This window comes from Oligella urethralis DSM 7531, from assembly GCF_000372065.1.
Taxonomy (GTDB): Bacteria; Pseudomonadota; Gammaproteobacteria; order Burkholderiales; family Burkholderiaceae_B; genus Oligella; species Oligella urethralis.
In genome coordinates this window covers 1-57,671 of sequence record NZ_AQVB01000012.1, presented here as the reverse complement: position 1 = coordinate 57,671, position 57,671 = coordinate 1, and the positions used below count along the sequence as shown (strand labels likewise).

The following is a 57,671-nucleotide window of genomic DNA, read 5'->3' as shown; positions in this document are numbered from 1 at the left end:
ATCGCTGTAAGTAGCTGAGCCGTCGCAGGTATTGCTCAATCTGCTTGCGCTAATCATGCAGCTTATGGGCATCATCATGATTTAGTCGTAGCGGTATTTAAATGAGCTTAATATAATTTTTTAGCACAAAAAATACTTTAATTATTTCTTTAATTCATAATGAAGATGTTTATAATAAGAGTATAAACTTATTTTTTAAGGCAAATTGTTTATGAGTCAAACATCCTTTACACAGCTTAACGAGGACTATGCTGTAGCTCCTCAATTGACCCCGGATGAGGTGCGTGCTGCCGCTCAGCAGGGTTTTAAATCCTTATTGATTAATCGCCCTGATGGTGAGGGTGGGCCCGAGCAGCCTACCTCGCAGGAGATGATTAGCTTGGCAGAGAGTTTGGGCATGACAGCGGTTTATTTGCCTATTATCAGCGGCGGACCGACCGAGGCTGATATCGAGGAGTTTGCAATAGTGATTGAAACATTGCCTAAGCCTGTGTTAGCCTACTGTCGTAGCGGCAACCGTAGTGCAACCACTTATGCCTTGGCAGCAGCTAGAGAATCTTAACAAGGAGATATTTTATGTATAAAAAGATTTTATTACCCATTGACGGTTCAGATATTTCTTCTCAAACAGCAAATTCCGGTATTTCATTTGCTCGTCAAATCGGTGCGGAAATCGTTGTATTAAACGTGACTCAGCCATTTTCCACTTTAGTCGGTTTTGACGGTGTGGCTGCATCTTATGCTATTTCTGACGCGGATTATGAAGAGGCTGCACGTAAGGAAGCTGAGGAGTACTTACAGCCTGTGATGGATCGTGCTGCAACTGCCGGTGTCAAAGCAACTTCTGCGATTGTTTCTAACTACAATGTCGCTGACGGTGTGGTTGAGGCGGCTAAAGAGCATGGTTGTGATTTAATTTACATCGCTACCCACGGTCGTAGCGGCTTATCTCGCTTACTTTTAGGTAGCGTGACCACTAAAGTGATTCAGTTGGCGCCGGTATCTGTACTTGTGTACCGTTTAGAGGGTTCTAACGAGTAATTGCGTTTTGAACATCTCAAAATAAAACCCATGATTTTGTATCATGGGTTTTTCTATGCGCACGATATTCGTGCATTGCATGGTTTTACAGTCTATTTAAGCACTATATAAACCTAAGCGTTTAAACAGTTCCTGATCCTTTTCTCTTTGCGGATTGGCGGTGGTAAGCAGGCAATCCCCGTAGAAAATCGAGTTGGCCCCGGCCATAAAGCAAAGTGCTTGAGTACCGTCATCCATTTGCTCACGCCCTGCGGAGAGTCGCACTTTGGATTGTGGCATTAAAATACGCGCAATGGCAATGGTGCGAATAAACTCAAAGGGATCCAGGTCCTCTTCATCGGCTAATGGCGTACCGGCTACCTTGACGAGATGGTTGATAGGCACGGATTGGGGTGGTGGATTCATATTTGCCAACTCAGCCAGTAAACCGGCGCGTTCACGACGTGATTCGCCTAAGCCTACAATACCACCACAGCAAACATTAATTCCGGCATTACGCACCCGTTCAAGCGTGTCCAGACGATCCTGATAGGTACGGGTGGTGATGATGCTGCCATAGAACTCCGGCGCAGTATCGATATTATGGTTATAGTAATCAAGGCCGGCTTCTTTAAGCTGCTCGGCTTGACCGTCTTTGAGCATGCCGAGGGTCACGCAGGTCTCCATACCGAGGGCTTTGACCTGGCGCACCATTTCGCTCACTACTTCGATTTGGTATTGCTTAGGGCCGCGCCAAGCGGCACCCATACAAAAACGTGATGCGCCTTGCTCCTTAGCGGTTTTAGCGGCTTTAACCACCTCCTCAACGGCCATCAGCTTTTCTTTTTCAACATCGGTATTGTAGCGCGATGATTGAGGGCAATAGCTGCAATCCTCCGGGCAACCGCCGGTTTTAATTGATAGCAGCGTCGATAACTGCACCTCACCGACTTTATGAAACTGACGGTGTACGCTTTGGGCTTGGAACAGTAGTTCCATAAAAGGTAATTCAAACAGCTCAATGACCTGATTCACGGTCCATTTTTGAGTTTGCAGCTCGGCAATCGTAGCAGTGCGCGATAAAGTAATAGTATCCATGTATGTCTCCAATTAAACTGCTAATGATATTATTACCTTATAGCAAACTTTACAAATGCTTTTGTTGTGATTTTGCTGTTAGTTAAGTGAAGTTAGCAGAAGATAGCGAGATCTCAAAATTTTTTTAAAAGCGCGGTTTTAGCAGTTGATTTTTACCCTTTTTTCAGTGTAATTTGATGAAAATGCATTTATATCGGAGTTTTTATGCAAAAAGAAACGGTGACCTTAATCGGCTCTACACCCGGTACTTCTTATCAGCTGACAGCCTTGCATTTCGGTCCTGATAATGGCAAAAAAGTTTATATGCAAGCCAGTATCCATGGCGATGAATTACCCGGTTCTTTGGTGGCGTATTATTTACATCAAGCCTTACTGAAATTGGAACAGGAAGATCGTTTAGACGCACGTATTGTTTTAGTACCTTTCTGTAATCCAATCGGTTTAGGGCAGATGCTGAATTATCAGCATATCGGTCGTTTTCATTTTGCCGGCGCACAAAATTTTAATCGTTTAATCAAGCCCCATTTTGATCTTTTCCCAAAACTGATAGATGTGATTGAGCGTGAGGGTATTGTTTGGTCTGAGAGCGCCGCTGATAATACCAAGCTGCTACGTCGTTATTTAAAGCAAATGATTGACGATATAGCGGTGATTACCGCCACGGACTCAATGCATAAGACTTTATTATCTTGGGCTTGTGATGCGGATATTGTATTGGATTTACATTGTGATAATCACGCCGTTTTACATATGTATGGCTGCCCCGAGTCTTGGCATCGACTGGAGCCCTTAGCGCGTTATTTGGGTAGTGAGTGTCAATTACTGTCTGAGGATTCGGGAAGTAATTCTTTTGATGAGGTGTTGTACTCAATCTGGCCGCGTTTACGTAACCACTTCCCTGAGGTGCCGTTGGAATTGGCTTGTATCGGTAGTACTGTCGAGTTTAGAGGGGAGTATGAGCTGTCTCATGACTTAGCCTCTAAAGATGCAGAAGCGATTATACAGTACTTAAATCATCAGTCTTATTTACGTTTGCCGGAGGAGCGTTGTCTCGACTTGCCGGCTATGGTGCGTGAACCGCATCCGCTCGGCGGTCTTTGCTATATCGATGCACCGACTTCAGGTATTGCCGTCTATCTGGTGCAGCCCGGTGATTGGGTAGAGGCGGGCCAAGCCATTGTGGATATTGTTGATCCTATTAGTCTGGCTAAAACCACCGTAAGAAGTCCTGCTGATGGGGTGGTTTTTGCGCATAGTGGTCAGCGACTTGCCCGACCGGAGCGTAAGCTTATGAGCATTTCCAGTCCGGTAGAGCAGGGTAATTCCGGGCTATCGCCTTAGTAGCGTCGCTTAGTGTGTTGCGCGTGCCGTTGCTTTTTTATAGGCTCTGTAGCTACTACCGGTAAAGATAATAACCGCTATCCAAACCAGTACATAGGCCACAAAGCGCATACCGTCAAAGGGCTCTTTGAAAATTAACAGACCGATAAGAAATTGCATGGTCGGATTAATGTAGAGCAAGATACCCAAGGTATTGAGACGGATCCTTTTAGCGGCGGCACCGAAAAACAGCAGAGGAAAGCCGGTGATAAAGCCGGTGCCGATAATTAATAAAATGATATTTATCGGTAAATCTGAAAAGTGGAATTCCCCGATGCTATTTAAATAGATTAAATAGCTCAGCGCAAATGGCAGCAAAAACAGCGTTTCGATCGCAAATCCCGGAATCAGAGGTAGTACTGCCTGCTTACGCAATAAGCTGTATAAGCTCCATGAACCACTGATAATTAAGGCAATCCATGGGATATGTCCGGCCAGTATCTATAACCATAGCACACCGGCTAAAGCAAGTACCACGGCAAAACTTTGGGCTCGGTTAATTCTTTCACCGATAAAGATTCTGGCCAAGGCGATACTCATAAGGGGCGACATAAAATAGCCTAGACTCGCCTCTATCACGCGATTGATGGATACTCCGTAAATATAGGATAACCAATTAAGGCCTAAAGCCATTGAGGCCAAAAAGATAAATGCCACCATTTTGGGCTGCTTAAATAGCGCTACCAAGTCCTTTTGCTGTCTGCTGATAAAAAGCAATAACACCGCAACAACCGAAGCCCACAGCACGCGATGCCCCATTAATTGAGCAGCGGATAAGCCTTGATTGGAAAGTAGCGACCAATAAATTGGAAAGAGCCCCCAAGTGCAGTAGCACATCAGGGCATAAAGAACCCCGCGCCGTGTTTCACGGCGCTGTGTGAAGGGATCGGACGGGGGCTGTGCAAATGAGGCTTTAGACATAGCGACACCGATTAGCACTCAAGAAGCCAGTGTTGTAACGCAGCAATGGTTTTAATATCCTCAATCTCTTTATTGCGTAGTGCCTGCAACGCTTCTTCTCGCGTGTACAGTACGGTATCGACCACCTCGCCCTCATCGGGCTTAAGCTCACTATTCATTTTAAGACCATAGGCGCGATATAAGTACATATATTCATCACAAAAGCCCGGTGCGGTGTAAAAATTGTGAATCAGTTCAAGTCTGCTGGCCGTATAAGGTGTTTCTTCAGCCAGTTCACGCGCAGCTGTTTGCTCCGCAGTCTCTGACGCATCGCCGTCCATCTTGCCCGCCGGTACTTCCAACAAAGGCTTATCCGTCGGATAACGGAACTGGCGCACTAAAACGACTTTATCCTCATCCGTTACCGCCAATATCGCCACACAGGGGCAATGACGGACAACTTCACGTGTCGTTTGCTGACCGTTTGCTAAGGCGATGGTGTCAACATAAACCTGAATGATTTGACCATCGTAAATTTCCTTACTGCTGACTTTAGATTCTTGAAGGTGAGCAAATTCTGACATTATTGGATCCTGGTGAAAAAATAATTAGCTTAATTGCGAACTTTGCTTTTTTTGGCAACGGTATACTGTCTATAGGAGCTGAAACAAAACACAATAACCGCCAACCATACTAAAAGGTAGCCGAAAAAGCGAGTAATATCAAAGGCTTCATGCAAAATAAATAAGCCGATTAAAAACTGGATGGTTGGTGATATATACTGCAAAATGCTGATTGTGCCTAAACTGCTTCGTTTCACCGCAGCGGCAAAAAGCAGTAGTGGCAAGCCCGTGACCACACCGGTAGTCATTATAATGCCTAATTGCAGTGGCGATAAGCTGCTGAAAACGAGCGTTTGCTGTTCATGCAGCCACCACAAATAGACTAAGGCAAAGGGCAGCATGAGCAGTGTTTCAAGGGCAAAGCCCGGCACCACGGGCAGACTGGCTTTTTTTCTTAAAAGGCTATAAATACCCCAAGTGCTACTCAATACCAAAGCAATCCACGGAATATCACCGCTTAATATCGCCAACCATAATACGCCCAGAGCGGCCAGTATCAAAGCCAGGAACTGGCTACTGTTAATACGTTCACCGATAAAGACTCGGGCTAAAAAGATACTGAATAAGGGCGACATAAAATAGCCTAAACTGGTATCTAATACACGATTAATCGAGACGCCGTAGATATAGCTGAGCCAATTAAAGGACAAAATAAAGGAGGACAGCGCAAAGAGTAGCAAGACTTTAGCATTAGTGACTGCGCTCAGTAGTGTTTTTGTTTGTCTGAATAGCAATACCAGAATAATGGCAAAGACCGATGACCATACGATCCGTTGGGCCAGAATTTGATCGGCACTTAGACCAAAGCTTCCGATGACTCCCCAATAGAGCGGGAAGCTACCCCAGAAAAGATAGCAGCTCAGTGCCAGAGTGATCCCTAGTTGCGTATCTAAAATTAGGGAATGACTCGATTTTTTATGCATTTTAGATAAATATTAAAGAATAGGGGAAAGTAGTCGTGCTGAAGCCTGTATCAACCGTTCGTATAAAGGCAGCTTGATGAGCTTAACCTCTTCGGAGTGTGCTAAGCAATGATAAAACTCCTCGCTTAGACTCTGATTAATTTGCTCACCATAGCTGACCACAGATAGCTCAAAGTTCAAATAAAAGCTTCGGTAATCAAAGTTGGTACTGCCTATAAAGCTGATATCATCATCGACAATCAATGTTTTGGTATGCAGCATACGAGGCATATAAGTATATACCTTAATACCACAGTTAATCAGATCTTTATACCAAGATTGTGCCGCTTTACCGACAATATAGGTATCGGTTTTTTTGGGTACTAAAACCCTCACGTCTACACCTCTGAGAGCAGCTGAAGTCAGTGCAAAAAGTGCTGATTGATCCGGTACCAAATAGGGGGTGGTGAGATAAATACGATTCTGAGCTTGGTGCATGGCTTCAACCATCACACGTAGAATAGGGGCTAAATCACTGTCCGGTCCTGAGGGGATAAGTTGCATGGATAGTGGTGGTACTTTAATCTCATCGCTGATGATTTGTACCTGTTCATTACTTTTTTTCAGTCGCTGGTCACTTTTTTCTTTAAGAAAGTGAATCAGATTCTCATCACCGCGATTAGCGTAGTACCAATCCTCTACAAAAACGGTCTGAAACCAATCCACGATGGGCCCCTCAAAGCGCATATGCACATCATGATAGGCCTCGGGATCAATGCGTAAATCCTGTGTATCAGAGATATTAACGCCACCGGCAAAAGCAATTCTACCGTCACAAATGACGATTTTCCGGTGATTTCTGAAATTAATCAGCGAGGAGGAGCTACCGAGACCGAGCCGATGGAAATAGTTTAAATGACCGCCGAGCTTTTCAAATTCCCTCATAAAGCGGCGACTTAAGCGCAGTGAGCCCATACCGTCAACCAGTAAAAAGACCTTTAGGCCCTCTTGAATTTTTTTAATAAGTAAATTGCGTAATGCAGTACCGGTTTGATCGGGGCTGTAAATATAGTATTCGAGTAGTACATAGTCTTTAGCCTCTTCAATGGCTTTGAAAATAGCTTTATAAGTTGCCTCACCACCGGAATAAATTTCATAATCGGTGGTATAGGTGGGTGGCATATTGGTGGTTTCTCGAATCAGATTGACGATGGGGGCGAATTTATCGTCCAGTGCAGTAAATTCAAGCTTGTCAGCCCATATTTTTTGTTGACGTCTGACAAATAGTCGTTTTTGGTGGCGATTCATTCTTTGCTTTTCGATTTTGCGCGGCCCGAAAAAATGATAGATCAATAAGCCGGCAAAGGGGATAAAGCTAAGTGATAGAATCCAAGCGATGGAAGAAATGGGATTGCGCTGTTGTAATAGAATAGTGCAGACTAAAAGCACCAGATACAAGACCCAAAATGCAAGCAGCACGCTCTGCCAATGTTCAAAAAACCATTCGATCATAACGCCAATTGTGAAGAAGGTTGAGGCTTTAGCTATGATAAGGCATTTAGTAAAACTTAGTGCTGATTCCCGTAAAAGAAATAATTAGAAACATGTTTGCCTGCGAAAACTATCGAATTAAATTGACATCAAGCTGACTCAAAATTTCACGACATAAGTAAAAACTTTGATATATCAATTGGTTATAAGAAAGTCAGATTTATTGATTAGCTCAACTTCGGATAATGGCTTAATCTATTTTTTCAAGCATTGATTATGTTTGAAAAATATATGGATGTATAAGTTAAATATGACATATCTATATATTTAATTATAAATTTAAAATAAATATTCGAGAGTTGAGGATAGACAATGAAATTCAAAAAACTATATCAAGGCGCTTTGCTTTTTGCTGTATGCTCGGCAACTGCCGTTGCCGGAGACTTCAAAGTCACTTTATTAGGCACCGGTGTGCCGAATCCCAGAATAGAGCGCTTTAGTCAAAGTACCTTAATCGAGGCCGGTTCACAAAAATTGATTTTTGATATCGGTCGAGGTACGGCAGTTAGACTTTGGCAGGCCAAAGTTCCTATGGGTAAGATTGATGCGCACTTTATTACGCACTTTCACTCGGATCATACGAGTGGGATTCCGGATTTATGGTTAACCGGTTGGTTACGTCCACAATACGGTCAAAGAACACAAGCCTTTAAAATTTATGGCCCTCAGGGCGTAAAAAAATTGATGGACGGCTTACAAATGGCCTACGAGGATGATATAAAAATCAGACTTGAAGACGAGAAAAATCCGCCTGAAGGCATTGCTGTTGAAGCTTATGAGTTTGAAACGCCGACACCCGGCAATCCTGTCGTCGTCTATGAGAAAGACGGCGTTAAAGTAACGAGCTTTGAAGTCGATCATGGTGATGTCATTAAACCGTCCTTGGGTTATCGCATTGATTACGATGGCAGAAGCGTGGTTATTTCAGGCGACACTCGATTTAATGAAGAGGTGATCACTCAATCTAAAGGGGTGGATTTGTTGATTCATGAGGTTGCGGCTATTAAACCTGAGCTGTTAAAGCAGTCTGATGCGTTTCAGAGAATTTTTGCCCATCATGTCTCTCCGGAACAGGCAGGTGAGGTGTTTGAACGTGCTAAGCCTAAGCTTGCGGTATATAGCCATATTGCTCGATACGACAGCAAAGAAATCTCAGCGCCGACCGATGAGGACATTATTAACGAAACGCGTAGTACTTACGAAGGACCGTTAGTCGTGGGTACAGATTTAATGCAGTTTGATATCGGTACCAAGGGTATCTCAATCAGTATAGCGAATAAATAATGATTAGCATTTTTAAGTGTAAAGTGGATTAAATCATCAGAGCTTCAATCCCTGTTATTGAAGCTCTGCCGTTTAAAAGTCACTAGTAAATCAGTTCCGGCCCCAGTGGTACCACACCGCTGGGATTCAGTTGTTTATGGCTGCCATAGTAGTGATGCTTGATATGGTGCATATTGACAGTATTGGCAATTTTTGGGTTAAGCATCATGTGCTCCACAAATCGATGCAGATTCGGGTAGTCTTGGATGCGCTTTTTATTACACTTAAAGTGACCGAAGTAGACCGAATCAAAGCGGATAAGTGTAGTAAAGAGTCGAATATCTGCTTCGGTTAATTGATTACCGATTAAAAATTCCTGCGCTTCCAGTTCTTCATTTAAAAAATCCAAGGTCTCAAATAAAGGCACAAAAGCCTCTTCATAGGCAGTTTGAGTCGTTGCAAAACCGCATTTATATACACCGTTATTAAGAGTGTGATAGACGCGTTCATTAATCTCATCGATTTCGCCGCGCAGTGGGGTCGGATAAAAATCACCGGGTAAAGCGCCCAACTCATCAAAGGCTTCATTAAATATGCGGATAATTTCAGAGGATTCGTTATTGACGATTTTCTTTTCTTTTTTATCAAATAGCACAGGTACGGTGACTTTACCTGTCATATCGGGTTTAGCCAAACTGTAGATCTGATGTAGATATTCGGCATTTATGACCGGATCGGGAATAACACCTTCTCCCTCTTGGAAACCCCAGCTTTGATCCCCCATATGCCAATGCACCACTGATAGGCTAATCATATCCTCTAAACCTTTAAGCGCTCGAACAATCAAGGTGCGATGAGCCCAAGGACAGGCCAAGCTGACATAGAGATGATAACGCCCTTTTTCGGCAGGATAGGCCTTTTGACCATCAGGGCCCGGGCTGCCATCAGCCGTAATCCAATCTCTAAAGAAAGAATCTGGACGTACAAACTTACCGTCTTCTTTATTTTTGATCAGATCATCGACTTGCCAAGTGCCGTTAACTAAAATACCCATGATTGTTCCTTGAAAAATATTATGCGATAGCTTAGTTATAGCAAATATTGTTGATGCTGAGGAGGGGTATTTATCGAATAGTTTGTTTCAGTAAATGAAATAATAGCTTTAAAATAAAAACGTATGAGCTTCTTGTAGAGCGGCTCATACGTTTATACGGAGATATGTCAATTATTAAGCGTTTACAGCAAACCGACTGTTAGTACCGGGAAAATGACTAATAAACACACAATAATTGAAACGGTGATTAAAAACGGCATCATGGCCCCGAAAAGCTTACCCGGTTTTATGCCGGTCAGTGAGGATGCTACAAATAGACCCGTTCCTACAGGGGGCGTTAAGAGTCCAAGCACCAAAACGATACAAACAATAACACCGAAATGATAGGTGTCGATACCGTAGTTTTGGGTAGCAATCGGCAGCAAAATAGGTACGACCAGAATTAATGCGGCGATACCGTCTAAAACCGTCCCTAAAGCCATGAGTAAAAGGGTGACTAGGAATAAAAATACAATTGGATTAGTGGTTGTGCCGGTAATCCATTGTGCAACCTTGTCAGGGATCTGTTCAAAAGTAATTGTCCACCCGAAAACTCCGGCCGCAGCCACTAAAAAAACTACCATTGCCGTGCTGATAACAGTTCGTTCCAATAGCTTGGTCAGCGAAGATAGGCGCAGTTCTTTATAAACAAAAATCCCTACCAATAGAGCAATCAGGCAGGCAATACCGGCAGATTCAGTCGGTGTCGTAAAGCCCAATAAAATGCCTAAAATAATAACCACCGGAATAGCTAAGGCCGGTAAGGCGCGAACAATCGCTTTAAGCGCTTCTTCTTTATTTAACCATTGTCCCTTAGGGTATGGATTTTTTAAGCCCAAGAAGAAAATAGCGAGTAATAACCCGGTACCCAATAAAGTACCCGGAATAATACCGGAAATAAACATATCACCGATTGAGACTTGGGCCAGTACCCCGAAGATCACAAACATCATTGAAGGTGGGATAATCGCTCCTAAAATTCCGCTCACCGCTGTCAAAGAAGTAGCAAAGGTTTTGTTATAACCGTCTTTCTCCATTTCCGGGACAATGGCTTGAGCCATGATGGCAATTTGAGCAACGGCAGAGCCTAAAATTGCAGCCATCATCATATTAGCTAAGAGATTAATATATGCCAGTCCTCCACGCACACCGCCAAAAAATACCCGGGCAAATTGGATTAAGCGCTTGGTGAGACCACCCTCATTCATTAGTTCACCGACAAAAATAAAGAGCGGTATTGCCAATAAACCGTAGTTATCTATGGAGTTAAACAGCTGCGAGCCGAAGGACTCAAACAGTACTGCGTTATCGGAGCTCCAGATATAGTAAATAGCTGTAAAAGCCAGTACTAAGCCGATTGGTACGGCTAATGCCATTAGTACAGCAAAAATTAAAAAGATCATGATCTAGGCTCCTTTTGAGCTTCACGTTTTGCGTAATTGCCGCAAGGTGTGGTTAAAATATTGGCTAAGGAATGTATAAAACAAGAAAAACCAAAGTAGGGGATAATTAACCACACTAGGTATTTAGGAATTCCTAAGGTGTTTGTAGTGTCTTGATAAATAAAATTCATTGTTTGCATACTGAATTCTTGCAAGTTAAAGCCTGTCTCAATCAGTACATCGGGTCTATACCAAATCCAACAAAAATACAGTAAAAACAATGAGAAAATTAAAATACTCCAGTCATAAGCGACCTCAAAGTATCGCTTAACCTTGTCAGAGGTGAAATCCTTGACGATGGTGACAGCTATTGCCTGGCGCTTTTGCATAAGTACGGCAGTACCTAAAAAGACTGCCCACACCATGAAAAAAATAGCGGCTTCGTCAATCCAAAAAATTGCCATGTTTGCCGCGCGAGTGAATACATTGATCACAATGAGGGCAGTGACGATGGCAACTAGAATTCCGGCTATCCTCAACTCAGCTTTAGCTAAGATTGAGGAGAGGCATTTAAGGAATTTCATAGATGCTCTCCTCAGGTGTATCTTATTGTTTGATTTGCTCAGAAACAGCTCGTAGGTCTTTTAACAATGGGCTTTGTTTTGACCATTTTTCCTCCCACTGAGCAGTCACTTTTTCAAAGAACTCAGGGCCTACCTCTTTCACCGGTTTGCCGGTGGCCTTAAGTGCATCAGTCCATTCACGTTCTTTTGCACTATAAAGAGCGCCGGTTTCTTGAAGACGTTTGCTCATTAGCTCTTGAATGTTTTTCTTGTCTTCATCACTGAGTGTGTTCCAAACGCGTGCCGAGACTACCCCTACAACCGGCCAAATCATATGGTTGGAAAGTACGGTGGTCTCAGCGATATCATAAAGTTTAAGTCCGACAATAATTTCCAAATCCATATCGGTACCGTCAGCCTGTTTATTGCTCATGGCATCATAAACAGCAGATAAAGGTAGAGAAACCGGCGCTGCACCGATTGCTCGATAAAAGTCCTGTAACGGTGCTTGAGGGGTAATGCGTAATTTTTTACCACGTAAATCATTAATGTTCTCGACCGGATTAACGCTGGAAATCTGTCTTAAACCACCTGTACCGTAGCCGATACCAACCACACCGGTTTTTTGTACTAAATTATCAAGCAGTTTTTGAGCCGGTTCGGAAGCGAGCAACTCAGGGACTTGATCGACATTTTGCACTAAGAACGGAGCAAATAAAATGCCCATTTCCTGATGTCGGTTGGATAGCTCAGCGGCAGTAATAAAGGCCATATCTAAAGCACCTGTTTGTAGTTGCTGCAGCATGGAGGCTTCATTGCCGAGCTGACCGGCCGGGAAAATACTGACACTATGCTCACCATTTGAAGCTTTGGATAAATCCTCACCAAAGCGTTCGGCCGATTGAGCCCAAATATGGCTGGCAGGGGTGATTAAACCTAAGCGGAAGTTTTTAGCTTGAGCCGCTTGCGCAAGGCTTAATGAGCCGATAGTAATGGCTAATGCAGTGATTAGTTTTTTAATTTTCATGATGTCTTCCTCCAAGGGAAATTAGTTTAAGTTGAAAAAGCTTAGTGCGTTTTTATGAAGCATTTTCTGTTTTTGTTGTTCATTAAGATAGGGACTTTGCTCAATTAAGCTGCCAATCGGTTGCTCTCCGAGAGGGAATGGATAATCCGAGCCCATCATAATGTTGTCTTCACCCATGACTTTACAAAGTAAGGCTAAGGCATCTTGGTTAAATACCGCAGCGTCGGTATAAAGACGACTGGCATACTCTGAGGGTGGGCGAGGGCAGTCTTTGCGAACGATATCACGGTGTTTCCAAGCATTGTCGACGCGACCAAGGGTGTAGGCAAAGCTACCGCCACCATGGGCAAAACAAATTTTGGCTTTTTCTGGAATTCGCTCTAAGGCACCCGAAAGGATTAAACTCAGCATGCTTAATTGAGTTTCCGCAGGCATTGCAACCAGCCAAGGCAACATCCATTGCTGCATACGGTCAGGACCGCCCATCATGTCCCATGGGTGAATAAAGACAGGTATATCTTCTTCAGCACAATGGATTAGGAAATCAACTAAATCCGGATGATCTAAATCTTTATTACCAACGTGGTTACCGATTTGTACACCGACACAACCCAGCTGTTTTGCACGGCTTGCCTCTTCACAAGCCATTTGCAGATTCTGTAAAGGCACTTGAGAAAATGCTTTGAGACGTGACGGATGCTGTTGGCAAAACTTAACCGCTTCCTCGTTCATTTTTTGGCACCAATCATGGGCACGATGCTCGTCCCAGCTGTAGCCGAAAAGCACCGGTGTGATACATACAATCTGAGTATCAATACCTTCCTGATCTAACTCTTTGATACGAGCGTCGGGATCCCAGAGTGCGTTATATACCGGTCTGAACTCCTTGCCGTTAAGCATAATCATGCCTTTGCTCGGATCGTTGTCGTCTACTCTTAACCAAGCCGTACGTTCTGCATCAATGGATTCTGCAGTTTCCTGACTGATTAGAGGAAAAAAATGAGAGTGAATATCTATTTTCATGTCGTGGTGTAAATAAGTTTTATTTCAAATGTGGGTGGTGCTGATGCAGCATTTGGTGCCAGACCACATAGTCTTTACCCGGGTGCACGGTGCCGCAATTAGGGCATGTGCGTACCTCATCGTCAGTTGCGTAAAACTGCTCATAAACCGGCGGTAAGTCTTTAACAATACTAGTTAAAGCCATCTCATAGCGTTTAATCAATGTGCCGCATTTTGCGCAACTCCACTGTAAAGCATCATGTTGCTCAGCCGGACGCTTATGCTCAATGACTAGGCAGAGACTGCCGGGATTAGGTCGTTGAGGGCTGTGAATCACATGTGGCGACATTAACCATATATCACCTTCTTTAAGAGTGACTTTTTCATATTTACCTCTATCCCAAATCAGTAGATAAGCCTCCCCTTTGAATTGATAGAAAAACTCTTCTACCGGATCATCGTGAAAGTCTGTTCTTTCATTTGGGCCGCCAACCACCGTCACCATATAGTTGGCGTCTTGCCAAATTTGTTGGTTGCCAACCGGCGGTTTTAGTAGATGTTCATTGTCATCTAACCAACGTTGAAAATTTAACGGGGCACCGAATTTATTAAAGTTCATATTCTGTCTCCTTGAAATATTGAAAGCGCTTTTTTATACAGGTTTATAAGCAATGGCTTTCATTTCGATTAAGAGGTGAGGGTGTGGCAGTTGGTGTACTGCAACGGTTGTCCGGGTTGGTCCTTCATAGTCGAAATACTCGGCCCAGACCTCATTGAAGCCCCCAAAATCATTCATATTTACTAAAAACACGCTGATTTCAGTCAGATCGCTTAAATCGGCACCGGCTTTTTTTAAAATGTTCTGAATGTTATTAATCACAGCACGGGTTTGGGCACGGATATTGAGATTAGTTACCCCCATCTCATCAACTTCCACGCCTTCGAAGCTATTGTCGGGACGACGTGAGCTGGTACCGGAAACGAAAATAAAATCACCGGCACGTTTGTAATGAGGGAAACTGCCACGAGGCTTAGCAAACTCTTTAATTAAACCGTTACTCATCATTAAGCTCCAACATGAAAACAGGCTTTGCCGAGTCCGTTAATATCGATTTCAACAAAGTCACCCTTACTTAGCGCTTCAGCCGGTGTCGCAGCGCCCGCCATTAAAAAGCTACCGGCCGGCAACACTTCTTCACGCTCCGCCAATAAGCGTGAGCATTGAACGACTGAGCGTAACGGATTGCCTAAAATACCTGCTGTGGAGCCACCTTGTCTGACACGACCGTTAATGCTTAAGCCGACATAGGCGTTATTAATTGCATTGAAGTCACGTGACCAGTTGCCGACCACAAAGCTGGACGATGAGCAGTTGTCGGCAACCACATTATTTAAATCAAATTTAAAGTTCTGAAATCTGGAGTCGATGATTTCAAGGGCCGGTGCAACAGCCTCAATATAATCAACCAGTTCCAAGGCAGTTAAATGGCGATCAATGTCTTTTTTAATTAAAAAACATACTTCGGGCTCAACCCGAGGGTGAACGAATTTATCCAGATCAATTTCACTGCCGTCTTCAATTAACATATCTGTGGTTAAAAGACCCCAAATCAAATCATGAACACCCATTTGATCCATTTTGGCGCGGCTGGTAAAGCCCATTTTGATGCCGCAGATAGGGTGTCCGTTTTTAACACGCTCAGCAATGACCAAGCGTTGAATGTCGTAGGCTTCTTTTAAATTAAACGCATTCGCCGGAAACTGTTCAACCGCTTGAGCCTGAGCGGCAGCATCAGCTAATTTTTTAGCAATAGTTTGGTGATCCATTAGGCTTCTTCCTTTTTCTTCAACATATCCAAGCAAACATCTACAATCATGTCTTCCTGACCGCCGACCATGCCGCGACGACCCAATTCAACCAAGATATCGAAAGCAGATAAACCATAACGTTCTGCCGCTGCTTCACTGTGACGTAAAAAGCTGGAATAAACACCGGCATAACCCAGTGCCAAGGTTTCACGATCCACTCTGACCGGACGTTCCTGTAGCGGACGTACTAAATCTTCAGCTGCGTCAATTAAGGCTCTAACATCACAACCGTGGTTTAATCCCATACGGTCGACGGCAGCGATAAAGACCTCTAACGGTGCATTGCCGGCACCGGCACCCATACCGGTTAAACTGGCGTCAACACGGTCACAACCATGCTCAACAGCGACAATGCTGTTGGCAACGCCTAAGCCTAAGTTATGATGTGCATGGATACCAATCTGAGTTTCCGGTTTTAAAACATCTCTAAAGGCTTTAACACGATCGGCAATATCGTACATATTCATGGCACCGCCGGAATCCACCACATAAACGGTTTCGGCACCATAGTCTTCCATTTTCTTAGCTTCCAGGGCCAGTTTTTCAGGTGTATTCATATGGCTCATCATAAGAAAGCCAACGGTATCCATACCTAAGTGACGGGCATATTCAATATGCTGTTTGGAAATATCGGCTTCGGTCGAGTGAGTTGCTACGCGCACCACGGTGGCACCGGCATCAAAGGCCGCTTTTAAGTCATGAATCGTACCGATACCGGGTAAAAGCAGGGTAGCGATTTTGGCATTTTTTACCACGCCGGCCACCGCTTCAATCCATTCAAGATCGGTGTGGGCACCAAAGCCGTAGTTAAAGCTTGAACCCTTTAAGCCGTCACCGTGAGCTACTTCAATGCTGTCAACGCCCGCGATATCTAAGGCTTGAGCAATGGCTTTGGCCTGCTCAATACTGTACTGGTGACGAATTGCATGCATGCCGTCTCTGAGGGTTACATCAGAGATATAGATTTTTTTCTGTTTATCAAAACTCATGTTTTTCTCCGATTACTTTGCTAATAGATGACTGGCGATGCGGTCACCGACACTCATCGCTGCGCTGGTCATAATGTCTAAGTTACCGGCGTATTCAGGTAAGTAAAATCCGGCGCCGATCACTTCCAGGAAGATTGATACTTTTTTAATTTCAGTGGCAGTGTTACCCGGAATAACGTCCGCACGATTCAATTTAATATTGTCGAATTGAGGTGCTTGTTTAAGTGAGTAACCCGGTACGTATTGCTGCACTGATTTTTCCATTTCCAGAATAGAGGCCGTGATCGCTTCTTCATCGGCATCTGCTGCAACACAACAGTAGACTGTGTCGCGCATTACTAAAGGCGGTTCGGCCGGATTTAAAATAATAATGGCCTTACCGTTTTCAGCACCGCCTACCTCTACAATTGCTTTGGAAGTGGTTTCGGTAAATTCATCAATATTGGCACGAGTACCCGGACCGGCGGATTTACTGGAAATAGAAGCCACAATCTCGGCATAGTTAACCGGTGTAACACGTGATACCGCATGTACCATCGGAATGGTTGCTTGACCGCCGCAAGTCACCATATTGATATTGGGAGCGCCGATATGCGCATCACTATTTACCGGAGGAATCAGATAAGGGCCGATAGCGGCGGGAGTCAGATCCACAACACGCACACCATGTGCTTGTAGGATCTCATTGTGTTTGTGATGAGCGCCGGCACTGGTCGCGTCGTAAGCGATTTTGATATTTTTAAACTGCGCAGAATTCACCAAGCCGTCGATACCGCTATCAATGGCTTCAATACCACGTGACTTGGCACGACTTAAGCCTTCAGAAGCAGGATCAATACCGACCATCGCAACGACTTCTTGATGTTTGGATTGACGAAGGATTTTGTACATCAGATCGGAACCGATGTTTCCTGAGCCGATAATGGCAACGGCAATTTTTTGATTAGACATAATATTCTCTATTCAATAATTAATGTGACTGAGCCTAAGCCTTCGATGTGGGCTGTTAAAGATTCTTGACGACCCAGATTGACCATAGGACCTAAAGCACCGCTAAGTAAAATATCACCGGCTTTGAGCGGTGTGCCCATAGCAACCATACGGTTGGCTAACCATACGGCGGCATTTAGGGGGTTGCCGAGACAATTCACACCGGCGCCTACAGAGACTTCCAAGCCTTGACGTTCCATATACATGCCGCAGCGACTTAGATCTAACTTACGTAGTGGTACAGGTCGACCACCTAAAACGAAAGCAGCGTAGGAGGCATTGTCGGCTACGGTATCCAGTAGGGAAATTTTCCAGTCGGCAATTCGACTGTCAACGATTTCAATAGCAGCTAAAGCATAGTCAATCGATGAAATAAGGTCGGCAAAGGTGTGATGCTCTTTGTCTAAGTCTTTGGAAAGTACAAAGGCGATCTCTGCTTCGGCCTTAGGTTGAATCCATTGAGAACCGTCCACGACTTCGTGTGTACCATAGGCGCTTTCAGCGAAAATAGAACCATAATCCGGTTGGTCTACACCGAGCTGCTGCTGCACGGCTAAAGAGGTTAAACCAATCTTTTTACCGACGATGCGAGCACCTGCGTCAAGGCGACGTTGTAGATTCAGCTGTTGAATCTCATAAGCAATCTTTAAGGCATCATCATTGCCGGCGATGGCTTTGATTTGCTCAGCGATTGGAGAAATGGCTTGTTTGCTTTTTTCTGCTGTTACTAACTGATCAGCAAGTTCTAATACTGTAGTCATAATTAACCTTATTTCTAAATGCGGATACTGATATTGCTTAGGTTGCTGTAGAACTCCATCGAATGGCGACCGCCTTCACGACCGACTCCGGAGAGTTTATTGCCTCCGAAAGGCGTTCTTAAGTCGCGGGCAAACCAGTGGTTGACCCAGACAATACCGGCGTTGATTTGCGGAGCGACACGATGTGCACGGGAAAGATTGGTGGTCCAAATTACACCGGCTAAGCCATAATTCGTATTATTGGCACGAGCAATGACTTCCTCTTCGGTGTCAAAAGGTGAAAGATGGGTGACCGGTCCGAAAATTTCCTCTTGCATGCAGCGTGCATCATCACTTAAGCCGGTCCAGATGGTTGGTCTAACATAAGCGCCACGGTCTCGGCCATCGCCGAACTCAGGTACAATGCCGCCGGTATGTACAGTTGCTCCCTCTTCAACAGCAAGTTTCATATAGGACAGTACTTTTTCACGGTGACCTTTAGAAACCAGCGGGCCCATATAAACTTGATCGTCTTCAGGCCAACCGACTTTGAGTTGCTCGGTTTTTTCAGTGATTGCCTGCACAAATTTATCGAAGATTGAACGCTGCACAAACACTCTTTCGGAACATAGACAAACCTGTCCGGAGTTGGTAAAACTGGAGCGGATAATACCGTCTACAGCCGCATCAAAATCGGCATCTTCAAAAACAATCGCTGCGTTTTTGCCACCTAGTTCAAAGGACACCGGTTTAACACCCGCTGCCGCCGTTCTCATAATGGTTGAACCGGTACCCGATTCGCCGGTAAAGGTGATGGCATCAATCGCGGGGTTTTCTGTGAGGAAAGCACCGGCAGAGTCTTTACCAAAACCATGTAAAACATTAAATACACCGGGTGGCACGCCGGCCTCATCAAAACACTCAGCCAATAAGGTGGCAGAGGAAGGGCTTTCCTCGGACGGTTTACAAATGACCGTGTTGCCTGCCATAAGAATCGGCGCAGCTTTCCATGTGGCGGACAGTAAGGGCAGATTCCATGGGGAGATACTGACAACAACACCTAAAGGATTACGTCTGGTGATATTAAGTAAGCGTGAACCATCCGGCAGATTGGACTCGTAGCACTCTGTCGTTGTGTATTCGTGTTTAAATATTTCCGCAAAAGTGCGTAGATTATGCATACCACGATACACATCCAAAGCTTTTGCCTGGTGAACAGGACGTCCGGTATCTAAAACCTCGGCAGCAATAAATTCGTCGTAACGTCTTTCTATGATATTTGCTACTTTGAATAAATAATCAGCGCGTTCTTCAACGGTGGTCTTGCCCCAAGGACCATTTAAAGCCTCTTTAGCTGCCTTTACAGTGGCGTCAACCAATGCTCTATCGGCTTCACAAACTTCAGATAATTTTTCACCGTCCACCGGACTGATATTATCGAAGCGTTTATCTGTCGTGATGAAGCTACCATTACTATAGTTTTTAGTAATTTTTAAAGATTCAGGTAAAGTTAAGCGATTCAAGATAATCCTCCTTTGCGAGGCTTGGAAAAATTAAGGTATTAAAATTGATTATATGAATATTGCTATCAAAGCTATAATCAAAAAAAAGCGCTTTTGTATATCAAATGGTTATATCGGTGATAACCATTATGAAATACCTGTTGATAGATTAAGTGATTGTTTTATAGGGGATAACGCTAATTTTTGCGTTTTTTTGGAGATGCCTAAAAAGCGCTTTACTTAAAAGGTTTTGCTATAGGGGCTGTTGAGTAGAGATGGGTGATGTGCCGACTTTGAAATTTGCAAATTAACTCATCAGCTCATCGTTTTTACTGTCAATGGAGGTTTGCAGCAGCTCGATTAAGCGTTGCGTGGTGGGTGTGATGGGTCTGTCTTTAGGTAGTGAATAGCCGATATTGCCTAAAGAGAAATTTTCTTGGTAGAGCTCGACCATTAAACCTAAACGAATAAAACGCTCAACGACGGAAGAGGGCGCCACTAAAATGGCGGACGACTCAAGTAAGATAGTTAGATTCGTCAGGATAGACAGGGATTCTATCTTTTGTTTGGGCAGTTCTCTGTCGATGCTGTTAAAAAACTCTCTTACTCTTTGGCCTACTGCTGTATTAAGTGGTGGAATCACCCAGATAATGGATTCATCCTGCATCCAGTTCTGTTGATTAATATCGGCGGCCAGCGGGTTTTGTCTACCGGCGACAATACTAAGCGTCTCCTGATATAGGATTGTTTTTGACAGTTGAGGGTTAGGTGTGGTCGGTAAAATGCCCAGCATCAAGTCTAAGTTTCCGGCGAGTAATTCCGGAAACAGGCTGTCATTTGTGCCAACCCTGATTTCCACATCAACCCGGGGTGCCAACTGCTTTAAACGCATGACTGCACGCGGCACAAAGCTGGCTGAGGCAGTCAGCATATTGCCTATCGTCACGCGTCCGGAAAGGCCGGATTGCCATGTGTTTAAGTCATCCGTCAGGTGCTTTAAGTTGCCTTGTAATGCTTGGGCGTGCGAAAGCAGTAACAGCGTAAAGTCTGTAGGGGTGACACCTTGCGGAGTACGGATAAATAGAGGCTGCTCAAAGTAATCCTCTAAATCACGAATAACTTTACTAATCGCCGGTTGGCTCATGTGTAAAACTCGTGATGCGCCGAGTAATGAGCCTTGTTGATAGACTTCCGTCAGAATTTGTAGATGGATAATCCTCAAACGCTTAGCAAGTGCTGTTACTGAATATCGCATAAGATTTTTTGCTACTCTCTGCCTTCCTCAACCGCATGACAGGCAATTTCTATTCCTTGAAACTGGCTTAAACGTGGAACTTCCTCTTTGCAACGCGCATTAGCTAAGGGGCAGCGCGGATGAAAGGTACAGCCTGTGGGCGGGTTTAAGGGATTAGGTACCTCACCGGCGACCTGTACCCGTCGTTTACCCGTACCTGTCATATCAGGAATAGCGCCTAAGAGCATTTTGGTGTAGGGATGGCGTGGGTTGGCAAATAAATCATCGCGCGGCGCAATTTCTACAATTCTGCCCAAGTACATCACGCCCACACGGTCAGCCATATGGTGAATTACGGCTAGATTATGTGAGATAAATAAATAACTCAGCCCCAAGTCCTGTTGTAGCTTCTTCATCAGATTCAATACCTGCGCTTGCACGGACACATCCAAGGCGGAGGTGGGCTCATCACAGACAATAAATTCCGGTCTTAAGGCTAAGGCACGAGCAATGGAAATACGCTGTCGTTGACCGCCAGAGAACTGATGTGGATAGCGATTAATATCAGAGGCACTTAGCCCAACCTGCTCCAACAGCTCTGCGGCTCGCTGTTCTTGCTCTGCCTTAGATAAATGACTATGGGTGCGTAAAGGCTCGGCAATAATGCGGCCGACACGCCAGCGCGGATTAAGACTGGCATAAGGATCTTGGAAAATCATTTGTAGCCGGCGACGCATTGTTTTGATTTGCTGCTCATTCATGGTGGACAGCTCTTGACCATCAAATTTAATGCTGCCTTTGCTTAGACCATAGAGTCCAGTCAGTAGACGGGCTACCGTGGATTTACCACAGCCTGACTCCCCCACTAAGGCGAGGGTTTCGCCTCGATTGAGGCTAAAGCTAACATCATCCACGGCCCGTAAAAAGACCTTAGGCCGACGGTAAATTAGACGCTCAAGCAAAGGGGGCGAGACATCAAAATAACGGGCAATATGTTTAACTTCAACTAATGGCGCTGTACTCATGCCTTGGCCTCCTCATGTAACCAACAGGCGACTTCACGTCCTTGCAGTGGTATTAAATCGGGACGCTCTGCTAAACACTTATCAAAGACGTCGCGACAACGTGGATTAAATGCGCAGCCACGCGGGATGGCGTTTAAGCGCGGCATGCTACCGGGTATTTGCTCCAATTCATGAATCGTCGGATCCAACGTAGGAATGGAGCGCATTAAGCCATGGGTGTATGGGTGTAAAGCATGTTGGATCACATCCTGCACCGGACCGATCTCGATAATACGGCCCGCATACATCACCGCAACACGGTCTGCAGTTTCAGCAATCACACCCATATCATGGGTGATAAGCATCACCGCTGTGCCATTTTCCTTACAGAGCTTTTTGAGTAAATCAATAATTTGCGCCTGAATGGACACATCTAAAGCCGTGGTAGGTTCATCGGCAATAATTAATTTTGGATCAGCGGCCAAGGCTAAAGCAATGACCACGCGTTGTCGCATACCGCCAGAGAATTGATGGGGGTAGTGATTAATACGTTCACGCGCCGCTGGAATGCCGGTGGACTCCAAAAGTTCAATGGCACGCTCTTGGGCTTGCTTATGAGTCAAGGCCAAATGCGTTTGAATGGTTTGCGTCAGCTGCTGACCCACAGTATACAAAGGGTTGAGTGAGGTTAGCGGATCTTGGAAAATGGCACCGATCTCGCGACCGCGGATCTTGCGCATCTCCTTCAGGGGCAGATGATCAATGCGACGGCCATCAAGATAGATTTCGCCACCACTGACACGCCCTGGCGGATCTAATAAACCGATGATGGAGGCGCCAGTGAGGGATTTACCTGCACCCGATTCACCTACCACGCCCAAGACCTCGCCGCGATTAATGGTAAATGACACATCGTCCAAAGCACGTAAGGTGCCGCGTCGCGTAGGAAATTCTACTTCTAAGTTTTTTACTTCTAATAATGCGCTCATTGTGGTTAGACCTAGTTTAGTTTTGGATTGAGCGCATCACGCAACCAATCACCTAATAAGTTAACTGATAAAACTAAAAGCACCAGCATCAGCCCTGGGAAAATCGTGATCCACCATTCGCCGGAGAAAAGAAAGTCATTACCGATACGAATTAAAGTACCCAAGGAGGGCGAAGTTGGTGGCACACCAACCCCTAAGAAAGATAGGGTTGCTTCAGTAATAATGGCTGTCGCTAAGTGCACTGTGGCTAAGACTAAGACCGGTCCGAGTACATTCGGTAGGACATGGGTCAACATAATGCGCGGTCGGGATACGCCAATGACCTTAGCTGCCTGCACATACTCTTTGTTTTTTTCCACAATGGTGGAACCACGTACGGTACGTGCATATTGCGGCCAACCAGCAAGGGCAATGGCTCCGATCAATACCGGAAAGGAAATCGTCTCTAGCATATGCTGTGGCACCACGCTGCGAGCTACACCATCAATTAAGAGGGCAATTAAAATGGCCGGAAATGATAGCTGTACATCGGCCACGCGCATAATAAAGGACTCCACGCGACCACCGGCATAACCGGCAATTAGCCCCAGCAAAATCCCGATAACCATCGCCAGGATAACCGAGGCAAAGCCAATCAAGAGGGAAATACGGGTGCCGTACAGTAGAGAAGAAAATAAATCACGTCCTTGACTGTCAGTGCCCAGTAGATACGTCAATTTGCCGTCGGCTTCCCAAGCCGGTGGTAGGAGGGCATCAAATAAATCAATGGCAGCTAAGTCAAAGGGGTTGTGTGGCGCTAACCACGGGGCACCAAAGGCACCTACAAACAACACGAAAGTGACAAGCGCACCGAAAATAGCGGTAGGGGTATGACGCCAAGACCAAGCTAAGTCGCTATCCCAAAATCGTTTTAGGGCACTCATGATTATGCTCCTGCGCGGTTGAGGTTAACGCGTAGGCGCGGATCAACCACAAAGTAAAGTAAATCAACAATGAGATTGATCACCACAAAGACCAATGCGATCAAACATAAATAAGCAGCCATCACCGGGACATCGGCAAATTGCACTGCTTGCATAAAGAGTAGCCCCATACCAGGCCATTGAAACACGGTTTCTGTGACAATGGCAAAGGCAATGATCCCACCTAGTTGTAAGCCGGTAATGGTAATCACGGGGACCATGGTATTTTTTAAGGCATGCCCGAAATGAATCGCTCGTTGTGTTAGGCCTCTGGCACGGGCAAATTTAATATAGTCGCTACGCAATACTTCGAGCATTTCAGAGCGCACCAAACGCAAAATTAAGGTGAGCTGAAATAAGCAGAGGGTAATTGAGGGTAGTATTAAATGCTTAATACCATCCCAATTAAATAAGCCGGTGCTCCACCAGCCTAGCTTTAATACCTCGCCACGACCATAGCTTGGTAGCCAACCTAGGTGCACAGAAAAAACCAAAATTAATAAAATACCGATCAAAAAAGTCGGTAAGGAAATGCCTAAGAGGGAAAAAGACAAAATGGCTTGAGACAGCCAGGAATTACGTTTTAATGCGGTATAAACGCCTAAAGGTAAACCGATAAAAAGGGCTAGGATCGCAGCAATCACAGAGAGTTCAACCGTTGCCGGTAGGCGGTCTTTAATTAATTCAGCAACGCTTTGGCCTTGACGTAGGGACAAGCCAAATTCACCTTGTGCGGCATTTGATAAAAAGTTCCAAAATTGTATGATGGAGGATTGATCTAATCCCAGACTTTGTCGTAGGGCTTGGCGGTCGAGCTCAGTGGCGTCTTGGCCTAGCATAATGGTGACCGGGTCACCTACATAACGGAAAAGCACAAAGGCCAGTAATGTGACCACTAACATTACTAGCACTGCCTGAAAGAGGCGTCGTATAAGAAAGACAAGCATAAGTTGTAGCGTGTGGGCAAGCCCTAAAGCTAGCACGCAGCTAAGGCTTTAAGGCTTGCACAATGGGTTGACAGTGAGTTGACTGGATTAGTCGTTAATAACTACCCATTCAGCGGTTAAACGGTTATCAGCGCGGTGAATAACGTCGACATTTTTAGCCATGGCCCAAGGGATAACTTGGTCATGAATTGGTAGATGACCAAATTCCTCGGCATGAATTTTTAACACTTGATGAATGGCGTCATTACGCTTGGCTTCATCGGTTTCAACCTTGATAAGGTCAATCAACTTATCCACCTCGGCATTTTCATAATTGCCGAAGTTAAAGGAACCGTCAGCACCCTCACCCTTGCTATGGAATAAGCTTTGTAGGGTATACAGCGCATCAAAGGTAGGTACACCCCAACCGAATAAATAAGCACTGGTATCGTAAGACTGTACTTTAGGGAAGTAGGTCGCACGTGGCATGGAGTTCAAATTGGCCTTCACGCCAATACGAGCCCACATCGCCACAATCGCCTGACAAATCGCCTCATCGTTAATGTAGCGATTATTAGGACAATCTAGGGTAAAGTTGATTTCATTTGCTTGATAACCAGCCTCGGCGATTAAGGCCTTGGCTTTTTCTAAATCAGGTTTAGGGCGCTTGGCTAAATCCTCGCTCCAACCATTAACCTGTGGTGCAACCATGGTGCCGGTAGGGGCAGAAGAACCACGCATCACCGACTTTTTAATCGCTTCAGCATCAATCGCTAAATAAAGCGCTTCGCGCACACGTACATCGGCAAAGGGATTTTTGCCTTTAAGCGTACTGTATTTTAACTCATCACTTTTTTGATCAAGGCCGATATAGATCGTACGATATTCATTGCCCTCGACCACTTTAGCTTGACGCTTAATACGCTCTAAATCCTGCGCTGGGGGATCGAGCACAAAATCAATTTCACCGGATAGAAGCGCCGCTGTACGGGTGGCATTTTGAGCAATTGGTGTATAAACAATATGGGTCACGTTGCCCACTTTATTGTCTTTGTTCCACCAGTTTTCATTTTCGCTAAACTCGGTGCGGATATCTACTTCACGCGAGCTAAGTTTATAAGGACCGGTACCCATGGCATTACGCGCTGAGTAGGTTTCCTCCTTTTTAGTGAAGTCTTGTGGTGAGGTGGTGTTGTTGGCCTCAGCCCACGCTTTACTCATAATAAAGACATTAGTTAATTGACGTAAAAGCACTGGGTTAGGGCCGTCCAACTCAATTTCTAAGGTATGTGAGTCAGTGGCACGGGCATCTTTGATGCCGTTAACATAGGCTTTAAAGTTGGAGGTGGGTGCCATGGCTCGCTTGATGGAGAAGGCAGCATCCTCGGCTGTAAAATCACTACCGTCGTGAAACTTGACGCCCTCACGCAGCTTAAAACGCCAAAGTGTATCTGACGGTGTCTCCCACTCAGTGGCCAAGGTTGGCGTGATCTGGAAGTCCTTGTCATAAGCTACTAGGGTCTCATAGACATAACTACTAGCGGCAATATTTAAGCCTTCATTTTGAGCATGGGGGTCGAGGGTAAGAATATCTCCCTGACTGGCCCAACGCAATGTTTTGGATTGCGCTGCTAAAGGAACAAATAGGGCAGCGGATAGCGCTGCCACTAATAATTTCTTATGCATGAATTATCCTCCAAGAAAAATTTAATATAGCAATGTAGCTTTTTTTTACTTTGCCTAGTATTGGTAGTTATACCATAAGAAATTGATAGTTTAATAGTAAAAAAAGAGATCGTTTGCTTATATGCAAATCGTGATGCAATAGTCGAAGTTGATGGTGATAAAGAAGCGCTAGCGTTTAACAAACAAAAAGCCCTTGTCAAGTGACAAGGGCTTCTGGATATCTTTGGCGGAGTGGACGGGACTCGAACCCGCGACCCCCGGCGTGACAGGCCGGTATTCTAACCAACTGAACTACCACTCCGCATAAGCGATCAAATTTTAAGTCGATTGCCAAGCTTTTAAACTCTAATCAAATAAAATCTAAAAGCTTGGCGTCCCCACGGGGATTCGAACCCCGGTTGCCGCCGTGAAAGGGCGATGTCCTAGGCCTCTAGACGATGGGGACAAGGACTTAAAAAATTAAGTATAGCGATGAATTCAAATTTAAGCAAGAAAAACTGCTCGAAATCAATCGCTGAAAACTCTGGCGGAGTGGACGGGACTCGAACCCGCGACCCCCGGCGTGACAGGCCGGTATTCTAACCAACTGAACTACCACTCCGCAGTGGCATAAATGCTTTAACAATTGCCAAGCTTTTAAACTCTAATCAGTCAAAATAAAGCTTAAAAGCTTGGCGTCCCCACGGGGATTCGAACCCCGGTTGCCGCCGTGAAAGGGCGATGTCCTAGGCCTCTAGACGATGGGGACCGGACAAAATTTATGCCTATTTGGTGGAGGTAAGCGGGATCGAACCGCTGACCTCTTGCATGCCATGCAAGCGCTCTCCCAGCTGAGCTATACCCCCTAATAGAGTGCAATCACACTGACTGCTGCATAAAGAATATAATCATAGGAGATAAGTTGCTTTGTGTCAAGTCTTTTTCAATGGCTTGTGATTAATTTTTTATGGTTGTGTGTTTTTTACGACTAGCATTGTGCTTAATTGCTCGCCTCAACCGGACCCGGCCGACGAAACCAGCTCAACCCTAGGATCAACAAAGACACAATTAAGATGGGCAAATTACCCACATAAGCGTAGTAGCTTAGCCCTTGTGTACCTTGCACATAAACATCAAGAAAGCCCGCCTGTGCTGTTGGGAGAATGGCATGTACCTTGCCATCAGCATCAATCGCTGCAGTCGAACCTGTATTGGTGGCACGAATCATCGGTCGAGCCGTTTCCAGAGCGCGCATACGCGATATCTGTAAGTGTTGACCTAGGGCGATGGTATTACCGAACCAGGCGAGATTACTGATATTAAATAAAATCGTGGCGCCCTGTGCGGAATCGGCATGGGCAAATAATTGATTTAATAGCTCTTCACCAAATAAATCCTCATAGCAAATATTCGGTGAAAAATATTGGTCCTCAATCGCCATTAATGGCTGATTTTCTAGGCCGGCATCAAAATCACCCAGTGGAATTTGCATTAAATTAACAAACCATTTAAAACCAAAAGGTACATACTCACCAAAGGGTACTAAATGGCGTTTATTGTAGATGCTCAATCCCTGACCGCTGAAAATTTCATGAAGCTCGGTGAAAGAATCCACCGCAATCACGCTATTAGTGACGCGAAACTTATCACCCCCGTCGGGCAGATAAAGTGGGGTGCCGATTAAAAAGGTGCTATTACTTTTGCTACTCATACCGATAATATCGGCCCAGATCTGACTGTCAAGCTGATGTTGAAACACAGGGATGCTGGTTTCAGGAAAAATAGTTACTGCTGGTGGTCTGGCGGGATCGGAAGCAGGTAATTGAGCTAATAAGAACTGCTCATATAAGTGCTCTAAACCGCGCTGTGGATCGAATTTTTGATCCATGGGGGTATTGCTTTGAATTAAACGTACCGAGATGGCATCGCCATGAGGCTGCCACCATTGAATCATGCTAAGCCCCCAGCTTATTAAAAAAAGGGCGATAAACTGTACTGCAGAACGCAGCTTAAGCGTGTAGGAACGGTAGTAGATAATTTGTATTAATAAGGCACTACTAAGACTCACGACAAAGACGATGCTGTACATCCCGCCTATCGGCGCCCATGCGCTATATACCGTATCGACATAGCTATAAGCGATAGCATTCCAGGGGAAACCAGTAAAAATATAGCCTCGAGCTAGCTCAGCGAGGGTAATGGCCGCCGCCCAGATTAAAGGCGTTAACCAGTAACTATATGCTTGAGAAGCGAGTCTACCGGTACTTGCGCCAGCATTACTATCCTCTGCTGTGTAATTATCTTGTCTAAATAAGACCATTAGCCAGCTGCTAGTGAGTGCCGCTAAGCCGTAGTACAGTGCTAGGTACAAGCTGAACAGCAACACGGCTAAAGCAGCAAGTAGTGACGGCATATAGCCGTACACATGCATACTGATATAGAGCCAGTAGAGGCTAGAGCAAAAACTGCTGATGCCAAATAAATAGGCAGTGATAAATGCTTTGCTGCGTGAGTTAGCGCTTAGCACCAAATAAAATAAGGCGCCAAAACTCAGCATCTGTATGGGTGCGTGTAGCCAGGCGGGGATGGCGCCTTGATAAAAACTTAGGGAATGAATCAGACCTAAGGCGACAGCAACGAAGCAGTGAATCATTTGCGTCATTGATTGGCTACTATTTATCGCCGTCGTCTTTTGCTGCTTCCACAGCGACCGGACTGCGACGCACATGAATCCATTGGGCACGCTTTTCATCGGCACGCAAGACGTAAAATCTTAAGTCCTCGAAAGTAAAGCTGTCGCCGCGTTTGGGAATATGGTCAAGCTCGGAAGCTAACCAACCACCAATGGTGTCATGTTCATCTTCGGGGATATGAGCACCAACGATTTCATTAAAATCCTCAATGGGCGTGAGCGCCATAATGCGCCAGGCGACATCTGATTCTGGGAAAATCGTCTGCTCGCTTTCTTCATCATACTCATCCTCAATATCGCCGACAATCTCCTCTAAAATATCCTCCATCGTGACTAAACCAGTGATACTGCCGTACTCATCAATGACGAGGGCCAAATGACTACGGGTCTCTTTAAACTCCTTGAGTAGCTGATTTAAACGCTTAGACTCGGGCACAAAATGCGCTGGTCGCAGCAGCTGCTTAATATCAAGCTCTGGTTGAATAATAATGCGTAGTAAATCTTTGGCTAATAAAAGCCCGATGATATTATCCCGCTCACCCTCATACACCGGGAAGCGGGAATGCGCCGTATCAATCACAAAGTCGATGATCTCTTGGATAGACCAGTCGATATTGATCAGGTCCATCTTGGAACGTGAGATCTGAATATCATCGCAGGTCTTATCGGCAAATGACATGGTACCTGCAATAATGCTGTACGACTCATCGTCCAAAATATCGCGCGCATGCGCTGTTTGAAGTACTTCACGTAAATCCTGACGATCTTCAGGTTCGGCTTTGCCTAGATAATTAGAAAAGCGTCTTAAAGGTGAGATACGCTTAAGTATCCCCTTAAGGGAGGATGACCTATTGTCATCATCGGTAGGCGAGGGTGGTAAAGATTCTGTTGACATCTCTGACGTCGTTGTTGAAAAGTTGAGAATAGTCTATATTTTACCCACTTTATATGAAATATCAGAGTAAAGACTATAAATAAGGATTTTTAATCGCAAAGCCAGCGAGAATCTCGATTTCTAAACCCTCCATCTCCTCAGCCTCAGTTTCTTCTAAATGGTCAAAGCCCAGCGCATGCAGGGTACCGTGTACCAACAAGTGCGTAAAGTGATGGCTTAGGCTTTTGCCCTGTGCCAGCGCTTCCTGTGCCACTACCGCAGCGCAAATCACAATATCAGCGCTCAAGGTATGCGCGCTATCCACGCCATATTCAAAGGTTAAGACATTGGTTGCGTAGTCTTTGTGGCGATACTGATGATTTAATTGCCGTGCTTCCTCCAGATCGACAATGCGTAAGTTAATTTCAGCTTGCTCAAACTCACTGTGGTATAGCGACTGCACGGTTTGGATCGTACTTAACACCACTTGCTCTAGGGCTTCTGCGCTTAAGTCATCCTGCAGGACAAAGCTAGCGCTAGCGTTTTGTAGGTTAAAACTCAGTTGCTTTTCTGCAAAGCTTGGTTGATGGTTTGCGGTCTGATTTGTCATCGTCATTAATCATTAATGCATTAATGCCCAGCGTTTTCAGCCTTTTCATAGGCCTCAATAATACGCGCAACCAAGGGATGTCTAACCACATCTTTGCTAGTGAAAAAGGTACGCTTAATGCTATCCACCTCGTTTAACACATTGAGTGCATGGGTTAGGCCACTAAATTGACCTTTTGCTAAATCGACCTGTGAGGGATCCCCTGTAATCACCGCTTTACTACCGAAACCGAGACGGGTTAAAAACATCTTCATTTGCTCAGTCGTGGTGTTTTGAGCTTCATCCAATATCACAAAGGCATGATTCAGGGTGCGACCGCGCATATAGGCTAAGGGCGCAATTTCGATCATTTGCTTTTCAAAGTATTTTTGGACTTTGTCATAGCCAAGCAAGTCGTAGAGCGCATCATACAGTGGACGTAAGTAGGGATCGACTTTTTGAGCTAAGTCACCGGGTAAAAAGCCCAAGCGTTCACCAGCCTCAACTGCGGGACGTGTCAGAATAATACGCTGAACATTATCTCGCTCAAGGGCGTCAATGGCACAAGCTACCGCTAACCATGTTTTACCGGTACCGGCTGGTCCTACCCCAAAGGTCACATCATGGTTGAGAATTTGTTCCAGGTATTGTTGCTGTCTAGGGGTACGGGGGCGTAGGTCGCTGCGCCGCACTCGTAAATTAAAGTGCTGCGGGCTAGTCGTTACTTCTCCGTCGTCTTCATTTGCTTGGGCCGCCATGGTGCGATACGAGGCTAATTGCTCGGCCGCTGTTGACGATGACGTTTTAGTCGGTGTCACCGGGCGGCTACTTTTTTGCAGGCGCTCCTCTTGCTGTGCTTTGAGCTCCACGATACCTAATTGAATATCATCAATGCTTAAGGCCTGATGGCGGGCTCGGCGATGAAAAAGCAGTAACGCTTGGATGGTTTCTTCGGCATGTTCACCATCTACCGTGATTCTGGCACCATTACGGCCGATTTGTACACCCCAAGCTTGGGCAATCTGCTCAAGATTTTCATCCAAAGGACCGCATAAATTAGCGAGTTGTGTATTATCACCTTCCAAATGAATGACTTGGGGTAGTTTACGCTTGTTGCTCATTAAGCTACAGTCTCCGTGGTCACCACCTCACCTCGAAGGGAATTGGTATAGACCTCAGTAATACGAATATCAACGAGTTGACCCATCAAGCGGTCGGAACCGACAAAATTCACAATGCGATTGTTTTCAGTGCGACCAGTGAGTTCTGTTTTGTCACGCCGTGAGCGACCGTCGACCAAGACCTTTTGTACCGTACCTAACATCGCCTCGCTAATCGCTTTGGCTTGCTTATTAATCTGCGCTTGCAGACGTTGCAAACGACGTAACTTCACCTCGTACGGTGTATCGTCGGGCAGATCGGCCGCTGGGGTACCGGGACGACGTGAATAAATAAAGGAGAAGGAGGTATCGAAATTTAACTCTTCGATTAATTTCATGGTGTTTTCGAAGTCCTCATCCGTCTCACCCGGGAAGCCAACAATAAAGTCAGAGGAGAGCGTTAGGCCAGGACGTGCTTTGTATAAACGACGTGCCACGGATTTAAACTCCAAGGTGGTGTAGCCACGCTTCATCGCCGCTAACACACGGTCGGAACCAGTCTGAATCGGTAGGTGTAAAAAGGGCACCAATTTAGGCAGCTTAGCATGTGCCTCAATTAAGCGCGTGGTCATTTCCTTAGGGTGAGAGGTGGTGTAGCGAATACGCTCAATACCTGGGATTTCGTGCACATACTCTAACAGCATGGCAAAATCGGCTAATTCACCGCCGTCACCTAGTGGGCCGCGATAGGCGTTCACATTTTGCCCTAAGAGATTGACCTCTTTCACACCTTGGTCGGCTAAGTCGGCGATCTCTACTAAAATATCTTCAAAGGGGCGAGAAATTTCCTCACCACGGGTATAGGGCACCACGCAATAACTACAATACTTACTACAACCCTCCATAATGGAGACAAAAGCAGAGGGACCATCTACCCTAGCCGGTGGTAGGGCATCGAACTTTTCAATTTCTGGGAAGCTGATATCTACCTGTGATTTACCGGTGCTTTTACGCATATCGATTAAATCGGGTAGGCGGTGTAAGGTCTGCGGACCGAATACTACATCCACATAAGGTGCGCGACGAATGATGGTGGCACCCTCTTGGCTGGCAACACAGCCACCGACGCCAATCAGTAAATCAGGATTTTTTTCTTTGAGTAGACGCGCCCGACCTAAATCGGAAAATACCTTTTCTTGGGCCTTTTCACGAATCGAGCAGGTGTTAAATAAAATCACATCTGCTTCTTCGGGGTTTTGCGTTAACTCCATGCCTTGCTTTGCATGCAGTACATCAACCATCTTGTCAGAGTCGTACTCATTCATCTGACAGCCAAAGGTTTTGATATAGAGCTTTTTAGGGCGCTCACCCTGACTTAATTTAGCGATTTTATCTAAGGCGGCATCGCTGGGCAAAGGTTCAGCGGCAAGTGCGGCTTTGGCGGCTTGAGCTGCTTCTTCTAGGGTTTTTGGACTGTGGTTGGGCGCATCGGTGGCGCTGCGTTTAAGCGTAATTTCTTGCATGATAATCACCGTAACGGGTTTACATCCCGGGGGTAAAGATAAAAACTGTAAATATAAAAACTCACTAGCATCGCTACTAGTGAGTTTGATTAACGATCGAGTAATTTTACTAAAAATTTAGTCTAAATACATGAATTCAAGGCATTTTTGTTGGCTTTTAATTAACCCTCAACCCATTCTGTGGTGTTTTCATCAGCTTTAGGTGCCTTGATCATATCCTCTCGTTTTACACCTAACCACATGGCGATAGAGGAGGCTACAATCATTGAGGAATAAATACCGAACCAAATACCGATGGTAAGTGCTAAGGCAAAGTAGTGGAGGCTGGGGCCACCGAAAAACAACATGGCTAACACCATCATTTGAGTTGAACCGTGCGTAATCACGGTACGCGAAATGGTCTGGGTAATTGAGCTGTTAATCACCTCGCGTACACTAGCCTTGCGCTGCTTGCGGAAGTTTTCACGGATACGGTCCATAATCACGACCGATTCGTTGACCGAATAACCCAATACGGCGAGCACCCCAGCTAAGACAGGTAGCGAGAACTCCCATTGGAAAAAGGCAAAGAAACCGAGAATGATCACCACGTCATGCAGGTTGGCAAAAATACCGGCCACGGCAAATTTCCATTCAAAGCGGAAAGCCAGATAAATCATAATACCTAGCACCACAAAGAAAAACGCCTTTAAACCATTAATATACAGCTCATCACCGATTTGTGGCCCGACAAATTCAACCCGACGCATTTCCACTGGATTATCCGATTGTTGCAGTACATTCATGATGGCTTGGCTTTGCTCGGCGCTACTAATGCCTTCAACCACGGGTAAGCGGATCATCACATCGCGTGAGGTACCGAAGTTTTGCACCTGATAATCACGATAATTTAAGCTAGCAATTTTAGAGCGAACCTCTTCTAAATTAGCTGGTTGCTCATAAGCTACCTCCATAATGGTACCGCCGGTAAACTCAATGGAGAGATTAAAGCCACGCGTTGCAATAAAAAAGATGGCTAATAAGAACATCACCAAACTGATCAAATTCAGAACCAAAGAATAGTTCATGAATGGGATGGTTCGACGGATACGAAATAATTCCATAATTAATACATCCTATATGCGCGCTTAATTAAGCTTTGTTTGGCTTGCTATCACTAGCTTGTGCGGATTTGTTGTGTGGCTTGTTGCTTAAGTAATTGTCATCACGCCAAACCGTACCGATAGCTAGTTTTTTCACACCACGACGACCGCCGTACCAGAGATTAACCAAGGCACGCACACCGACCACAGAGGAGAACATTGACGTCAAGATCCCCAAACAATGGACGATAGCAAAGCCGCGGATCGGGCCTGGACCACTAAATGCCAAGAGCGCAATACCCACAATGAGAGAGGTTAAGTTGGAGTCAAAAATCGTACCCCAAGCTCTGTCAAAACCAATATTAATGGCTTGTTGCGGTGTGGCCCCGTGACGCAGCTCCTCGCGGATACGTTCATTAATCAGCACGTTAGCGTCAATCGCCATACCGAGGGTTAGGGCAATTGCTGCAATCCCTGGGAGGGTCAGTGTGGCTTGTAGTAGTGATAATAAAGCGAGCAATAAAACCACGTTAAATACTAGCCCTAAGGTCGAGAAAAGACCAAATAGGTGATAGTAAATAATCATGAAAATAGCAATCGCCACAAAGCCCCAAAGTGTCGATTTGAAACCTTTTTCAATATTTTCGGCACCTAAACTTGGACCAATGGTACGCTCTTCAATAATCGACATGGGCGCTGCTAATGAACCAGCACGTAGTAGTAGGGCGGTGTCAGCGGCTTCGGTCAAACTCATGGAGCCAGAGATCTCGACTTGACCGTTAGGGATTTCGGAACGAATCACAGGCGCTGTGACTACCTGTCCGCGGTTATTTTCAAACAGCACAATGGCAATGCGCTTACCAATATTGTTGCGTGTCGTTTCGCGGAAAATACGGGCGCCATTATCATCCAAACTTAAATTAACTGTCGGCTGTTGAGATTGAGGATTACGACCGGCGGTAGCGTCTTTTAGGTTTTCACCGGTTAAGAGCACTTGACGACGGAGTAAGATTGTCTGACCGTCGGTGTCTTTAAAGGCCTCCATCCCAAAAGGTACCGTGCCTGCGGCAATGGCTGCTAGCGCCGTGGGTGAATCCTCTACCATACGCAGTTGTAGCGTGGCGGTACGACCGAGAATCTCTTTGGCGCGCGCTACATCCTGAATACCCGGTAGCTGCACCACAATACGGTCATTACCCTGTTGTTGAATTACCGGCTCAGCTACCCCTAACTCATTAATACGATTGTGTAGAGTGATGATATTTTGTCTAAGCGCCGTTTCTTGAATGCGGATAATTTCGCTTTCATTAATTTCGCCAATCAGTAAATACTGGCTGCCTCTATCCGATGTACTAAAGCTTAATTCAGGCATCATCGTGCGCAATTGGCCTAAGGCTTGATCGCGCGCTGCGGCAGAAGCAAAGAGGGCCTGAATCGAAGAGCCTTCGCGGCTAACTTGCTGAGTATCAATACCGCGTGTGCGTAAGTTATTACGTACATCGTTGCTGAGGGTGTCATAACGCGACTCCAAGGCCCCATCCATATCCACTTGTAAGAGGAAATGTACACCACCACGCAAATCCAAACCTAAGAACATGGGGCGTGCATTGAGCGCTGTCAGCCAGTCGGGAGAATCAGATAAAAGATTCAGCGCTACGGTGTATTCTGGCTCTTCTGGATTGCGGATCAAGGCCTTTTCAATAACGTCCTTGGCTTTTAATTGAAGATCGGGCGTGGCAAAGCGAACACGGACATTACCAATTGAATTACTCATGGAATAATAGGCCCCAGTGTAGGGTATTTGCTCCTGAGCTAGTAAGTTTTCAATTTGTCTTAAGGTGTTTTCATCGACTTTGCGTGTGACATTGGTGCTGGTAACTTGAACTGCTGGCGACTCACCAAAAAAATTAGGTAAGGTATACAGTATGCCCAGTAATAATGCCACCAGAACGATAAGGTATTTCCATAGAGGGTAACGATTCATGCCGAAGGTCTTTAGAGTGCGTGAGAGAAATGCAATTACCCGCTTTTTAAGGGCGGGTAAAGGCTAAATTAGCAAAAGAAATTATAAACTTCTAATGGTGTCTTTAGGTAAGACGGCGGTTACTGCTTGACGCTGCACCATGATCTCAACCGGCTTTGAAGCTAAGTCTGCGACTTCTAATGCGATGTAACCAGAATCTGTGATGCGGTTAATGCGACCTACCAAACCACCGGCAGTCACAACTTCGGTGCCGACTGTTAGATTGTCAACCATGTTTTTGTGCTCTTTTTGACGCTTCATTTGTGGGCGGATCATTAAGAAATACAACACCACAAACATCAAAATAATGGGTAAAAAGCCCATCAAGCCGGCACTTTCTTGTTGGGCTAGGCTGGCGCTTAGTAAATCGACTAAGTTCATAAAACTCTCCAAATTTCCTTAGTTGAGAAATTTTTAAATGGTTGTTAAAAATAAAATGGCTCTAGATTTTAACCGATCATTGTAGCCTTTTCTTGTCTTATTCAATACCTTTTGCGCGATCTTTATGGAATTGCGCTTGCCATTGATCAAATCGGTTCTGTTCTAGTGCCTCCCGTATCTCCTGCATCAGGTTCAGGTAATAATGTAAATTATGCAGTGTATTTAAGCGCGCACCAGTAATTTCATTGGCTCGGTGGAGGTGGTGTAAATAAGCCCGTGAGAAATGACTGCAGGTATGACAGCTGCAGCTCGGGTCGAGTGGGCGCATATCATCTTTGTAGCGTGCATTGCGGATTTTAAGATCACCAAAACGGGTAAAGAGCCAACCGTTACGCGCATTACGTGTGGGCATCACGCAGTCGAACATATCCACCCCTTGGCTAACGGCATACACTAAATCTTCCGGTGTGCCCACACCCATCAGATAGCGTGGTGCATTGTCTGGTAGTTGGTGGGCAACGTGTTGTAATACACGCTGCATATCTTCCTTGGGCTCACCTACCGATAAACCGCCAATGGCATAGCCATGAAAGCCAATATCAACCAAACCGTCCAAGGATTCCTTGCGTAAGTCCTCAAACATACCGCCTTGTACAATGCCAAAGAGGGCGTTGGAATTTGCCAGTTCATTAAATGCGTTTTTCGAACGCTTGGCCCAACGCAAGGAAAGGCGCATTGAACGTGCCGCTTCCTCATGGGTGGCCGGGCGGCCATCAATTAAATAAGGGGTGCACTCATCCAATACCATGGCGATATCGGAATTTAGCGCAGTTTGAATGCGCATGGACTCTTCAGGTGAGAGAAAAAGCTTTTCGCCGTTTAAGGGCGAGGAAAACTTCACTCCTTCCTCGTGTAATTTGCTGCGTAAATTACTTAAGCTAAAAACCTGAAAGCCGCCGGAGTCTGTCAAAATTGGCTTTTTCCACTGCATAAAATCATGCAGACCCCCAAACTTCTGAATCACCTCGGTACCGGGACGTAACCAGAGGTGAAAGGTATTTCCTAAAATCACTTGTGAGCCAATGCTCTCTAGCTCGTGCGGTAACATGGCTTTAACTGAGCCATAGGTACCGACCGGCATAAACATCGGTGTTTGCACTGTGCCGTGGTTTAGTTTGATGGCGGCCCGTCTGGCTTTGCCGTGGGTATTAAGTAAGGTAAATTCTAAAGCTGACATTGATACGTGAATTTTAAACGAGTTGATCAAAAATCAATAAACATGGCATCGCCATAACTAAAGAAGCGATAGCGCTGCTGAATGGCGTGCTGGTAGGTTTTTTTCATGCTGTCCAATCCCATCAGTGCAGCAACGAGCATTAAGAGGGTGGACTGCGGTAAATGGAAGTTAGTGATTAAGGCATCAACCACTTTAAACTGATACCCTGGGGTAATAAATAAACGGGTATCTCCTTGGTGCGCAAGCGGGCAACGCATTGCTTCTATCGCACCACCAAATTGCGCTGCCGATTCCAAAGCACGCACGCTCGTGGTTCCTACGGCAATCACCCGACCACCGGCTGCCCGCGCCGATTGAATCGCCGTCACGACCTCGGGGCCAACCTCATACCATTCGGCATGCATGATATGGTCCTTGATGGCTGTGGTTCTCACCGGTTGAAAGGTGCCGGCACCGACATGTAAGGTGACAAAGGTGGTGTTAATGCCTTTTTGTCTTAACTGCTCCAACAGCTCATTATCAAAGTGGAGACCAGCGGTTGGGGCTGCCACTGCTCCCGGGGTTTTAGCATAGACGGTCTGATAGCGTTCATCATCCTCTGCATCTGGGGTGTGCGTAATATAAGGTGGTAAAGGAGTGGCACCGAACTCCTCCAGCAATGGTAGTAATGGCTTAGAAAACACTAATTCGTAGAGCGCATCCTCACGGCCCAGGACCTGTGCGCTAAATTGATCATCCGCAAAATGCAGTGTGCTATCAAGTTTGGGCGCTTTACTGGCCTTAATATGGGCAAGGGCACGCTGATCGTCAAGTAAGCGCTCAATTAAAATCTCAATCTTGCCACCGCTGCTTTTGTGACCAAAAAGCCTCGCTTTAATTACCTTGGTGTTATTAAATACTAATAAATCATGGGGTTTCACAAAGTCAATGAGCTCGGTAAATTGATGGTCATGACAATGGCCCTGCACATCCACGCGTAACAAGCGGCTTTTATTACGCTGCTCGGCAGGTGATTGTGCAATTAAGTCTTCAGGTAATTCGTAATCAAAATCACTCAACGTTAAGGTGTTGTCGAGTGGGGGCAGTGTTAAGGAGTTGTTATTCATATCTTTCTGAGAGCTAAAAAGCAATTATAAGGCCTAGCTGTGCTTGATAACGTTTCTACTGCGAATGTCAGCGATTTAGTGTGATTATTAACGCTCTCCGCGTAGCAAAAAAATTATCACAGAGATGAGAAAGTGTGTCTTTTTTTGATAGACTAAGCCTTAACAAAAAAATTAACACACCCCCCCAATTTTGCGGAGATTTTATGGCTATTCATGAGGTTAAGCATCCTTTAGTGCAACACAAACTCGGTTTGATGCGCGAGATTAATTTAAGTACTAAGAGTTTTAGGGAGTTGGCAGGCGAGGTAACCACTTTGTTAACCTATGAGGCGACTAAGGATTTTGCCTTGGAAGAGCATGAGGTGCAGGGTTGGTGTGGTCCGGTTAAGGTACAAAAGCTGAGCGGGAAAAAAGTCACGGTGGTGCCAATTTTACGTGCGGGTATTGGTATGTTAGAGGGCGTATTAACCTTAATTCCCGGTGCCAAGGTGAGTGCGGTGGGGATTGCCCGTGATGAAAAAACGTTTGAAGCAGCGACTTATTTAAAAAAATTGGTTGATGATTTAGACCAGCGTTTGGCAATTATTATTGATCCGATGTTAGCAACGGGTGGCTCCATGGTGGCGACTATCGATATGCTAAAGCAAGCCGGTTGTAGGGAAGTGCGTGCCTTGGTGCTAACGGCTGCACCCAAAGGTATTGATGCCGTGCTTTCTAAGCATCCTGATGTGCAAATTTATACCGCTGCCATTGATGAGGGCTTAGATGCGAATAACTATATTCTGCCAGGCCTGGGTGATGCTGGTGATCGTATTTTCGGGACTCGACAAAAGGATTAAACGAGCCTATACCATTGATATTCGGTTCTTGTCAGCAAATATTGCTAAGGGTAATAATTTAACTCTTTGCTTGATGATAGCAACTGTTTTGCGTTAAAACATAGTTATAGTCATTTAACATTAAACTGATTGAAGGAGAGTAAAATGGCCACTACAAATAATGCGAAAAAGAATATTGAAAATATCAAAGACACGGTTCAACAAACAGAAGAAGAATTATTAGAAAGCTTACAAGCTGCGATTAAGGATGCGGAAAAGATTCTTGGTGAAGCCAAATCTGCAAATGAAGCCAAAGCTAAGGAGCTACGAGCTAAAGCACGTGAAACACTAGAAGCAGCTTACGGTAGTTTTGAAGATGCCAAGGATAGCATTGTCGACCAAGGTAAAGAGCTGGTTGACCAGGGTAAGGACTGGGCCGAGCGCCACTATAGCAAGGGTAAACGCACTGCCGCCAGACTATATGAGCAAGGTCATGACTATGTCGACGATATGTACGACAGCGCGCTTGAGTTTAGAGATGATATGGTGGACCGTGGTCATCAATTTGCCGAAGAGGCAGATGATTATGTACACCAAAACCCTTGGACTACCATCGGTATTGCCAGTGTTGCTGCTTTATTATTAGGCGTTATTATTGGTCGTCGCTAATCTTTTTAGTTGTTATTAGCTTTTATTTTAGCAATTTAAATAGATTCCCGTAGATAGCTAAATTGGCGCTAGTGCTAAGTCTAGGTGTTTCTAGATAGCCTTAGCGCCTTTTTAGTGTTTAATAAAAGGTGAGTCATTATGTCCTTAGCTCAGGATTCAAAAGATTTAGTTAATACGATCGCCGCCACCCTAAGTAATCGAGCGGAGTTATTTGGGCTCGAGCTGGTTGAGGAGCGCAAGCGTTTTGTAAGTGCTGTGGTGTTTGGTGTGGCAGCGGCAATTTTAGGCATGTTTTTTCTCTTGGGGTTGTCCTTTTTAGCATTGATGCTGTTATGGGATAGTCCTTATCGTTATGCCGTCGTCGGTGGTGTGACAGTGCTCTATGCAGTGTTGGCCTTAGCTTGTATCGCCAAATTAAAAGCGTTATTTACGGACAGCAAACCCTTTGCGGCAAGTGTGCAAGTGCTTAAAGATGATGCGGCTAAGCTTAAGGGGGAGATGCTGACGGCACCGCCATTTAGTCCTGCGGCATCCCGCTCGGATACAAGTGCAGGGTCAAGGGAGGTTTAAGATGACGAATCAGGTAAAAAAATCTCAGCAGCCGGATAAGCGTAAAGCGCTCTTAATGGCTAAAATTTATGCCGAGCGTGAGTTGATCGGTTTACAGGGTCAGCGCTTGATCTATGATGTTAAGCCATCCACAATCAAAAACAACCTGTTTGAAGGCGCCGTCGAGCGATTTGACCAAAGCCGCAGCGCTAGCCGTTTGTTTGCTTATGTTGATCGTCATCCGGCGATTAGTTGGGCAGTGGCGCAATTATTAAGACAGGGGGTTAAGCGTACGCGCTCGTCTTTATGGCGTCCTTTAGCGTTTGGCTTGGCAGCCTGGTTTGTCAACAGTCGCAAGCGTGCTATTCGACGTGAGGCTGCGCGTAAGACACCATTGACGGGGCCACGTGTGCGGGCGCATTCGATGCCGTTGAAGGCTGAGGATGAGGCGCTTTATCTGGACGCTGCAGAACGAGCTGTCCAAGGCACTCGCCCAGACAGTCCAGCGCAAAGACAGCGTGTTAGACGCAGACTGCTGCGTCGTCGTAGCTAAACACCAAGGCTGTTAGGCATAAAAAATGGCAGTTGGAAAATTGAATCCACTGCCATTTTTTTATGATAGCGCTTAGTGCCTTAATTGCTTAGCGTCTCAACTTGGGCCTCACGTCGAGCTTCATCCGGTAGGATGCGGGCGATTAAGGCATTGTCCATGCCTTGCATATTAGGGATTTGCACAAAAATACCACTACCGGCGGCCACCTCAGTAGGCTCACCATTGCGTAGCATTTGCTCCAAACGTACCGTTTTATTGCCGCTTGGATGGATAATCTCAATTTCATCACCCACTCTGAAGTGGTTTTTGACATCAATCATGGCCCAGCCATTTTCATCAATGTCAGTGACCTGACCGACAAACTGACTGCGTTTTGAGATGGAGTGACCGCTTAGGTAGTTTTGATAATCTTGCGTTTGGTGTCGCTCTAGAAAGCCACTGGTGTAGCCGCGATTAGCCAGACCTTCGAGATCAGCTAATAAGCTGTAATCAAACGGTCTACCCGCAACTGCATCATCAATCGCACGGCGATAACTTTGTGCTGCTCTGGCGACGTAGTAAACAGACTTGGTGCGTCCCTCAATTTTCAGTGAGTCGACACCGATTTCCGCCAGTTTGGCAACTGATTCAATCGCTCGTAAATCCTTAGAGTTCATGATATAGGTGCCATGCTCGTCCTCCATAATCGGCATATAGGAGCCGGGACGATTGGTTTCTTCGATGAAATACACCTTATCAGCTAAGGGGTGACGTTGTTGGCCATTAATTCCCTCAAAGAGGCTGTCGGCCTCCTCTTTGGCTTGTTCGAAGTTAAAGCCTTGTAATAGGGCGGGTTCAGGCGTGCCGCTATGATCCTCAGCTGAATCATAGACCGTGTAGTTCCAACGACAAGCATTGGTACAGGTGCCTTGGTTCGGATCGCGATGGTTAAAATAACCTGACAATAAGCAACGACCGGAGTAGGCGATGCAGAGGGCGCCATGCACAAAAACCTCAAGCTCCATATCAGGTACTTCCTGGCGGATCTCAGCGATTTCCTTAATTGAAAGTTCGCGCGATAAAATAATGCGTTCAATACCGACGCTTTGCCAGAAGCGTACACCCCAGTAATTGGTGGTATTGGCTTGCACTGACAAGTGAATTGGCATGTCTGGCCAACGCTCACGCACCATCATAATTAAGCCAGGATCTGCCATAATCAGCGCATCAGGCCGCATCGCAATCAGCGGCTCCATATCACTTAAAAAAGTCTTTAGTTTGTTGTTGTGCGGTAAGGTGTTAACCGTCAGGTAGAACTTTTTATTGCGTTGATGGGCCTCAGTAATCGCCTGCTCTAACACAGTTAGTTTGGCGAATTCGTTATTACGCACACGCAAGGAGTAGCGCGGGCTACCGGCATAGACGGCATCTGCGCCGTAATCATAGGCAGCACGCATGCGTTCTAAGCCGCCAGCAGGTAGTAATAATTCAGGTGCTTTCATGTATATAAAAATCGTCGCTTCTTAGGTGAAGATGATGTCAGTGAATATGTATTTTGGCGCGCAAAGTATTAAAGCGCTTATGCCTGAAAATCAGGAGTTAAGCGCTATATTTTAATTTATACTGCGCCGCTATGTGAGCTAAGGCTTTGTTTTTAATAAAATAAATTAAAAACCTAGCTGCTGCCACAAAGCATCGACGCGCTGCTTGACCTCGGACTTCATGGTGATGGGAATACCCCATTCTCTATCGGTTTCACTGGGCCATTTGTTGGTGGCGTCCATGCCCATTTTACCCCCAAGACCGGATACGGGGGAGGCAAAGTCCAGATAATCAATAGGGGTATTTTCTACTAACAACGTATCACGGGCTGGATCCATGCGTGTGGTCATGGCCCAGATGACCTCTTTCCAGTCACGGGTATTGACATCTTCATCCACTACCACGATAAATTTCGTGTACATAAATTGACGCAAAATACTCCACACACCAAACATCACGCGCTTGGCATGGCCAGCATATTGCTTGCGGATGGACACCACTGCCATGCGATAACTACAACCCTCGGGTGGTAGATAGAAATCCACGATTTCGGGTAATTGCTTACGTAGCAGCGGCACAAATACCTCATTCAGTGCTACGCCTAAAACGGCTGGTTCATCAGGTGGTTTGCCTGTGTAGGTACTGTGGTAAATGGGGTTTTTGCGCATGGTAATGCGCTCCACGGTAAATACTGGGAACCAGTCCTGCTCATTATAGTAGCCGGTATGATCGCCATAAGGTCCCTCTAAGGCCAGCTCATAATTGGCTAAGAAGCCCCCCGGCATAGGCGGCATTTCCTCACTTAGTTGTGGGGCAATGGCAGCAGGATGGTTGCTTGGCAATATATGGCCTTCAAGGACAATTTCGGCACTAGCGGGCACTTGTAGCTCATTGCCGATCGACTTAACTAACTCGGTGCGTGAGCCTCTGAGTAGGCCAGCAAATTGATATTCTGATAAGCTGTCTGGCACGGGTGTCACTGCGCCCAAGATGGTGGCTGGATCCGCTCCTAGGGCAACGCTGATTGGAAAGGGCTTGCCAGGATTGGCAAGCGCATGATCGCGAAAGTCCAAGGCACCGCCGCGATGCGACAACCAACGCATAATTAGCTTATTAGGTCCTAGTAATTGCTGTCGATAAATACCGAGATTTTGACGCTTTGCATGAGGCCCCTTGGTAATCACTAAACCCCATGTGATTAAGGGTGCGACATCACCAGGCCAGCAGGTCTGAATCGGCAGCTGGTTTAAATCCACGGCATCGCCCTCTAGTACAATCTCCTGACAAGGTGCAGAGCGTTGAACCCTAGGTGCCATATCCCACAGCGCCGACTTTAGCATGGAGACCTTTGAAAATGCGTCCTTAAGGCCGCGTGGTGGTTGCGGTTCACGCAATTCAGCTAGCAACTCACCGACTTCTGTTAAGGCTGAAATATCTTCGGCCCCCATTCCCCACGCAACGCGTTCAGGGGTGCCGAACAGATTGGTCAAGACCGGCATGGAGGCTTTTTGTCCCTGGTGCTGGGCGTAATTAAATAGCAGGGCAGGACCCTCAGCACGCAACACACGGTCACTGATCTCGGTCATTTCCAAGTCGGTGGAAATGGCAATATCGATAGCTTTTAATTGTCCGCGTTGCTTTAATTGTTGGAGAAAATCTCTGAGATCCTTATATTTCACCTAAAAAATCCTCTAATCGTTGTACTGCGATTTTTAATTGCTCAATGCCGGTGGCATAAGAAAGACGGAGCATTTTCTTCGCATGGGCAGGACCAAAATCTAGTCCCGGTACCGTGGCAATACCCGCTTTTTCTAATAGTTGGTTGGCAAAATCAACGCTATTATCACTAAATTTACTAATATCGCAATAAATATAAAACGCCCCATCTGGTTTTACTGGGACCTCAATGCCTAAGCGCGCCAATTCAGGTAGTAAGTAATCACGACGCTCTTTAAAGGCGGCACGTCTTTTTTCATAAATCGCCATGGACTCTGGAGCAAAGCATGAAATAGCCGCATGTTGGGCGAGGGTAGGAGCACAAATCGTCAAACTACTGGAGATTTTTTCAAAGGCTGGCACCAAATGCTCTGGAGCAATAATCCAGCCTAGACGCCAACCGGTCATGTTAAAAAACTTGGAAAAGCTATTAATCACCACAATTTCTGGGTCGTGTGCAAGCCCTGATTTAGCCTGATGGTCATAGCTTAAACCTAAGTAAATCTCATCTAAAATCACAATACCACCGAGTGACTTCACGGTAGCGCAGATTTTAGCTAGCTCTTCTTCAGTGATGCTGGTGCCGGTCGGGTTGCTCGGTGAGGCAATTAAGACTGCACGTGTTTTAGGTCCCCAATTGGCTTTGATATTCTCAGCCGATAGCTGAAAGCGATTCTCTGGCGTGCAAGGGATGAGTTTAGTTGTGGCACCAGCGGTCAAGATAAAATTAAAATTAGCTGGATAATAGGGATCGGGCATTAAGACCTCATCCCCTGGATTTAATAGGGTCTGAGCCGCCAGTAATAAAGCCCCAGAGGCCCCAGTTGTGATAATCACTTGTTGGTGGCTAATATTGCTGCCGAATTGCTCATTATAATAATCGGCAATGCAGAGACGTAGAGGCTCTAAGCCTAGGGTTGCGCTGTAGCCACTGAGACCATTTTCTGTGGCCTTGATAAGCGTCTCGCACACCAGTGGTGGTGCGGTAAAATCGGGCTCGCCGATACTTAAACTGATAATATCACGGCCGGCTTCACGTAATGCTTGTGCCTTTTTGGCAAACTCAACAGCATGGAAAGTGACCGATTCTGCAACACGATTAGCTGGTTTAAACATAGATATCAATGCCTGATATAAAAATAGCTGGACTAAGCCAATATGATTAGATAGCAAAAAGTTTTACCATTATACTTGTTCGATTGCCTGCTTTGCTATGGAGAGACACAGTTTAAAATTTGCATGTGCTAGCTTATGGATAGACGTTCTTTTTTAAAAATACACAACGCCGCTGCCGATGAGGCATGGTCTTTGTTTTGCAATCGGCTCCGACGTTTTGTGCATGGGGCATGGGAGAGTCTAGCTGAGAGTAGCGATGGTTATCCGCAGGCACGTTTGCAATTAGAGCGGGCACTTGATTTTGACCATGTGCGCGCCTTGGCTGAGCAGTATGATATTGCCTTGGTGCTAGATGGCACGCTACCCTTTGATGCCTTAATTGGTCGCCCCGGCTTGTGGTTAAAGCTGCCGCAGACCATGGAGGAGCCTGATTTTTTCAGTGAAGAGGCTTGTCTTGCCCCCGCGACCACCTTGGTGGGTACATTACTTGAGCAGGGTTATGAGCAGTTCAGAGGGGTGCCGCCACTGCTTAATTTGGCGCAATGGTTTGCTGATCCTCATTATCATGATATGCGTCCTGGACTTAGTTTTTTATCTGGGGTAGAGCGTATGCAGGTGGTTTTTGCCAATGGCGATAAGGCGGTGGTGGGTGGCTTTGGCGTAAATGATACCGCACCTTTAAACATTGCCATTTTACATAAAGCCATTCCACGGTTATTTGAGATGTTGCAGCAAACTCAGATTCGGGAGGCACTTGAAGCACCGATTTGGCCTTATGCATATCGCTTCGATGCCTTACACAATAAGCATGTCGATCCGAATATCGCTCGGGTATTTTTAGGGCATCGTGGTAGTTTGTTATGGGTACAATCTTTGGTAATACGCAAAATACCTCCGCTCCAGCGCCTTTTGCGGACAGCTGCAGAGTGGCAACAGGGCTATGCTGAGGGGCTTTGCGGGGGTGAAGCGGATTTAGAAATTAAGCAATTATTCGACCCAACAGGCATGTATCCCTACTTTGACGAGCTATTCAAGACTTTTTAATGTAATTCATTAAATAATACGTTAGTATTGAGTATAAATTAGCGAGTACGCTGAATTGCTGTCATCCCCTGTGTTGATAGCGCGTCCGCTGTCATTATTTCATCATCACTCTCAAGAATTAAGGATTTTATCAATGGACGATACGTTGCGCGAAGCCGCCTTGTTTTATCACCGACAGGGTAAGCCGGGTAAGATTTCGGTAGAACCGACTAAAAAGCTGGCTAACCAGCGAGACTTGGCCTTAGCTTATTCCCCGGGTGTGGCTGCGGCTTGTGACGAAATTGTTAAGGACGCCGCAAACGCTAGCCTGTATACAGCGCGCGGTAACCTGGTGGGCGTTATTACTAACGGTACGGCTGTCTTAGGCTTGGGCGAGATCGGTGCCTTAGCCTCTAAGCCTGTGATGGAGGGTAAGGCTGTACTATTTAAGAAGTTCGCCGGGATTGATTGCTTTGATATTGAAATTAATGAAAAGGATCCGGAGAAATTAGTTGAAATTATCGCTGGATTAGAGCCTACCTTCGGTGGTATTAACTTAGAGGATATTAAAGCGCCAGAGTGTTTTATAGTCGAGCAAAAATTACGTGAGCGTATGCGTATCCCAGTGTTCCATGATGATCAGCATGGTACCGCGATATGTGTAGCTGCTGCCTTTATTAATGGGCTTAAGGTGGTTGATAAAGCTATCGATGAGGTGAAGTTGGTGGTGTCCGGCGCCGGCGCTGCAGCCTTAGCTTGTCTGGATTTGTTAGTGGATTTAGGTGTGCCGCTTGAGAATATCTGGGTGAGCGATATTGAGGGCGTTGTTTACAAGGGTCGTACCTTGTTGATGGATGAGAAAAAGGCGCGTTACGCTCAAGAAACCTCGCTGCGTACCCTTGATCAGATTATTGATGGCGCTGATGTTTTCTTGGGACTATCTGCAGGGGGTGTGTTAAAGCAGGATATGGTTAAAAAAATGGCTGCGCAACCCTTAATCTTAGCCTTAGCAAATCCGAATCCTGAAATTCTGCCAGAGTTAGCCAAAGAGGTGCGTCCGGATGCGGTGATTGCAACTGGTCGTTCTGATTACCCGAATCAGGTTAATAACGTACTTTGTTTCCCCTATATTTTCCGTGGTGCACTCGATGTCGGTGCTATCAGCATTACGCGTAATATGGAAATTGCTTGCGTGCATGCGATTTGTAATTTGGCTCAAGAGGAACAAAATGAGCGTGTGGCGGCAGCTTATGAGGTGACGGAGGTATCCTTTGGTCCCGAATACTTGATTCCGAAGCCCTTAGATCCGCGCTTAATTACCCGCATTGCGCCAGCCGTTGCGAAAGCCGCGATGGAAGATGGGGTGGCCACACGTCCGATTGCGGATTTTGATGAGTATATCGGTAACTTAAAAGAGTTTGTTTATCACTCAGGTGCCTTTATGCGCCCTCTATTTACGATGGCGCGTCAATTTAATATCGAACAGGATAAGAAATCTCGTATCGTCTTTACCGAGGGTGAGGATGAGCGTGTGTTACGTGCGGTGCAAGTATTGTTAGACGAAAAAATTTGCGCACCGATCTTAGTGGGTCGACCTGAGGTCTTAGCTAAGCGTATTAAGCAGTACGGATTACGCATTGATTTAGAGACGCAAGTAGAAGTGGTAAATCCTGAGATGGATGATCGCTACAAGGTGTATTGGCAGTCTTATTGGGAGATGCGTAAGCGTGCCGGTGTGAGCCAAGAGCTTGCACGTGTCGAAATGCGTCGACGCATGACCTTGATTGGTGCGATGTTGATGCACCTTGGTGAGGCTGATGGCATGATTTGTGGTACGGTCGGCACCTATACTGGTCATTTGCAGTGGATTGATCAGGTCTTAGGGATGGATGAAAATGTTAGTACCTACGGTGCGCTAAGCTTATTAATCCTACCTGAGCGAGTGATTGCCATAGCCGATACACATGTTAATCCAGATCCCACGCCTGAAGAAATTGCTGAGATCACCTTAATGGCTGCTGCCGAGTTGAGACATATTAAAATCAACCCTAAGGTCGCACTGTTATCGTCTTCAGACTATGGTACGGATTTTCCGATTTCTGGTGAAAAAATGCGTAAAGCATTAGAAATCATCCGTGAGCGTGATCCAGCGCTTGAAATTGATGGGGAAATGCACGGCGATATGGCGCTGAATGAGGCTTTACGCAAGAAGCGTATGCCGGATTCGCCATTGACTGGGAGTGCTAATTTAGTGATTTGCCCTGATATGCAAAGTGGTAATATTGCGTATAACTTATTAAAGTCTTCTGTCGGCAGTAATGTATCCATCGGTCCTTTCCTTTTAGGATGTAAAAAACCAGTGCATATTTTGACTTCTAGTGCGACGGTGAGACGAATTATTAATATGACAGTCTTGGCTGTGGTTGATGCAAATACCCGTGCATCCTAGGGTCAAATTATTTTAAAATTGAAATTAGTATCTCAGTTATTGCTTGTTTGAGGAGATGGGATGGTCAAAAAAACAGCGACAAGCTTAGAGCAAGTCTTTGCAGTAGGTGGCGCGATTCCAGAGGAGCTTGCCCAGCTTGAAGCGGTCAGTGAATTGGCTGCTTCCCAAGGTTTGACCTTTTTTAATGTTAATTGTGATAAAGCGCGTAATGTTTCAGCTGTATTACGCGCAGTATCCAAGGCGGTCGATTATCCATCTTTTTTCGGTTCGGATACAGACGCCTTATTGGACTGTCTTAATGAAACCAATACGGATCAGAAAAAGGGCATGGTGCTCTGGCTCCAGAGTCTGCATTCAGAGGATGATGCGTTGCGAGAGTTTGCTGGGCAGTTAGACGGCATCTTGCAGGATGTGACTAAATTTGCTGAGAGCAAGGGGCGCCGCTTTGCTTATTTTGTTGAGCATGTTGGTCCGCATGAGGCGCCTGAGCCTGGTAAGGCACCCACACGTTATGGTGAGATTGACGAGTAATTAAGTTAAGCTTGCTTTAGTTGCTGTCAGGCTTCGGGACGTTGCTTCCGAAGCCTGAATTGTAAGAGCTAGGGTGGAAGTGCGATCAGTTCCAGTCTAATAGGGCTAGGCAGGCAGAGGCCAGGGCAAGTCCGGCGGTTTCAGTTCTGAATATGCGCTCGCCCCAAATCACTTTTTGCAAGGTGGAGCGACTGCTGTGGTCTTGGCCATAAGAAGCAAAGAGAACCAGTTCATTATCTGACCAGCCACCTTCAGGCCCGATCAAAAGACAAATCGACGCCAGTGTATCTGGCGCTAAGTGGTCTCGGTACTGTATTAAATAATCGCTGAGTTTGCTGCCATTTTCATGATGACAGAGTAGCAGTAAATCATAGGATTGCTGCTCTAAAAACTGCTTTATTGAGCTTACATCACTCACAGCCAAGGGGAGATTGCGACCGCATTGCTCAGCTGAGCTATTGGCGATGCTTTGCCAGCGCTGTAGGCGCTTTTGTAGGCGACTGCCGCTTAGCTGTAATATCGAACGTTCTGCCTTTAGTGGATGAATCGCAAGGACCCCCAGCTCGCTATTTTTTTCTATAATCCAGTCCATTTTATCGCCGCTTGGTAGGGCTTGGGCAATGGCAAGGTGTCCACCTGGTAAACGGTTGTCTGCAGTGAAAGTGCCGATACGAGCTTTGGCTACGCCATTGTCAAAAAATAGCTGTGCCGCAAACTCCCCGCCTTGACCATTAAATAAAACTATCCCATCACCATCACGTAAACGTAAACTACGCCCTGCATGATTAGCAATCTCCTGCGACAACACCACAGTCTCGTTAGTGGCTAAGGGGGCGGGATAGAAAAAGCGGGGTAGGGACATAAAGCTCCATGGAACAAAGGATAAATGATAGAATGTTAAACCACAATAATTTGCTTAAATTATAAGCCACTTATCACAAAATTTCTGATATAGGACGGATATGAACTCTTCCTCAGGTATTCAACCGACGGATTTAGCAAATGCGATTCGCGCCCTTTCGATGGACGCTGTTCAACAAGCCAATTCCGGGCATCCCGGCGCCCCCATGGGCATGGCTGAAATTGCTGTTGCACTTTGGACGCGTCATCTAAATCACAACCCAAATAATCCACTTTGGCCTAATCGGGATCGTTTTGTACTATCTAACGGTCACGGCTCAATGCTACTTTATTCATTGCTGCATTTGAGTGGTTATGATTTACCGATAGAAGAGATTAAAAACTTCCGTCAATTACATTCCAAAACACCTGGTCATCCAGAAAACTTTGTTACTGCTGGGGTCGAGACCACCACCGGTCCTTTGGGGCAGGGTTTAGCGAATTCGGTTGGCTTTGCCTTGGCTGAGCAACTTTTAGCCAAGGAGTTTAATCGTCCTGGTCATGAGATTGTTGATCACAATACCTATGTATTTGTGGGTGACGGTTGTTTGATGGAGGGTATCTCGCATGAGGCATGTTCATTAGCCGGTACGCTTAAGCTTAATAAGCTGATTGTACTGTACGATGATAATGGCATTTCGATTGACGGTGAGGTGCAGCCTTGGTTTAGTGATGATACCGCTAAGCGTTTTGAAAGCTACGGCTGGCAGGTGATTCCGCAGGTGGATGGGCATGATGTTGAGGCGGTGAGTGCGGCGATTGAACAAGCCAAAACCTGGGCTGCTGAAGCTGATCGTGGTCCTACCTTAATTTGCTGTCGCACTGTTATCGGTCAGGGTTCGCCTAAATTGGCTGGTACGGCCAAGGTGCATGGTGCGCCTTTGGGAGCTGATGAAATTCAAGCCACGCGTCAAGCCATTGGTTGGGATGCTGAGCCCTTTGAGATTCCGGAAGCCATTAAATCGGCATGGGATTTACGCGAACAGGGTACACAAAAAGAAGCGCTTTGGGCGGATAAATTTGCTGCCTACAGTGCCGCTCATCCTGAGTTGGCACGAGAGTTTGAGCGCCGTATGCAGGGTGATTTACCAGCCGATTTCGCAGTACGTTTTCAAGCTTTCTTAGATGAAACCGTGCAGCGAGCTGAAACCGTTGCAACACGTAAGGCCTCGCAGTTTGTGATTGAGGCCTTGCAAGCGATGCTGCCTGAGTTGATTGGTGGTTCCGCTGACTTAACTGGTTCTAATTTTACTGATTGGTCGGGTGCGGTAGCCGTCCGAGCCGGTCAGGATACGCCAGCCGGACGTCATATTAATTATGGTGTACGTGAATTTGCGATGGCAGCGATGATGAACGGTATGGCTTTACATGGTGGTTATTTGCCTTTTGGCGGCACCTTCCTGACCTTTTCCGATTATTCGCGTAATGCCATTCGTATGGCGGCCTTGATGAAGCAGCGCGTGATTCATATCTTTACCCATGACTCTATTGGTTTGGGTGAGGATGGTCCGACACACCAGTCGATTGAGCATGCAAGTAGCTTAAGACTGATTCCTAATCTAGATGTCTGGCGCCCATGCGATACGGTAGAGACCGCGGTTGCTTGGCGCTCTGCTGTTGAGCGACCAGTAACAGTAGGGGCTCAGGTTAAAGATGGCGGGCCTAGCGCTTTACTACTTTCCCGACAAAATCTGCCATTTATGCCGAGAACTGAGACTGCCTTGGCACAAATCGCCATGGGTGCTTATGTATTAAGTGATGCGGATAATGCGCAAGCGGTGATTGTAGCCACTGGTTCTGAGGTGGAAATTGCCATTAAAGCCCAACAGCAATTAGCTGCTGAGGGTATTGCTGTACGTGTGGTGTCCATGCCTTCAACTAATGTCTTTGATCGTCAGAGCAAAGCCTATCGTGAGGCAGTGTTGCCACCGGCTTTACCCACGGTGGCGGTAGAGGCGGGTAGTACCGACCTTTGGTATAAGTATGTAGGCCGTGATGGTGCGGTTGTTGGTATCGATAGTTACGGTGCATCAGCGCCGGCCGGTCAGTTATTTAACTATTTTGGCTTGACGGCTGAGAAAGTCGTTGCAGCGGTGAAGAATCTTTTATAAGGAGTCGAAAAATGACGATTCGTGTTGCTATTACAGGTTTTGGTCGTATTGGTCGTAACGTTTTACGTGCCCATTACGAAAACAATAAAAAGCATGATATCGAAATCGTGGCGATTAATATGTCCGGCGATTTTGAAACTAATGCCCATTTATTAAAATACGATACCACGCATGGTCGTTTTGATGCGGATGTGCAGTTAGACGGCGATCATTTTGTGATAAATGGCGATCGTATCCGTTTGTTTGCCACCCGCGATCCTAAGGAATTGCCTTGGGGTGAATTAGATGTGGACGTGGTGTTGGAGTGTACGGGTGCTTTTACTAGTAAAGCCAAGGCGGAAGTGCATTTAGAGTCTGGCGCTAAAAAGGTCATTATTTCAGCGCCTGGCGGTGATGATGTCGATGCAACGGTGGTGTACGGTGTTAACCAGGATGTTTTAAAAGCTGAACACACGGTGATCTCTGCTGCTTCTTGTACAACTAACTGCTTAGCCCCGTTGGTGAAGCCTTTGCATGAGGCTATTGGGGTGGAAAATGGTTTAATGACGACTATCCACGCCTATACCAATGACCAGGTGCTATTAGATGTGCGTCATAAGGACTTGCGTCGTGCGCGTTCAGCCTCAATGAATATGATTCCGACCAAAACCGGTGCTGCCAAGGCGCTAGGTTTGGTATTACCTGAGTTAAATGGTAAATTAGACGGTTATGCAGTTCGGGTACCAACCATTAACGTATCGATGGTGGATTTATCCTTTATCGCTAAGCGTGAAACCACGGTTGATGAGGTTAATCGCATTCTTAAAGCAGCCTCTGAGGGTGAGTTAAAGGGTGTCTTAGGCTTTAATGATCTGCCCCTAGTTTCGACCGACTTTAATCACAGTAATGAATCCAGTATTTACGATGCCACCCTAACCAAGGTTAGCGGTCGTCTGGTCAAGGTATCTTCTTGGTACGATAACGAGTGGGGCTTCTCTCAGCGTATGCTGGACAATACAGTGGCTTTGATGAATGCTAAGTAATTAGCTGGCGACTCATTTCACAATGAAAATCAGTAATTAAGTAAAAGACAAAGGCGGCATTTCAACTACGGATTGAATGCCGCTTTGTTACTGCTAAACGCTATTTAAAATATAGCAGAGTCTTTGGGAGCTCTTCATGTTTAAAATTAAAACACTCGCTTCATTAGCTGAGCGGGGCGAATTAAAAAATAAGCGTGTCTTTATTCGCGCTGACTTAAACGTGCCTTTTAATAGTCAAGGCGAAATTACCGAGGATACACGCATCCGAGCCTCAATCCCCGGGATTAAACTGGCTTTGCAAAGTGGTGCAGCCGTGATGGTTTGCTCTCATTTAGGCCGCCCTGTCGAAGGAACAGAAGCTCGTCCTGAGGATAGTTTGGCACCTGTGGCAGCGCATATGGCTGAGCTTTTAGGTCAAGCAGTACCCTTAGTGCAGAACTGGGTTAATGGCGTTGATGTTAGTCCCGGTCAGGTGGTGGTGTTAGAAAACTGTCGTCTCAATGTTGGTGAGAAGGCTAACGCTGATGAGCTATCTCAACAAATGGCTAAGCTCTGCGATGTTTATGTAAATGACGCATTTGGTACAGCGCACCGGGCCCAAGCCTCTACCCATGGTATCGCTAAATTTGCCCCCGTTGCTTGCGCTGGTCCCTTATTAGAGGCAGAATTAGTCGCTTTAAGCGTGGCCTTAGAAAAGCCTAAACGTCCGCTTGTCGCTATTGTGGGTGGTTCTAAGGTGTCCACTAAATTGTCGATTCTAGAAAGCTTAGCTGATAAAGTCGATCAGCTGATTGTGGGCGGTGGTATTGCCAATACCTTTATGTTGGCTGAGGGTCTGAATATCGGAAAATCCTTAGCTGAGCCTGAACAGTTAGGACAAAGTGAGGCGGTGATTAAGAAAATCCTTAGCCGCAACGCACACCTGCCCATTCCCGAAGATGTGGTGGTGGGCAAAGCCTTTGCCGCCGATACGCCTGCTGAGACAAAGTCTGCTACCGAAGTGGCTGAAGACGATATGATTTTTGATATTGGTCCTAAAACTGCGGCTAGCTTAGCTGGTATGTTAAGCAAAGCTGGCACCATTGTTTGGAATGGTCCGGTCGGTGTGTTTGAATTTGATGCCTTTGCTGGTGGTACGGAAGTGATTGCAAAAGCCATTGCTGAGAGTGAGGCCTTTTCTATTGCAGGGGGCGGTGACACCCTAGCCGCAATAGCTAAATTCGGTATCGCTGATAAGGTGAGTTATATCTCCACGGGTGGTGGTGCCTTCTTGGAGTTTTTGGAAGGTAAGAAGTTACCCGCTTTAGAAATTTTAGAGCAACGCTACGAAAGCTAAGTCATGTAAGTTTTTGCGCCGTGCTAGCAACGTGTGGCTAAACTAAACTAGCCTGATGGTATGATGCTTTACATACCATCAGGCTTTTTTGATAAAGCGCGTTAGTTATTATGCGTCATATCAAGTGGCACAATATATTTATCAAAGTCTTCAGCGCTTAAATAGCCAAGTGCGAGTGCCGACTCGCGTAGACTCAGCTTTTCATGATGCGCTTTTTTGGCAATTTCAGCCGCTTTATCATAACCAATATGCTTATTTAAGGCCGTGACAAGCATCAGATTTTTCTCTAGATTCTGCTTGATTTTTTCAAGTTCGGGCTCAATACCGACAGCGCAATGATCATTAAAGGCCAATGCCGCATCCGCTAGGAGCTGAATGCTTTCAAGTACATTATGAACCATCACGGGCTTATACACATTTAACTGGAAATTGCCTTGACTATTGGCAAAGGCGACAGCGGCGTCATTACCAAAGACCTGCACGCACACCATGGTCAGCGCTTCCGCCTGCGTGGGATTCACTTTACCTGGCATAATAGATGAGCCCGGTTCATTTTCGGGAATCGTAATTTCACCGATACCGCAGCGAGGGCCACTCGCTAGCCAACGCACATCATTCGCCATTTTCATCAGAGCCATGGCCAGTGTGCGTAAGGCGGCTGAGGTTGCGCTTAGGGCATCATGTGCGGAAAGGGCAAAGAATTTATTTTTCGCACTACGGAAAGGGTAGCCAGTCGCTTTAGCAATATTCGCTGCGCATAGTTCACCAAATTGCGGGTGTGCATTGAGGCCTGTACCGACGGCCGTGCCGCCAATGGCTAAATCGTATAAGCCTTGCATATTGAGCTCAATAGACTCCATGCCGTAGTCAATTTGTGCGACCCAGCTGGAAATCTCCTGACCTAAGGTAATCGGTGTGGCGTCTTGTAAATGTGTGCGACCGGTTTTGACAATCTCTTTGTAAGCCTCGGCTTTAGCGGCGAGGGTATCACGCAAAACCTTAATGGCTGGGAAAAGTGTTTCCTTCAGCTCCAAAACGGTGGCAATATACATGGCGGTGGGGAAAGTGTCATTTGAAGACTGACCGCGGTTTACGTGATCATTAGGGTGAACCGGTATTTTGGAGCCCATGCTGCCGCCAGCTAGTTCAATCGCACGATTAGAGATGACCTCATTGGAATTCATATTGGACTGGGTGCCGGATCCGGTTTGAAACACAACGAGCGGGAAGTGTGCATCTAATTTACCCTCAATCACCTCATCGGCGGCTTGGATAATGAGCTTAGCCACCTCAGCCCCAATCTCGCCTAATTCGTCATTGGCCTCTGCAGCGGATTTTTTTAGAATGCCTAAGGCGCGGATCATGCTGCGACCCCATTTAAAGCGCGCTACACCAATCGGGAAGTTTTGAATGGAGCGCTGTGTCTGGGCGCCCCAATACTTATCCTCAGGCACCTCAATCGTGCCCATTGAATCGCTTTCAATTCTCATACGCTATCTCCCTACATTCAAGGTTTAAGAAAAATTATCAATCCTACTAGTGTACACTGCTAATAGAGAATAGTAATCACTATCAATTAAATTAACAAAAGCTATGTCAGCATTAGGGGATAGAAACTAGTGATATCCCTAAATGAAATGTAATAAAAAATAACGTATAGTAATCACATGCAGGTGAGGAGACGCGCTCTGCATGAGCAGAAATCCCAATCGAAGTATTTTGGGTCTGTGCTACTAGATATTAATGACACGAAGTACGAGACAGCTTCAATACAGCAAGTAGCACGGTACAATAAAAACAGCGCAAAGGGCGGATTCATTGTGAGTTCGCCCTTTTTTATGTGTTTGCCCAGCGAGGTTGGCAAACCCGACAGGTTGCAAGAGACCTGTATCACCCTGACTAAGGGGAAGATAATCCGAATGGCAAGGGCGTTGCCGGCTAACGGCAGGGTCTGAAGGAAGCCATAGGAAGTAAGATGTCCATAGCGTTAGTGAACCTGATTCGGCAGGTTAGGGGGGTAAGCGTGCATAATCTCGCAAAGCCCAATACTTAGTCAGCCCTAACATGTGATTGAGG

At 45.9% G+C, this 57,671-nt stretch carries 54 protein-coding genes and 5 tRNA genes (1 of these 59 running past the window's edge); 15 read left to right on the top strand and 44 right to left on the bottom strand.

Going from position 1 to position 57,671, the window contains the following annotated elements:
* The 3 genes from dnaQ to A3GA_RS0107830 form a co-directional block, all read left to right on the top strand.
* A protein-coding gene (gene dnaQ / locus A3GA_RS0107840) for a DNA polymerase III subunit epsilon (protein WP_018026845.1) crosses the window boundary here: on the top strand, window positions 1–14 show its end. 700 nt of this gene lie to the left of the window's left edge; only the last 14 of its 714 coding nucleotides appear in the window; the start codon falls outside the window, past its left edge; its stop codon occupies window positions 12–14.
* Between the two features lie 197 nt (window positions 15–211).
* Window positions 212–562, top strand: a complete 351-nt coding sequence (locus tag A3GA_RS0107835) for a protein tyrosine phosphatase family protein (RefSeq protein WP_018026844.1) — start codon at window positions 212–214, stop codon at window positions 560–562.
* 14 nt (window positions 563–576) lie between these two features.
* On the top strand, window positions 577–1,041 hold the full coding sequence (locus tag A3GA_RS0107830; RefSeq protein WP_018026843.1) for a universal stress protein: 465 nt from the start codon (window positions 577–579) through the stop codon (window positions 1,039–1,041).
* Between the two features lie 96 nt (window positions 1,042–1,137).
* On the opposite strand, the gene bioB is transcribed toward A3GA_RS0107830, so the two are convergent.
* Window positions 1,138–2,118 carry a biotin synthase BioB gene (gene bioB, locus A3GA_RS0107825; protein ID WP_018026842.1) on the bottom strand — a complete coding sequence of 327 codons (981 nt, stop codon included), beginning with the start codon at window positions 2,116–2,118 and terminating at the stop codon, window positions 1,138–1,140.
* Between the two features lie 204 nt (window positions 2,119–2,322).
* Between bioB and A3GA_RS0107820 the strand changes: the two genes are divergently transcribed.
* The gene (locus A3GA_RS0107820) at window positions 2,323–3,459 is read left to right on the top strand and encodes a succinylglutamate desuccinylase/aspartoacylase family protein (RefSeq protein ID WP_018026841.1); all 1,137 of its coding nucleotides are present in this window, start codon (window positions 2,323–2,325) and stop codon (window positions 3,457–3,459) included.
* 9 nt (window positions 3,460–3,468) lie between these two features.
* On the opposite strand, the gene A3GA_RS12405 is transcribed toward A3GA_RS0107820, so the two are convergent.
* The 5 genes from A3GA_RS12405 to cls all read right to left on the bottom strand — a co-directional run bounded on the left by A3GA_RS12405 (window position 3,469) and on the right by cls (window position 7,435).
* Window positions 3,469–3,873: an EamA family transporter gene (locus A3GA_RS12405; protein WP_018026840.1), complete on the bottom strand. Its 405-nt coding sequence runs from the start codon at window positions 3,871–3,873 to the stop codon at window positions 3,469–3,471.
* A gap of 66 nt (window positions 3,874–3,939) precedes the next feature.
* The gene (locus tag A3GA_RS12400) at window positions 3,940–4,419 is read right to left on the bottom strand and encodes an EamA family transporter (protein ID WP_018026839.1); all 480 of its coding nucleotides are present in this window, start codon (window positions 4,417–4,419) and stop codon (window positions 3,940–3,942) included.
* A gap of 11 nt (window positions 4,420–4,430) precedes the next feature.
* Window positions 4,431–4,982, bottom strand: coding sequence for an NUDIX hydrolase (locus A3GA_RS0107810; protein ID WP_018026838.1), 552 nt, complete (start codon window positions 4,980–4,982; stop codon window positions 4,431–4,433).
* 29 nt (window positions 4,983–5,011) lie between these two features.
* Complete coding sequence (gene rarD / locus A3GA_RS0107805; protein ID WP_018026837.1) at window positions 5,012–5,944, bottom strand: EamA family transporter RarD; 933 nt, start codon at window positions 5,942–5,944, stop codon at window positions 5,012–5,014.
* Window positions 5,945–5,956: 12 nt separating this feature from the next.
* On the bottom strand, window positions 5,957–7,435 hold the full coding sequence (gene cls / locus A3GA_RS0107800; protein WP_018026836.1) for a cardiolipin synthase: 1,479 nt from the start codon (window positions 7,433–7,435) through the stop codon (window positions 5,957–5,959).
* Between the two features lie 351 nt (window positions 7,436–7,786).
* Between cls and A3GA_RS0107795 the strand changes: the two genes are divergently transcribed.
* Window positions 7,787–8,758, top strand: coding sequence for an MBL fold metallo-hydrolase (locus tag A3GA_RS0107795; RefSeq protein WP_018026835.1), 972 nt, complete (start codon window positions 7,787–7,789; stop codon window positions 8,756–8,758).
* Window positions 8,759–8,840: 82 nt separating this feature from the next.
* On the opposite strand, the gene A3GA_RS0107790 is transcribed toward A3GA_RS0107795, so the two are convergent.
* The 33 genes from A3GA_RS0107790 to queA form a co-directional block, all read right to left on the bottom strand.
* Complete coding sequence (locus tag A3GA_RS0107790; protein ID WP_018026834.1) at window positions 8,841–9,791, bottom strand: glutathione S-transferase family protein; 951 nt, start codon at window positions 9,789–9,791, stop codon at window positions 8,841–8,843.
* A 182-nt stretch (window positions 9,792–9,973) separates the two neighbouring features.
* On the bottom strand, window positions 9,974–11,233 hold the full coding sequence (locus A3GA_RS0107785) for a TRAP transporter large permease (protein WP_018026833.1): 1,260 nt from the start codon (window positions 11,231–11,233) through the stop codon (window positions 9,974–9,976).
* On the bottom strand, window positions 11,230–11,796 hold the full coding sequence (locus tag A3GA_RS11490) for a TRAP transporter small permease (RefSeq protein ID WP_018026832.1): 567 nt from the start codon (window positions 11,794–11,796) through the stop codon (window positions 11,230–11,232). Before A3GA_RS11490 ends, A3GA_RS0107785 begins: the two co-directional genes overlap by 4 nt.
* A 22-nt stretch (window positions 11,797–11,818) precedes the next feature.
* Complete coding sequence (locus tag A3GA_RS0107775; RefSeq protein WP_018026831.1) at window positions 11,819–12,802, bottom strand: TRAP transporter substrate-binding protein; 984 nt, start codon at window positions 12,800–12,802, stop codon at window positions 11,819–11,821.
* A gap of 21 nt (window positions 12,803–12,823) precedes the next feature.
* Window positions 12,824–13,825: an amidohydrolase family protein gene (locus A3GA_RS0107770; RefSeq protein ID WP_026156882.1), complete on the bottom strand. Its 1,002-nt coding sequence runs from the start codon at window positions 13,823–13,825 to the stop codon at window positions 12,824–12,826.
* Between the two features lie 19 nt (window positions 13,826–13,844).
* Entirely contained in the window at window positions 13,845–14,423 is a 579-nt protein-coding gene (locus A3GA_RS0107765) for a 3-hydroxyanthranilate 3,4-dioxygenase (RefSeq protein ID WP_018026829.1), read from the bottom strand.
* A 33-nt stretch (window positions 14,424–14,456) separates the two neighbouring features.
* Window positions 14,457–14,870 carry a RidA family protein gene (locus tag A3GA_RS0107760; protein ID WP_018026828.1) on the bottom strand — a complete coding sequence of 138 codons (414 nt, stop codon included), beginning with the start codon at window positions 14,868–14,870 and terminating at the stop codon, window positions 14,457–14,459.
* Window positions 14,870–15,631 carry a 2-keto-4-pentenoate hydratase gene (locus A3GA_RS0107755; RefSeq protein ID WP_018026827.1) on the bottom strand — a complete coding sequence of 254 codons (762 nt, stop codon included), beginning with the start codon at window positions 15,629–15,631 and terminating at the stop codon, window positions 14,870–14,872. Before A3GA_RS0107755 ends, A3GA_RS0107760 begins: the two co-directional genes overlap by 1 nt.
* Window positions 15,631–16,662 (bottom strand): 4-hydroxy-2-oxovalerate aldolase, encoded by a 1,032-nt coding sequence (gene dmpG / locus A3GA_RS0107750; RefSeq protein WP_018026826.1) that lies wholly within the window; start codon window positions 16,660–16,662, stop codon window positions 15,631–15,633. Before dmpG ends, A3GA_RS0107755 begins: the two co-directional genes overlap by 1 nt.
* A gap of 12 nt (window positions 16,663–16,674) precedes the next feature.
* Window positions 16,675–17,613: an acetaldehyde dehydrogenase (acetylating) gene (locus tag A3GA_RS0107745; RefSeq protein ID WP_018026825.1), complete on the bottom strand. Its 939-nt coding sequence runs from the start codon at window positions 17,611–17,613 to the stop codon at window positions 16,675–16,677.
* A gap of 8 nt (window positions 17,614–17,621) precedes the next feature.
* On the bottom strand, window positions 17,622–18,413 hold the full coding sequence (locus tag A3GA_RS0107740) for a 2-keto-4-pentenoate hydratase (RefSeq protein ID WP_018026824.1): 792 nt from the start codon (window positions 18,411–18,413) through the stop codon (window positions 17,622–17,624).
* 14 nt (window positions 18,414–18,427) lie between these two features.
* Entirely contained in the window at window positions 18,428–19,915 is a 1,488-nt protein-coding gene (locus tag A3GA_RS0107735; RefSeq protein ID WP_018026823.1) for a 2-hydroxymuconic semialdehyde dehydrogenase, read from the bottom strand.
* 286 nt (window positions 19,916–20,201) lie between these two features.
* Entirely contained in the window at window positions 20,202–21,149 is a 948-nt protein-coding gene (locus A3GA_RS0107730) for a LysR substrate-binding domain-containing protein (RefSeq protein WP_081606599.1), read from the bottom strand.
* Between the two features lie 11 nt (window positions 21,150–21,160).
* Entirely contained in the window at window positions 21,161–22,153 is a 993-nt protein-coding gene (locus tag A3GA_RS0107725) for an ABC transporter ATP-binding protein (RefSeq protein ID WP_018026821.1), read from the bottom strand.
* Complete coding sequence (locus tag A3GA_RS0107720; RefSeq protein ID WP_018026820.1) at window positions 22,150–23,121, bottom strand: ABC transporter ATP-binding protein; 972 nt, start codon at window positions 23,119–23,121, stop codon at window positions 22,150–22,152. The genes A3GA_RS0107725 and A3GA_RS0107720 overlap by 4 nt, the downstream gene beginning before the upstream one ends.
* 11 nt (window positions 23,122–23,132) lie before the next feature.
* Window positions 23,133–24,047 (bottom strand): ABC transporter permease, encoded by a 915-nt coding sequence (locus tag A3GA_RS0107715; protein ID WP_026156881.1) that lies wholly within the window; start codon window positions 24,045–24,047, stop codon window positions 23,133–23,135.
* Window positions 24,047–25,030 carry an ABC transporter permease gene (locus tag A3GA_RS0107710; RefSeq protein ID WP_026156880.1) on the bottom strand — a complete coding sequence of 328 codons (984 nt, stop codon included), beginning with the start codon at window positions 25,028–25,030 and terminating at the stop codon, window positions 24,047–24,049. The genes A3GA_RS0107715 and A3GA_RS0107710 overlap by 1 nt, the downstream gene beginning before the upstream one ends.
* Window positions 25,031–25,117: 87 nt before the next feature.
* Complete coding sequence (locus A3GA_RS0107705) at window positions 25,118–26,695, bottom strand: ABC transporter substrate-binding protein (protein WP_018026817.1); 1,578 nt, start codon at window positions 26,693–26,695, stop codon at window positions 25,118–25,120.
* A gap of 224 nt (window positions 26,696–26,919) precedes the next feature.
* Window positions 26,920–26,996, bottom strand: a tRNA-Asp gene (locus A3GA_RS0107700).
* A gap of 68 nt (window positions 26,997–27,064) precedes the next feature.
* Window positions 27,065–27,140 (bottom strand) — tRNA-Glu (locus A3GA_RS0107695).
* Window positions 27,141–27,219: 79 nt separating this feature from the next.
* Window positions 27,220–27,296 (bottom strand) — tRNA-Asp (locus A3GA_RS0107690).
* Between the two features lie 71 nt (window positions 27,297–27,367).
* A tRNA-Glu gene (locus A3GA_RS0107685) sits at window positions 27,368–27,443 on the bottom strand.
* Between the two features lie 21 nt (window positions 27,444–27,464).
* Window positions 27,465–27,540: transfer RNA gene (locus tag A3GA_RS0107680), tRNA-Ala, on the bottom strand.
* A gap of 134 nt (window positions 27,541–27,674) precedes the next feature.
* Window positions 27,675–29,336, bottom strand: a complete 1,662-nt coding sequence (gene lnt / locus A3GA_RS0107675; protein ID WP_018026816.1) for an apolipoprotein N-acyltransferase — start codon at window positions 29,334–29,336, stop codon at window positions 27,675–27,677.
* Window positions 29,337–29,346: 10 nt separating this feature from the next.
* Window positions 29,347–30,261 (bottom strand): HlyC/CorC family transporter, encoded by a 915-nt coding sequence (locus A3GA_RS0107670; RefSeq protein ID WP_018026815.1) that lies wholly within the window; start codon window positions 30,259–30,261, stop codon window positions 29,347–29,349.
* 73 nt (window positions 30,262–30,334) lie between these two features.
* Complete coding sequence (gene ybeY, locus A3GA_RS0107665) at window positions 30,335–30,850, bottom strand: rRNA maturation RNase YbeY (RefSeq protein ID WP_065420989.1); 516 nt, start codon at window positions 30,848–30,850, stop codon at window positions 30,335–30,337.
* A 20-nt stretch (window positions 30,851–30,870) separates the two neighbouring features.
* Window positions 30,871–31,950, bottom strand: coding sequence for a PhoH family protein (locus A3GA_RS0107660; protein ID WP_018026813.1), 1,080 nt, complete (start codon window positions 31,948–31,950; stop codon window positions 30,871–30,873).
* Window positions 31,950–33,452 carry a tRNA (N6-isopentenyl adenosine(37)-C2)-methylthiotransferase MiaB gene (miaB, locus tag A3GA_RS0107655; protein ID WP_018026812.1) on the bottom strand — a complete coding sequence of 501 codons (1,503 nt, stop codon included), beginning with the start codon at window positions 33,450–33,452 and terminating at the stop codon, window positions 31,950–31,952. The genes A3GA_RS0107660 and miaB overlap by 1 nt, the downstream gene beginning before the upstream one ends.
* A gap of 161 nt (window positions 33,453–33,613) precedes the next feature.
* Window positions 33,614–34,555, bottom strand: a complete 942-nt coding sequence (gene secF, locus A3GA_RS0107650; RefSeq protein ID WP_018026811.1) for a protein translocase subunit SecF — start codon at window positions 34,553–34,555, stop codon at window positions 33,614–33,616.
* Between the two features lie 28 nt (window positions 34,556–34,583).
* Complete coding sequence (gene secD, locus A3GA_RS0107645) at window positions 34,584–36,518, bottom strand: protein translocase subunit SecD (RefSeq protein ID WP_018026810.1); 1,935 nt, start codon at window positions 36,516–36,518, stop codon at window positions 34,584–34,586.
* A gap of 81 nt (window positions 36,519–36,599) precedes the next feature.
* Window positions 36,600–36,938 (bottom strand): preprotein translocase subunit YajC, encoded by a 339-nt coding sequence (gene yajC, locus A3GA_RS0107640; protein WP_018026809.1) that lies wholly within the window; start codon window positions 36,936–36,938, stop codon window positions 36,600–36,602.
* 97 nt (window positions 36,939–37,035) lie between these two features.
* Window positions 37,036–38,175 (bottom strand): tRNA guanosine(34) transglycosylase Tgt, encoded by a 1,140-nt coding sequence (gene tgt / locus A3GA_RS0107635; RefSeq protein ID WP_026156878.1) that lies wholly within the window; start codon window positions 38,173–38,175, stop codon window positions 37,036–37,038.
* Between the two features lie 26 nt (window positions 38,176–38,201).
* Window positions 38,202–39,281: a tRNA preQ1(34) S-adenosylmethionine ribosyltransferase-isomerase QueA gene (gene queA, locus A3GA_RS0107630; protein WP_018026807.1), complete on the bottom strand. Its 1,080-nt coding sequence runs from the start codon at window positions 39,279–39,281 to the stop codon at window positions 38,202–38,204.
* A 203-nt stretch (window positions 39,282–39,484) separates the two neighbouring features.
* On the opposite strand from queA, the gene upp reads away from it, so the two are divergent.
* The 4 genes from upp (at window position 39,485) to A3GA_RS0107610 (ending at window position 41,870) form a co-directional block, all read left to right on the top strand.
* Window positions 39,485–40,120 (top strand): uracil phosphoribosyltransferase, encoded by a 636-nt coding sequence (gene upp, locus A3GA_RS0107625; protein ID WP_018026806.1) that lies wholly within the window; start codon window positions 39,485–39,487, stop codon window positions 40,118–40,120.
* Window positions 40,121–40,264: 144 nt separating this feature from the next.
* Window positions 40,265–40,768, top strand: a complete 504-nt coding sequence (locus tag A3GA_RS0107620) for an ElaB/YgaM/YqjD family protein (protein WP_018026805.1) — start codon at window positions 40,265–40,267, stop codon at window positions 40,766–40,768.
* A gap of 138 nt (window positions 40,769–40,906) precedes the next feature.
* Complete coding sequence (locus A3GA_RS0107615; protein WP_018026804.1) at window positions 40,907–41,338, top strand: phage holin family protein; 432 nt, start codon at window positions 40,907–40,909, stop codon at window positions 41,336–41,338.
* A 1-nt stretch (window position 41,339) separates the two neighbouring features.
* Entirely contained in the window at window positions 41,340–41,870 is a 531-nt protein-coding gene (locus tag A3GA_RS0107610) for a hypothetical protein (RefSeq protein WP_018026803.1), read from the top strand.
* A gap of 80 nt (window positions 41,871–41,950) precedes the next feature.
* Here the strand turns inward: A3GA_RS0107610 and trhP are convergent, their stop codons facing one another.
* The 3 genes from trhP to A3GA_RS0107590 form a co-directional block, all read right to left on the bottom strand.
* The gene (trhP, locus tag A3GA_RS0107605; RefSeq protein WP_018026802.1) at window positions 41,951–43,351 is read right to left on the bottom strand and encodes a prephenate-dependent tRNA uridine(34) hydroxylase TrhP; all 1,401 of its coding nucleotides are present in this window, start codon (window positions 43,349–43,351) and stop codon (window positions 41,951–41,953) included.
* Window positions 43,352–43,516: 165 nt separating this feature from the next.
* Window positions 43,517–45,070 (bottom strand): UbiD family decarboxylase, encoded by a 1,554-nt coding sequence (locus A3GA_RS0107595; RefSeq protein WP_018026801.1) that lies wholly within the window; start codon window positions 45,068–45,070, stop codon window positions 43,517–43,519.
* Entirely contained in the window at window positions 45,060–46,223 is a 1,164-nt protein-coding gene (locus A3GA_RS0107590; RefSeq protein WP_018026800.1) for a pyridoxal phosphate-dependent aminotransferase, read from the bottom strand. Before A3GA_RS0107590 ends, A3GA_RS0107595 begins: the two co-directional genes overlap by 11 nt.
* A 135-nt stretch (window positions 46,224–46,358) precedes the next feature.
* Between A3GA_RS0107590 and A3GA_RS0107585 the strand changes: the two genes are divergently transcribed.
* The 3 genes from A3GA_RS0107585 (at window position 46,359) to A3GA_RS0107575 (ending at window position 50,226) form a co-directional block, all read left to right on the top strand.
* Entirely contained in the window at window positions 46,359–47,267 is a 909-nt protein-coding gene (locus A3GA_RS0107585; protein ID WP_018026799.1) for a hypothetical protein, read from the top strand.
* A gap of 133 nt (window positions 47,268–47,400) precedes the next feature.
* Window positions 47,401–49,695 (top strand): NADP-dependent malic enzyme, encoded by a 2,295-nt coding sequence (locus tag A3GA_RS0107580; protein ID WP_018026798.1) that lies wholly within the window; start codon window positions 47,401–47,403, stop codon window positions 49,693–49,695.
* A gap of 60 nt (window positions 49,696–49,755) precedes the next feature.
* Entirely contained in the window at window positions 49,756–50,226 is a 471-nt protein-coding gene (locus A3GA_RS0107575; protein ID WP_018026797.1) for a barstar family protein, read from the top strand.
* Window positions 50,227–50,311: 85 nt separating this feature from the next.
* Here the strand turns inward: A3GA_RS0107575 and A3GA_RS0107570 are convergent, their stop codons facing one another.
* Window positions 50,312–51,088: a 16S rRNA (uracil(1498)-N(3))-methyltransferase gene (locus tag A3GA_RS0107570; protein ID WP_018026796.1), complete on the bottom strand. Its 777-nt coding sequence runs from the start codon at window positions 51,086–51,088 to the stop codon at window positions 50,312–50,314.
* A gap of 100 nt (window positions 51,089–51,188) precedes the next feature.
* On the opposite strand from A3GA_RS0107570, the gene tkt reads away from it, so the two are divergent.
* The 3 genes from tkt (at window position 51,189) to A3GA_RS0107555 (ending at window position 55,595) form a co-directional block, all read left to right on the top strand.
* Window positions 51,189–53,237, top strand: coding sequence for a transketolase (tkt, locus tag A3GA_RS0107565; RefSeq protein ID WP_018026795.1), 2,049 nt, complete (start codon window positions 51,189–51,191; stop codon window positions 53,235–53,237).
* Window positions 53,238–53,248: 11 nt separating this feature from the next.
* The gene (gap, locus tag A3GA_RS0107560; protein WP_018026794.1) at window positions 53,249–54,259 is read left to right on the top strand and encodes a type I glyceraldehyde-3-phosphate dehydrogenase; all 1,011 of its coding nucleotides are present in this window, start codon (window positions 53,249–53,251) and stop codon (window positions 54,257–54,259) included.
* Between the two features lie 136 nt (window positions 54,260–54,395).
* Entirely contained in the window at window positions 54,396–55,595 is a 1,200-nt protein-coding gene (locus tag A3GA_RS0107555; protein ID WP_018026793.1) for a phosphoglycerate kinase, read from the top strand.
* A gap of 101 nt (window positions 55,596–55,696) precedes the next feature.
* Here A3GA_RS0107555 and fumC read toward each other — a convergent pair whose 3' ends face one another.
* A complete protein-coding gene (gene fumC / locus A3GA_RS0107550; RefSeq protein WP_026156876.1) occupies window positions 55,697–57,085 on the bottom strand; it encodes a class II fumarate hydratase in 1,389 nt (462 codons plus the stop codon).
* Between the last annotated feature and the right edge of the window lie 586 nt (window positions 57,086–57,671).

Excerpts from the sequence above, each read along its gene's own strand:
- A3GA_RS11490 (WP_018026832.1), bottom strand. The coding sequence starts at position 11,796 with ATGAAATTCCTTAAATGCCTCTCCTCAATCTTAGCTAAAGCTGAGTTG.
- upp (WP_018026806.1), top strand. The coding sequence starts at position 39,485 with ATGGCTATTCATGAGGTTAAGCATCCTTTAGTGCAACACAAACTCGGT.
- lnt (WP_018026816.1), bottom strand. The coding sequence starts at position 29,336 with ATGACGCAAATGATTCACTGCTTCGTTGCTGTCGCCTTAGGTCTGATT.
- A3GA_RS0107720 (WP_018026820.1), bottom strand. The coding sequence starts at position 23,121 with ATGAGCGCATTATTAGAAGTAAAAAACTTAGAAGTAGAATTTCCTACG.
- A3GA_RS0107795 (WP_018026835.1), top strand. The coding sequence starts at position 7,787 with ATGAAATTCAAAAAACTATATCAAGGCGCTTTGCTTTTTGCTGTATGC.
- gap (WP_018026794.1), top strand. The coding sequence starts at position 53,249 with ATGACGATTCGTGTTGCTATTACAGGTTTTGGTCGTATTGGTCGTAAC.
- A3GA_RS0107710 (WP_026156880.1), bottom strand. The coding sequence starts at position 25,030 with ATGCTTGTCTTTCTTATACGACGCCTCTTTCAGGCAGTGCTAGTAATG.
- A3GA_RS0107705 (WP_018026817.1), bottom strand. The coding sequence starts at position 26,695 with ATGCATAAGAAATTATTAGTGGCAGCGCTATCCGCTGCCCTATTTGTT.
- A3GA_RS0107835 (WP_018026844.1), top strand. The coding sequence starts at position 212 with ATGAGTCAAACATCCTTTACACAGCTTAACGAGGACTATGCTGTAGCT.
- A3GA_RS0107810 (WP_018026838.1), bottom strand. The coding sequence starts at position 4,982 with ATGTCAGAATTTGCTCACCTTCAAGAATCTAAAGTCAGCAGTAAGGAA.
- A3GA_RS0107610 (WP_018026803.1), top strand. The coding sequence starts at position 41,340 with ATGACGAATCAGGTAAAAAAATCTCAGCAGCCGGATAAGCGTAAAGCG.
- dmpG (WP_018026826.1), bottom strand. The coding sequence starts at position 16,662 with ATGAGTTTTGATAAACAGAAAAAAATCTATATCTCTGATGTAACCCTC.
- A3GA_RS0107760 (WP_018026828.1), bottom strand. The coding sequence starts at position 14,870 with ATGATGAGTAACGGTTTAATTAAAGAGTTTGCTAAGCCTCGTGGCAGT.
- A3GA_RS0107580 (WP_018026798.1), top strand. The coding sequence starts at position 47,401 with ATGGACGATACGTTGCGCGAAGCCGCCTTGTTTTATCACCGACAGGGT.
- miaB (WP_018026812.1), bottom strand. The coding sequence starts at position 33,452 with ATGCAAGAAATTACGCTTAAACGCAGCGCCACCGATGCGCCCAACCAC.
- A3GA_RS0107830 (WP_018026843.1), top strand. The coding sequence starts at position 577 with ATGTATAAAAAGATTTTATTACCCATTGACGGTTCAGATATTTCTTCT.
- trhP (WP_018026802.1), bottom strand. The coding sequence starts at position 43,351 with ATGAAAGCACCTGAATTATTACTACCTGCTGGCGGCTTAGAACGCATG.
- A3GA_RS0107725 (WP_018026821.1), bottom strand. The coding sequence starts at position 22,153 with ATGAGTACAGCGCCATTAGTTGAAGTTAAACATATTGCCCGTTATTTT.
- secD (WP_018026810.1), bottom strand. The coding sequence starts at position 36,518 with ATGAATCGTTACCCTCTATGGAAATACCTTATCGTTCTGGTGGCATTA.
- A3GA_RS0107585 (WP_018026799.1), top strand. The coding sequence starts at position 46,359 with ATGGATAGACGTTCTTTTTTAAAAATACACAACGCCGCTGCCGATGAG.
- A3GA_RS0107770 (WP_026156882.1), bottom strand. The coding sequence starts at position 13,825 with ATGAAAATAGATATTCACTCTCATTTTTTTCCTCTAATCAGTCAGGAA.
- ybeY (WP_065420989.1), bottom strand. The coding sequence starts at position 30,850 with ATGACAAATCAGACCGCAAACCATCAACCAAGCTTTGCAGAAAAGCAA.
- A3GA_RS0107660 (WP_018026813.1), bottom strand. The coding sequence starts at position 31,950 with ATGAGCAACAAGCGTAAACTACCCCAAGTCATTCATTTGGAAGGTGAT.
- cls (WP_018026836.1), bottom strand. The coding sequence starts at position 7,435 with ATGATCGAATGGTTTTTTGAACATTGGCAGAGCGTGCTGCTTGCATTT.
- yajC (WP_018026809.1), bottom strand. The coding sequence starts at position 36,938 with ATGAACTTAGTCGATTTACTAAGCGCCAGCCTAGCCCAACAAGAAAGT.
- A3GA_RS0107555 (WP_018026793.1), top strand. The coding sequence starts at position 54,396 with ATGTTTAAAATTAAAACACTCGCTTCATTAGCTGAGCGGGGCGAATTA.
- A3GA_RS0107820 (WP_018026841.1), top strand. The coding sequence starts at position 2,323 with ATGCAAAAAGAAACGGTGACCTTAATCGGCTCTACACCCGGTACTTCT.
- A3GA_RS0107775 (WP_018026831.1), bottom strand. The coding sequence starts at position 12,802 with ATGAAAATTAAAAAACTAATCACTGCATTAGCCATTACTATCGGCTCA.
- queA (WP_018026807.1), bottom strand. The coding sequence starts at position 39,281 with ATGAATAACAACTCCTTAACACTGCCCCCACTCGACAACACCTTAACG.
- A3GA_RS0107765 (WP_018026829.1), bottom strand. The coding sequence starts at position 14,423 with ATGAACTTTAATAAATTCGGTGCCCCGTTAAATTTTCAACGTTGGTTA.
- A3GA_RS0107590 (WP_018026800.1), bottom strand. The coding sequence starts at position 46,223 with ATGTTTAAACCAGCTAATCGTGTTGCAGAATCGGTCACTTTCCATGCT.
- A3GA_RS0107740 (WP_018026824.1), bottom strand. The coding sequence starts at position 18,413 with ATGACTACAGTATTAGAACTTGCTGATCAGTTAGTAACAGCAGAAAAA.
- tkt (WP_018026795.1), top strand. The coding sequence starts at position 51,189 with ATGAACTCTTCCTCAGGTATTCAACCGACGGATTTAGCAAATGCGATT.
- A3GA_RS0107670 (WP_018026815.1), bottom strand. The coding sequence starts at position 30,261 with ATGTCAACAGAATCTTTACCACCCTCGCCTACCGATGATGACAATAGG.
- A3GA_RS0107575 (WP_018026797.1), top strand. The coding sequence starts at position 49,756 with ATGGTCAAAAAAACAGCGACAAGCTTAGAGCAAGTCTTTGCAGTAGGT.
- A3GA_RS0107785 (WP_018026833.1), bottom strand. The coding sequence starts at position 11,233 with ATGATCTTTTTAATTTTTGCTGTACTAATGGCATTAGCCGTACCAATC.
- rarD (WP_018026837.1), bottom strand. The coding sequence starts at position 5,944 with ATGCATAAAAAATCGAGTCATTCCCTAATTTTAGATACGCAACTAGGG.
- A3GA_RS0107615 (WP_018026804.1), top strand. The coding sequence starts at position 40,907 with ATGTCCTTAGCTCAGGATTCAAAAGATTTAGTTAATACGATCGCCGCC.
- fumC (WP_026156876.1), bottom strand. The coding sequence starts at position 57,085 with ATGAGAATTGAAAGCGATTCAATGGGCACGATTGAGGTGCCTGAGGAT.
- A3GA_RS0107620 (WP_018026805.1), top strand. The coding sequence starts at position 40,265 with ATGGCCACTACAAATAATGCGAAAAAGAATATTGAAAATATCAAAGAC.
- tgt (WP_026156878.1), bottom strand. The coding sequence starts at position 38,175 with ATGTCAGCTTTAGAATTTACCTTACTTAATACCCACGGCAAAGCCAGA.
- A3GA_RS12400 (WP_018026839.1), bottom strand. The coding sequence starts at position 4,419 with ATGTCTAAAGCCTCATTTGCACAGCCCCCGTCCGATCCCTTCACACAG.
- secF (WP_018026811.1), bottom strand. The coding sequence starts at position 34,555 with ATGGAATTATTTCGTATCCGTCGAACCATCCCATTCATGAACTATTCT.
- A3GA_RS0107790 (WP_018026834.1), bottom strand. The coding sequence starts at position 9,791 with ATGGGTATTTTAGTTAACGGCACTTGGCAAGTCGATGATCTGATCAAA.
- bioB (WP_018026842.1), bottom strand. The coding sequence starts at position 2,118 with ATGGATACTATTACTTTATCGCGCACTGCTACGATTGCCGAGCTGCAA.
- A3GA_RS0107570 (WP_018026796.1), bottom strand. The coding sequence starts at position 51,088 with ATGTCCCTACCCCGCTTTTTCTATCCCGCCCCCTTAGCCACTAACGAG.
- A3GA_RS0107755 (WP_018026827.1), bottom strand. The coding sequence starts at position 15,631 with ATGGATCACCAAACTATTGCTAAAAAATTAGCTGATGCTGCCGCTCAG.
- A3GA_RS0107730 (WP_081606599.1), bottom strand. The coding sequence starts at position 21,149 with ATGCGATATTCAGTAACAGCACTTGCTAAGCGTTTGAGGATTATCCAT.
- A3GA_RS0107745 (WP_018026825.1), bottom strand. The coding sequence starts at position 17,613 with ATGTCTAATCAAAAAATTGCCGTTGCCATTATCGGCTCAGGAAACATC.